Raw genomic sequence first — 55,022 nt, 5'->3', positions numbered from 1 at the left:
CGTAGCAATGGCGACCTGCGTCCGCTCGTCGAGCGCCACGATCCGTTCCGCCGCGCTATCGGGCTCCATCGTCCGGTAGAAATTCACGATCCGCAGGATCTCGCCCTGCTCCCGCTCATTCAGCGTTCCCATCAGCGTGTCGATATCATCGCGCAGAGCGCGCAGCTCCGTGATCCGCTCATCAACCCGCGCCTCGGCGGCCTGGAGCAGGCTTTCGCGGGTATCGATCTCGGCTTCGCGCTGATCGAGACTGCGGCGGCGTTCGGAGAGCGAGCGCAGAACCTCGATTTCAGACGGGCTGGCCCCGACGCGTTCGGCAAAGGCGTCCGTGGTGGTCTCGACCGCCGGGCAGTTGGCTTCGGTTGCAGCTGACAGGTCCGGCAGGAAGGGCTCTTCGGTGTCGGTGTCAGCCGCATCACCGGAACCGTCGCTTCCAGCGGTATCGGCTGTATAGGCCGCCCAGGCGTCGGACACGCCGAAACCGAAATCGAGCGCCTTCATGACGAAAAGCCCCCCTGCGAGGAGGGCGATCGAAGCGAGGATGCGAACCGGAGCCTTCATGAGATCAACGGACGTCCTTCATGTCGGAAAAGACCGTACGGCGGCCACCCTCTGGGAAGACATCCGAGACGGGCCGGCGCGCGGGCCGGCTGGCCAGCGCATCCGCGCGGCGTTCAGCGCCGGAGGTGAGAAGCCGCAGCTCGTCGGAGAGACGGCGGGCCTCGCGCACGCTGTCTTCCAGCTCGTCACCGGACTCCCGGGTCGCGCGCTGCAAGGCAGCCAGGCTGGCACGGGCGCGGTCGGTGGCCTCATCAAGTGCAATGACGGACTGGCGAATACCATCCTGCCCGGACTTGAGTGCGCGCAGCTTGGCATCAACGCGCCACATCATCACCGCCGCGACCAGCAGCAGGACCGCCACGGCCCCTTCGAAGATCAAACCGGCATATGTCATGTAAACCTCATCATCGCCTTGCGGGCACTGGGAGAAAGCGGATTGTCGAGACGCAGCGCGACATTGCGGCCGATCCGGCCCATGCGCCCGCGCGATAGCGGAATGGAGCCGCAGCGCAATTCGATGCTCGAGTCGGGCGTCGCGTCGAGATAGAGCGTGTCGCCGACCTTGAGATTCATCACCTTGCCGAGCGGCATGCGGGTTTCATCCAGCACCGCTGAGACTTCCATATTGGTCGACCAGAGCTCGGTGGCGAGGTGGCTTTCCCAGATATTGTCGCGGCCGAACTTCTCGCCCATGAACTGCTGGAGCAGCATTTTACGGATCGGCTCGAGCGTCGCGTAAGGCAGGAGAAGCTCGATCCGCCCGCCGCGGTCTTCCATGTCGATGCGGAGCTTGACCAGGATCGCCGCATTGGCCGGGCGCGCGATGGCGGCGAAGCGCGGATTGGTCTCGATCCGCTCCAGCGTGAAATCGACTTCGGTCAGCGGTTCGAAGGCCTGTTTGGCGTCGCCCAGCACGACCTCGATCATGCGCTGGACCAGCGTGCGCTCGATCGTGGTGTAGGGACGCCCTTCGATCCGCATGGCGGACGTGCCGCGCCGGCCGCCGAGCAGAACATCCACGACCGAATAGATCAGGTTGGAGTCGACCGTCAGCAGGCCGTAATTGTCGAGCTGCTGTGCACGGAAGACCGACAGGATCGCCGGCAGCGGGATCGAGTTGAGATAATCCCCGAACCGGATCGAGGAAATATTGTCGAGGCTGACCTCGACATTGTCGGACGTGAAATTGCGCAGGCTCGTCGTCATCAACCGCACGAGGCGGTCGAAGACGATTTCCAGCATGGGCAGGCGCTCATAGGACACGAGCGCAGAATTAATGATCGCGCGTATGCCCGACCGGTCATTGCCGTCATCATCGGAAACCGAGAAGCCCAGCAGGCTATCGATCTCGTCCTGGTTGAGAATACGCTCAGGCGCGGAGCCGGTCGATGACGGGGCTTCCCCCTCGCCCTCGCCGACCATGGATTCCCATTCTTGCTCGAGCTCGTCTCCCTCACCGCCCGCTGCCGCAGCCTCGGGCGCGTCGTCATCCTGAAAGGACTTGGCTTCTGCTGCGTCAGCCATGCTCAAGCCACGACAAACTGATCGATCAGGACGGCGCGAACCTTGTCCTCGCCGAGCACCAGGTTGACCCGGCGCAACAACTCCAGGCGCATGCGGTAGCCACCCGCACTACCGGCCAGGTCTTCGGGGCGCATTTCGCGCAGGAAGCCCTGGAACTGGTCGATAATGCGCGGCAGTTCGTGGTCGAGCTCCTCGCTGATGTGCTCGTCGGCGATTTCCAGGTGGAAGGAAATCTGCAGGTGCGCGAATCCGCCTGACCCGTTCTGGATGGTCACCTGCATTTGCGGCACTTCATAGAAGTACACGTCTTCCGGTTCCGCGGACGCGTGATCGCTGCCATGGGCGATGGGCTGGCCGTGCTCGTCGAGCTCGGCGACTTCGTGACTCTCGTCACCGCCGCCGGTGAACAGCATCAGGGCGGCCACACCGCCCAGCCCCAGAATCACGACCGGCAGCCCGATGAAGAGCGCCAGCTTCATGAGTCCCATTTTCTTTTTCGGGGTTGCCTCGGCGTCGTCGTCCGCGCCGTCCGCCCCTTCTTCCGTTGGTTCTTCCGCCATCGGTCGCTCCGTCAAACAGGTGCCCACGATTAACGGCTGGTCCGGTTAACGAGGCGTTTGCATTCGGGCGGCAGGCGGCAAGTTTTGCCGGTCAGAGCGGAAGGGCTTGCCGGAATTCAGACCCCGCTGGGAGAGAGCGCCCCACTAACCCTCTGTTATTGAACGATATTAACCTTGGCATGCCGGGTGCAATGGCAATTGGCAAGCGCTGCAAAAGACGGCGCTGCAAAATACAAACGTTCCAGAACGGACGGATGCGCCAATGGATAACGCCCTGATGATCGGCCTGTCGCGCCAGCTCACGCTTCGTCGTGCCATGGATGTGACCGCCAACAACATCGCCAACGCCAACACACCCGGCTTCAAGGTCGAATCGCTGCTGCTGCAGAACCAGCCGGCCCGCCGCGCGGAGTCGCAGGACGGTCCGCGCGACCTTCAGTTCGTCGAGAACTGGGGCGTCGCCCGCGATTTCGGCCAGGGCCGCCTGGAATATACCGGCCGCCCGCTCGATCTCGCCTTCGAGGGTGAAGGCTTCTTCGCCGTCGAGACCGAAGGCGGTGACCTGCGCTATACCCGCGACGGGCGTTTCCGCCTTGACCAGGAAGGCCGCCTTGCCGCCACGGACGGCTCGCTGGTTCTCGATGAAGGCGGCGCGCCCATCCTCCTCGAACCCGGTGGCGGGCATATCACCGTCCAGGGCGGAGCGATCCTGCAGGATGGCAACGAAGTCGCCCGGCTCGGGGCCTACACATTTGAAAATCTCGGCGCGCTGGAGAAGACCGGCGACGGTCGCTACCGCGCGCCCGAGGGTGTCGATGCCGACCTCGCCGAAGAGATCAACATCAACCAGGGTTATGTGGAATCGTCCAACGTCCAGCAGGTGCTGGAACTGACCCGGATGATGGAAACCATGCGGGCCTACCAGTCGGTATCCCGCTTCATTCAGCAAGGTGAAGAATTGGACCGCAAGGCGATCGAACGCCTTGGCCGGGTCTAGGAGGACAGCCCATGCGATCCCTGACCACAGCCGCCACCGGCATGCTCGCCCAGCAAATGAATGTGGAGGTCATCTCCCACAATCTGGCGAACATGAACACGACTGGATACAAACGCCAGCGCGCCGAATTTCAGGACCTGCTCTACCAGAGTGTCGAGCGCATGGGGGCCAATTCCTCCGACGCCGGCACCATCGTCCCGACCGGCGTCCAGGTCGGTCTTGGCGTGCAGGCCGCCTCGGTCTACCGCATCACCGAACAGGGCAATCTCAACCAGACGGGCAATCCGTACGACCTTGCCATTTCCGGTCAGGGCTTCTTCCGGATCCAGCTGCCGTCGGGCGAGGACGCCTACACCCGCGCCGGCAATTTCGCGATCAGTCCGGACGGCCAGATCGTGACCACGGACGGCTATACGGTCGCGCCGGGCATTGCCATTCCGCAGGGCGCGCGTGACGTCGCGATCAACCAGCAAGGCCAGGTGCAGGCCATCCTTGATGGTGATCCGGCGCCGCAGATCGTCGGCCAGATCGAGCTTGTCACCTTCTTCAACCAGGCCGGCATGGAAGCCATCGGCGACAATCTTTACCTGGAAAGCGCGGCATCGGGTTCCCCGACCGCCGGCACGCCAGGTTCGACCGGGTTCGGCATCATCCGCCAGGGCTTTGTCGAGACCTCGAACGTCAACGCGGTCGCCGAGATCACCAATCTGATCCAGGCGCAGCGGGCGTATGAAATGAATGCCCGTGTCATAACCGCGTCCGACGAGATGCTCGCCGCCTCCTCGAACCTCCGCTAGCGCAAGGTGATCACCATGATCCGCTCGACTCTCCTTGTTCTCGCCGCGGCCTCGGCGCTGGCGCTCGCGCCGCGCGCAGACGCCAACGAGCCGGTCGTCCTGCGCGACAGCGTCAGCGTCACCGGCGAGACGGTCACGCTCGGCGACCTCTTCGACGTCGCGGGCGAGACCGGTGCCGTCATGGTCTCGCGCAGCCCGGAACCGGGTCAGCGCGGCTCCATCGATCCGCACTATGTGCGCACGCTTGCGGCCCGCCATGGTCTCGCCTGGGCGAACGCCACGGGACTGCGCCGGATCACCGTCACACGGGCCAGCCGCACCATTGATTCCCAGACGCTGCACGACCTCATCGAGGGCGAGCTTTATGCCCGCGAGGGACGCAGCTATGCACTGCAGATCAACGGCACGGCCCTGATCCACGCCCCAGCGGACTCGACCGGCCTGCCGCGGTTGGGCAATTTCCAGCACGATACGCGCACCGGTCTCTTCGCCGCCGAAGTCCTGACCCATGACGGGGCCGAGCCGGTTCGCATCAGCGGGCGGGCGCATGCCACCGCAGACGTCCCGGTCCTCGCCCGGCCAATCCCGGCTGGCGAGGTGATCACCGAAGCCGATATCGATTGGATCTCGACCCGCGCCGACCGTATCCGCGCCGATGCCGTTCTGAATGCCGACGCCATCGCCGGACAGGAGGCGCGCCGCGCCCTGCGCCCGGGCGAACCCTTGCGCGCTTATGATCTGCGCGCGCCGGTCGTTATCTCGCGCGGCGAGATCGTCAGCCTCGTCTTCACCGCACCGGGGATCAGCCTGAATGCCCGCGCCCGGGCGCTGGAAGACGCAGGTGCCGACGAGATCATCCGCTTCGTCAATCTGCAGTCGAACCGCACCGTGGAAGCCATGGTCGAGGGCCCGGGCCGCGCCCGCGTCGTCGCCTCCGGCGGCCCGTCCTGAACCCGATAGCGACAAGGAAACCCACGCCATGACACGATCCGTCCTCGCTCTTATCGCCGCCGGTGTGCTCGCCTCGGCCTGCTCGACCACGGACCGGCTCGCCTCGGTCGGCTCCACGCCCGATCTGACGCCGATCCAGAATCCGGCGCTCTATGCCGGTGCGCCTGCCTACGCCCAGTCGCCAGCCTATTACCCGCCGCAATCGCCCCAGGCGCAGGTTCAGCAACAGGCCTGGCAGGCCCCGCAACAACAGCCCTATCAGCAGCCCCAGGCCCAGCCTTACCCGGCTTCGGCCGCCTATTCGGCGGCATCGTATGAAGCCACCCCGACAAACTCGCTCTGGGCTCCCGGCGCGCGCACCTTCTTCGGCGATCCGCGCGCCTCGCGGCCCGGCGACATCCTGACGGTCAATATCAATATCTCGGACTCCGCGCAGGTTCAGAACACGACCAACCGCTCGCGTACCGCGACGGAAAACAGTAATCTGACCAACTTCCTGGGCGGGGAAGCGGCCCTCTCCTCCTTCTTCAATGACGCGATCGACCCGGCCTCGCTGACGAGTTTCGGCTCGAACGGCTCGCACGCCGGAACGGGCCTCGTGAACCGGCAGGAGACGATCAATCTCTCGGTCGCGGCGGTCGTCGCCCAGACACTGCCCAACGGCAATCTCGCGATCACCGGGCGACAGGAAGTGCGGATCAACAACGAGATCCGCGAACTCCTCATCTCCGGCGTCGTGCGCCCCGAGGACATCGCCTCGGACAATACGATCCGGCACACCCAGATCGCCGAAGCGCGCATCTCATACGGCGGACGCGGGCATATCTCCGACGTCCAGCGCCCGCGCATCGGACAGGAAATCTACGACATTCTCTGGCCGTTCTGATCGAACGACCCAGAGCAAAAGCCCACCACCCAGTGGCGCACCTCGGCCCCTGCAGCCTCGGCTGCAGGGGTATTTTTTTGGGTTTTGTGGGCCTGCCAGCCGGTGCGCGCATCCCCCCTCACCCTCCCCGCTAGCGCGGGTCCCCTCCCTCTCCCTCAAGGGAGAGGGTGGCGCGATAGCGCCGGGTGAGGGGTCTTGAACAACACCTCCAACCCCGCACCCGTTGCCGGGCGCGAAGGCGAAAAGGGAGAGAGGGCGCGGGAGGCAAGCCTCGGGGCCGTCATCGAAACTTTTTATTGGGTGGCCCGCAAAGGCCTCCCGCGCGGAGATGATTTAACAGCCGGTCGGGCACGTCTTAAGGCTCAGTTGATTTCCGCCAGCCCGCCGCATCGTGCCGCCCCGGTACTCTGGAACGGCGGCCGGGTCCGGTTTCCATCGCGTCATAGACGGCCGGGGGCCTCGACGATGGACCTTTACCGCGGAAGCGATGCTGCAAGGATGTCCCGTCCGCGACCGTTTCCAGCCGCGTCGCACCATCCTGCCGCTCTTTTGCCCGGCGGTTCGTTAGTCCGCCGAACTCGAGGCATCTCCCCTCACCGGCCGGACACATCAGACGGCTGCAGCCCGCCTCTCTCCTCCCGGTGAGGTCAGGGGAGTATGGGGGTAACGGGAGGGGGTGGGGATAAGTGAGTGTTGGAATCTTCCTTTCCCTGAGGGGAGAGGTGCCGAGCGAATGCGAGGCGGAGAGGGTGGGAAACATCAAACGCTTAGAGCCCCCCACCCCTTCCGTCTGACGCTTCCGCGTCAGCCACCTTCCCCCTCAAGGGGAAGGAGAAAGGTGCTCCGGCGTCATGCCCCGATTTATTCGGGGCATCTCGAAAGAAATATCCCCCGGACAAGCCGGGGGATGACGCGCTTAGTCTGTTTTTCCGGCGGAAGCCGGGATCCAGAATACGGGGAAGACTGGACCCCGACTTGCGTCGGGGAAACGCAGATCAATCGTCCCGGTGGACCCGCTCGTTGCGCTCGTGGCGTTCCTGGGCTTCGAGGCTGAGGGTCGCGACCGGGCGGGCGTCGAGGCGGGCGACGCCAATCGGCTCGCCGGTTTCCTCGCAATAGCCGTACGTGCCCTCGTCGATGCGGCGCAGGGCCGAATCGATTTTCGAGACCAGCTTGCGCTGACGGTCGCGTGCGCGAAGCTCGAGGGAGCGGTCGGTTTCGTTCGAGGCGCGGTCGGCCATGTCGGGCAAAGTGCCCATGTCTTCCTGGAGAAGTTCCAGCGTCGACTTGCTTTCCGCGATGATTTCTTCCTTCCACGCCAGCAGTTTGCGGCGGAAGTACTCTTTCTGGCGCTCGTTCATGAAGGGTTCGTCGGCGCTCGGTGAATAGCCGGCCGGCAGTTCGATCCGGGACTCGGTGGCTTCGGACTTCTTACCCATGACACACTCCCCTTATGGCCCCCTCGCAAAGGCGGGCCGGTATTGACTCATCGAAGGCGGCAAGTCAACGCAGGGCTGCTGTCGCTCACGGCATTGTCACGCCGCCGAATTATTGTTTGATTTCCGGTGCCTAGCCTTGCGTGTCAGGCGCGAAGCTTGGCGAGCTCGACCGCGGCGCGCACTTCGACCTCGTCCAGCGCGGCTTCCAGGCCCGGCTCGTTGGTCGCCTCGCGGCGCGAGCGCAGGAGATCCATCAGCGCGACCAGCCTGGACTGCGGGATGCCGCCTTCCAGCAGGGCGAGCTTGAGATCATCGAGCACGTCGAGCATGGAGAGGGCGCGGCCCGTCGCCTGCTTCTTGGCTTCCTTGAAGTCACCGACCGACTGCAGCGCCAGGATGGCGTCAACCGACGAGACGCCGGATGCCCCCGACGTACCGGCCGCCGGTGCGGCAGCCCGCTGGCCAGAGGCACTCCCGACGGAAAACCCGTCCGCGCCGCCACCCGCGCCCGGCTTGCGGCGGGCGGATTGCGTTGACTGTGTCGAGCGGGGTCCGGTGACTTTCATCGGGTACGACTCTTAGCGGCAACAGGGTTAACGGCAAGTTCAACGCCAAATTCCGGTGCGCCGCGTTAACAAGCCTTTAAACGCTGCGCCGCGACGCGGCAGAAATTGCCGCTTGCGGGTCTGCAGGGCATTTCTGCCTATCGGACCCGAAAGACTGTTTGCGGTATGCTATTGTTTTTAATGTGATATTGCCCTCATGCGCGTGGCATGCATCTGGCAACGGGATTGGCAAACACCAACCGGAGAAGCCCGGACATGCGCGCCAGACCCTACACTTTCGCCATTCTTGCTGCCCTCGCCGGTCTGCTCCTGCTGGCGACGCCCGTCGAGGCGAATTCGCGGATCAAGGACATTACCGACGTCGAGGGCGTGCGCGAGAACCAGCTCGTCGGTTACGGCCTCGTCGTCGGTCTGGACGGGTCGGGCGACAGCCTGCGTAACGCGGCCTTCACCCGCCAGTCGCTGTCGGCGATGCTGGAACGGTTCGACGTCAATACGCGCGATGCGACGCTCAACACCCGCAATACCGCCGCCGTCATCATCACCGCCCACCTGCCGGCCTTCGCGACGCAAGGCTCACGCGCCGACGTCACGGTTTCCGCCATCGGCGATGCGGACTCGCTGCAGGGCGGCACGCTGATCGCCACGGCGCTGATCGGCGCGGACGGTCAGGTCTATGCCGTCGCGCAGGGCCAGGTTGCCGTCGGTGGCTTCCAGGCACAGGGCGATGCGGCGAGCGTGACGCGCGGCGTGCCAACTTCCGGCCGGATTGCCAACGGCGCGCTCATTGAGCGCGAACTGCGCTTCGACCTCGCCAACCGCTCGGCCATCCGCCTGGCGCTGCGCAATCCCGACTTCACCACCGCCACCCGTACCGCCGACAGCATTAACGCCTATCTCGGCACTGATGCCGCCCGCGCCGCCGACCCCGCCACGGTCGTCCTCACCCGCCCCGACTTCTACACCGGCGACATGGTCGCCCTGCTCTCCGAGATCGAGCAGCTGCGCGTCGAGCCGGACCTGCCCGCCCGCGTCGTCATCGACGAGGCGACGGGCACGATCGTCATGGGCGAGAATGTACGCGTCTCCACCGTCGCCATTGCGCAGGGCAACCTGACCATCTCGGTCACCGAAAGCCCGATTGCCAGCCAGCCCAACCCGTTTGCACGCGAAGGCGAGACCGAGGTCCTGCCGCGCACCAATGTGCAGGTCACCGAGGACGCCGCCCAGCTCGGCGTTCTCGATACCGGCGTGTCGCTGAGTGATCTCGTCGATGGTCTCAACGCACTTGGCGTCTCGCCGCGCGACATGATTGCCATCCTGCAATCGATCAAGGCGGCCGGCGCGCTGCAGGCCGAGATCGAGGTGCTGTAGACATGGACGGCCTCCTCTCCCCCGACCTGCAGATGTCCGCCGCGCTGTCCGGCGCGAATTCACGCCGCGAGCCGTCGCTGCGGCAGGTTTCGGGTGAGGCCGAAGCGCGCGAGGTCGCGGAAGAATTTGAAGCCTTCTTCCTGTCGCAAATGGTCGAGGCGATGTTCGCCGGGGTCGGCGAGGACAATCCGTTTGATGGCGGGGCGGGCGAGCGCGCCTTCCGCGGCATGCTGAACGAGGAATATGCGCGGGTCATGGCCGGCAGCGGCGGCGTGGGCCTCGCTGACAATCTCACCGCCGAAATCCTGCGCTACCAGGAAGCCGGAGACACCGCATGAGCACGCTTGCCGCCGATACGCCCGACGCGCTGGCTCGTGAGCTGACGCGGCTGACCGAGCGCCTGACCGGCCTGTTGCAGCGCGAGACGCAACTCTTCGAGGCGCGCCGTCCGCTGGAGACCGAAAGTTTCCAGGGCGAGAAATCGCGTCTCGCCACCCTCTACCGGCGCGAGATTGCCGCGGTGAAATCCGACCCGTCCCGTCTTGAAGGTGCGGACGCAGGTACCAAATCCGCCCTCAAGGCCGCGACCGAACGCTTTACCGAGGCGCTGGCCGCAAACGGCCGCGCCGTCGATGCGCTGCGCCTCCTGACCGAAGGTGTCGTGAAAGCCGTCGCCGACGAGGCTGCGAAACAGCGCGACACGTTGTCGGGTTATGGCCCGGGTGCCGCGTCTGCAGCCCGCAAGGATACCCGCGCGCCATCGATTGCGGTGAACCGGTCGGCTTGAATCCAAAATTCTGCTGGCAAGGTATGTCCAAGCCTTCCCATCCTTCGAGGCCCGCTTCGCGGGCACCTCAGGATGAGGGGTTTGAATGCGCCATCATTCCTCATGCTGAGGTGCTTTCCGCAAGGAAAGCCTCGACGCACGCTATCCTACCCGCCCTGCAGGCGTGAGAGGCCGGCCGCGTAGTTGGCGTATTGCGCCTGGATGTGGGCCGGGACGGTACCGCCCTGCTTGCCCTTGCCGCCCTCAAGCAGGTCCTTGACCGCCTGGGGCGTCGTCAGGTCGCGATAGGCGCGCTGGATCACCGTCATGGCATTCTCCAGCGACTTGAAAGCCGCAGCGGCTCGGTCGCGGCTGGTCAGCGACATCACCGTCGGCAGTTCCATCGCAAAGAGCGGCGGCGCATCGGATGTCTTGTCCTTGTCGAGGAGCGAGGTGGTCTTGGTCACCGCGCCTGCGGGCAGGCCGAGACCGGAGAGCGCGTCGCGGCCCTCGGCCCCGGCGAAGAATTCGATCGTGGTGCCAACCTTCGGCGTGATGCGCAGACGGTCGCCTTCGGTGGAACGGCGGACGTCAGCGGTTCCGTCGAGCAGGAGTGCGGCGTTAATCTTGAAGGTCAGCGAACGCATCGTATCGCCCGCCTCGATGGTGATCTTCTTGCGGCGGCCATCATTGACCGAGAGGTAGAAATGGTCGCCCGCGCGCACTGCCGAGCGATCTGTGACGACGCGCGTATCAGAATAGGTGACCGCGCCACGCGGCAGGCCCAGCGCGTCGAGCACGCTGTCGCCGCCGGCGTCGACGGCAATCCCGGCGGCTTCGGACAGACCACCGCGCCCTGAAACCTGTGTTGCCCAGTCGAGGGCACCGGTGGTGGCATCAAGCTGCGCGGCAAAGGCATTGCGCGAGCCGTTGAGTGTCGCGCCGGGCAGTTCGCCCGTCGTCTTGCCGGCTAGATAGACTTTCCCGCCCGAGACCGTGACGCCATTGGCGCTGTCGTCGGCGTCGGACCCCAGGAAGGTCGTATAGGCAATGCTTGATGCCGGACCGTCGCTCAGCTTGACCAACATGGCATCACGGCCACCGGAATTGGCGGTCACCGGTGCGCTGGGCGCGAAAGCCGCTCCGGCGGCACCGGCGAGGTAAATGTCGGTCCCGTCGACCGCGAGGCCTCCGATGCGGCCGCCGTCCAGATCGCCCAGGTCCTGCTCCCAGATCGCGGCGCTACTGCCGTCGCCCGAAGCGTATTTGCGCAGGATGGCGCGGCCGTCCTCATTGCTGGCAACCAACAGTCCGCCATCATCCGCGACCGCAATCGCCGAGGCGCGTTCATCGCCTGCGGCACCGACGCGCCGCGTGAACTGAACCGCGCCGTCACTGCCAATGGCGCGGACATAGCCGTCATAGCTGCCGCCCTGGTGGGCCTGGTTCCCGAACCCGCTGGCGGCCTCGCCCGCGACATAGATCGTGCCGTCTGAGGCCACCGCAACCGAATTGACCCGGTCTGCCGCACTGCCGCCGAAGCGCTGCACCCATTGCTCGACCCCGGCGCTGTCATACTTGACGACAAGGCTGTCATCACCGCCCAGCGCGGTGGTGGTGCCCAGCGCGCCGCTGACCGATCCCGCGACGATGACATTGCCATCACCATCAACCGCGATGGAGGCCCCGGAGGCTTCGCCCGCGGCCCCGAGCGTGCGGGTCCAGACCAGCTTGCCGGTGGAATCGTGCTTTTGCAGGACGAGGTCGGCCTCGCCCTTGATGATCTGCCCGTCGACATTCGATCCCGTCGTGCCAACCGTGTAGACGCCGCCATCAGCCGAGACGGCCGTGGCACTGATGGTGAAGGGATTGGCCTCGGTGGAGGTCTTGGTCTCGCCGTCATCCTTGACGGTTTCGACCTCATCGCTGGCGGCCTCGATGCGGCGGGAAAAGCCGGTCTCCGGCGCGGCAGCGGTATCGGTGAGTTTCACGATCTGGCCTGCCGCGCCGTCGCCAATGCCCGACACGCCGGCGATGTAGACCGCCGGTGCGCCACTGGCGGCGGAGAAGCTGATCTGTTCGGTCAGGACGCCGGAAATCTTGAAACCGAAATCATTGCCCTGGACGATGCCGTTCTCGTCCTTCTCGCCGATCTTGACCCGCGAGATGGTCGAAATCACTCCGGCAGCGTCGAGCTCGGCGTTGATGTGGGCGGCGATGTTGTCGAGATTGCGGACCGTCGCGCCCATGTCGGCAAGATCGATATTCACGTCGGTCGTCACACCCGACTTCTTCACTGATACCGTGAACTGCACATCGCCCGTGAGGCTGGCCACCTCGGCGTCGAATTCACCGGAATGGACGATGCCGGTCGTGTATTCCGACACGCCGCGATGAATGGCGACATCACTTTCGGCCTTGGTCAGCTTCTCGCCCTTCAGAAGCGTCAGCGACTGCAAATCCATGCCCTGCAGGAACTCGTCGAGCTGGGCCACGCCTTCGGCGAAGCGGCGGTCCAGGAAGGCGCGGCGCGTGTCGGTCGTGGTCTTTTCCTGCGCTTCGGCGGCGAGCGAGAACAGGCCGCGCATGCCGGTATGCAGGCCAAACAGCGTCTTGTGATCATCCGGCGCGTCGAGCTTTGAGAAATCGGCCAGTGTTGAGTCGAAAAATTTCCCATTGGCCAGCACGCGGCGGGCGATATCAGCGGTCGAGGTGATGTCGCCGCGCACGTCCCAGGGAGCCAGGACGTCGCTCTTCTGGGTATTGAATGTACCGGCGGACGCGCCGGAGGGTTGCGGCGACAGTCCGGCCAGCCGCACGGCATTGCGCGACTGGTACCAGCCCGACAGGGCGGAGAGATCGAAACCGACGATGTCCACGTGCGGACGCAGCCCTTCCATTATCCGGCCCGTTTATCGCCCGCGAGCGGTGAGGAATTCGTTTATTTTCGTGGTGAATCGGAAGGGGTTTCGTGTGCTTGCTATAGCGCTCTCCTTCCCCTTGAGGGGGAAGGTGGCTGACGCGCAGCGTCAGACGGAAGGGGTGGGTTGCCCCTACCGCTGGCGTTTGCCACCCCACCCTGGCCCTCCCCTCAAGGTGAGGGAATGCGCGCCATACTCCCTCCCCCGCCGGGGGAGGGTTGGGGTGGGGCAAATGCTGACGCCCTCTAAGCCGCCAGGGAAAACCGGACCGGCTCGGTGTTGATGTCCGCAGCGCGGATTTCCGGAGCCTCTGCCACATGCATCGCATTCAGGCGCACCAGGTCCGGGCGGCGCAGGCAGAGCGCGGCGAGTTCGGCGGCGGTGATAGTGGCCGCGGCTTCGCCGAGATCGGCATAGACGGCAGCGCAGAAATCGAGATCCTCGGCATTCTCCAGCGACCAGCGCAGGCGCTCGAACCCACCGCCAGGGCCGACGAGGCAAGCCTTGCGCAAGTCGTTTCGCGCCCGCATCCAGGAGGTGACCCGCCCCCGGTCTTCGGGCGCACTGGCCATCTTGTCGGCCTCGGCCAGCAATGCGCTGGAAAACACCTCGCACTGCAGACCGTGCGGGAAATGGTTGGGCATGTCGTTGCAGGCAAAGTCCGCGCCGGCCGCCGACATCAGCGCCATGACGCGATGGCAAATATCCGGGTCGATAAAGGGGTGGTCGCCAGTGACGCGCAATATGTGATCGGCCCCGGTCTCGCGCGCAGCGCGGGCATAGCGCGCGAGCACGTCGTCCTCAGGACCACGCACGACGAGATAGCCGGCGTCAGAGGCTTCCTCGGCGAGTTCGTCATTGGCTTCGTTCGACGGCACGGCGACGGCGACATAGTCGATATCGGGAATGCGCGCGCAGCGATCCAGGCAACGCAGGATGGCGCTGGAAAAACCCAGAGGTTCGAGGATTTTCGCGGGCAAGCGGGTTGAGCCCATTCGGGCCTGCACGATGACTGCGAGCGTCATGGCGATCCCCTCCCCTGATGCTGAAGAGGATCGCGTGAACGCGCTTAAGGAGACGTTAAGGCGAATCGGCCGGTCAGCCCGCAGCGAAAAGAATCCAGCGCAACAGGTAAGAGACCGCGCCCACGACGATCAGCCCGGTGAGCCAGAGCGCCGCAAACCAGATCAGCCGCTTGCCAATCCGTGGTGTCGCACGGTCAGTGATAGGAGCCTCCTGTCGCCTTGCCCCTGAACAGCCAGTACACATAGCCGGTATATCCCAGGATCAGCGGCAAGAGCACAACCGTTCCGGCCAGCATCAGCCCCAGGGCATTGTCCCGGGCGGCAGCCTCTACGTAGGTGATGTCGAACGGCACGACATTGGGAAAGAGGCTGATTGCCAGCCCTGCAAATCCGGACAGGTAGAGCACCACAGCCGCCAGATAGGGCGCGAGATCAGGGCCTTTGCGCGCCCAGAGAAACACTCCGGTAGCGGCGATAGCTGCGGCCAGGGGCGCGGGTGACACGAGGAGAAACTGGCCGATATCAAACCCGCCTGAAAGACTGATGCCCCAGCGCGCCGTAATGTCCGGATTGACGAACAGCGTCGCAATACTGACGGCGGCCATCAGGCCCGACACGGCAAGGATGAGGCGCATGGCCCAGCGTCGGGCACGGGCCTGCAAGTCTCCCTTGGCTTTGAAAATCAGCCAGCACGCTCCGAGCAAGGCATAGCCGGTGACGAGACCTGCCGCTATCAGCGCACCATAAGGCGAGACCCAGTCAAACCCGCCTCCAGCGAAAGACCGGCCGTCGACCGTCACGCCCTGCAAGAAGCCGCCAAGGATGAACCCTTGAGCGACTGCGGCGATCATCGACCCCGCGGAAAAGGCAAGTGTCCACCATTTGCGCCCCGACTTGCGCCCGTGGGCCCGGAACTCGAACGCGACGCCGCGGAAGATCAAAGCGGTCAACATGACCCCGATCGGCAAGTAGAGCGCCGGCATCAGAATGGCGTAGGCCAGTGGAAAAGCCGCGAAAAGCCCGCCACCCCCCAGAACCAGCCAGGTTTCGTTTCCGTCCCAGACGGGGGCGATGGAATTGACCATCACATCGCGCTCTTCAGGGCTTGCAAACGGAAACAGTATGCCGACGCCGAGATCAAAGCCGTCCAGGAGGACATAAAGTGCGACGGCAGTGGCAATGAGTCCGGCCCAGATGAGGGGAAGGTCAACGCTCATGTCGGTTCTCCGGTCAGATCCAGGCCAACCCCGGGCGTGTCCTTGTCCGGGGGTTGCTCGGCGCTGTCCGGACCCTTGTGAAGGACGCGCAGGATGTAGAGCGCACCGGCGCTGAAAATGATCGCGTAGACAATCATGAAAACGAGCAGTGATGCAGCAACCTGCGCGCCATCCACGGGAGAGACCGCGTCAGCCGTTCTCAGCGCCCCATAGACCACAAAAGGCTGGCGCCCGACTTCCGCTGTGATCCAGCCAGCCAGCACGGCGATGAAGCCGGACGGTCCCATGGCCAGTGCGAACCATTGGAAGAGACGCGAGGTGCGGATCTTGCCGCGCCACCACAGGAAGCCCCCCCATGCGCCCAGCACCAGCATCAGAATGCCGAGCCCGACCATGATACGGAAAGACCAGAAGACGATGGCCACCGGCGGACGGTCCTCCGCAGCGAAGGCGTCCAGCCCTTCCAGCTCGGCGGACGTGTCGCCGGCCACGACCCAACTTCCGAGTGCCGGTATCGACACCTCGAAATGGTTGGTTTCGGCATCCTGATCGGGAAGCGCAAAGAGGTGCGTTGGCTGACCGGCTCGGGTTTCCCACCAACCTTCCATGGCGGCGACCTTGGCGGGCTGGTACTCGTGCGCCACCACCCCGCTTTCATGGCCAATGAGGATCTGCAGAGGCGCGAGCAGAGCGATCGTGAAGATGGCCATGCGCGCCATCACTTTGACCTCGCCCGTTGCCCTTCGCACCAGCATCAGCCAGGCGGCACTGGCCAGCACGACCAGCGCCGTTGTGAGATAAGCGGCCGCGACCATATGGGCAAAACGCGACGGGAAGGACGGGTTGAAAATGACGGCAAGCCAGTCGGTCGCGACAAACAGACCATCCTCGACCGTGTAGCCTGCGGGCGTCTGCATCCAGGAATTGGCCGACAGTATCCAGAAAGCGGAAATCAGCGTGCCCACCGCCACAAAACAGGTGGCGGTGAAATGCAAACGCGGACCGACCAGCTTCCAGCCGAACAGCATGATCCCGAGGAAAGAAGCTTCGAGGAAAAAGGCGGTCAGGACCTCATAGCCGAAAAGCGGCCCGAGAACGCTGCCCGTCATGTCGGCAAAGACCGACCAGTTGGTGCCGATCTGGTAGCTCATCACCACGCCGGACACGACACCCATGCCGAAGGCGAGCGCGAACACTTTCACCCAAAAGAAAAACAGGTTGAGGAAAACCTGCCGCTTCGTGAACAGGTAAAGCCCTTCCAGGACCGCCAGAAAACTCGCCAATCCGATGGTGAAAGCCGGGAAGATAATGTGGAACCCAATGGTAAAGGCAAACTGCAATCGCGACAGCAATAGAGCGTCAAATTCCATCGGTGACTCCCGGTCTCTGCATTGAAACCTAACGCAATTGCATCCGGATTGCCTGCGGCACCGGGCCGCGCGCCTAAACGCCGCGTTAACCGGCGCAGGCCAAGCGTTAAGGTCGATTTACGATTCGGCGGACGGGACGCATGACCTCAATCGCAACCGATTCCATGGACGGGCTCTTTGCCGGGCGCGATTTCCGCGCGCCGCGTATCGACCTCAATGGCAAGACGATCCTGATCACCGGCGGGACGGGCAGTTTCGGCCGCCGCTTCGTGAAAACCGTGTGTGCCGAATACACGCCGAAGAAGCTGATCATCTTCTCGCGCGACGAGCTGAAACAGTACGAGATGGCGCAGGATTTCCCGCCGTCGAAATGGCCTTTCCTGCGCTATTTCATCGGCGATATCCGCGACGAGACGCGGCTCGACATGGCGATGCGCGACGTTGATATCGTTATCCACGCCGCCGCGCTCAAACATGTCCCGATCGCCGAATACAATCCGTTCGAGTGCATCAAGACCAATGTCATCGGTGCCGAAAACGTTGTGCGCGCCGCGATCAAACGCGGTGTGAAACGGGTGTGCGCCCTGTCGACCGACAAGGCAGCGAGCCCGATCAATCTCTACGGTGCCTCGAAGCTGGCATCCGACAAGATCTTCACCGCCGCCCAGCATATGGGCGGGCGCGACGGGCCGAAATTCTGCGTCGTACGCTATGGTAATGTCGTCGGCTCGCGCGGCTCGGTCATTCCCTTCTTCCGCAAGCTGATCGACGAAGGCGCAGAGAGCCTGCCGATTACTGACGCGCGCATGACACGCTTCTGGATCACGCTCGACCAGGGCGTGAACCTCGTCCTGTCGAGCCTGGAAATGGCACGCGGCGGGGAAACCTTCGTCCCGAAAATCCCCTCCATGTCGACGGTCGACCTTGCCCGGTCCATGGCCCCGGACCTGCCGCACACGATTGTCGGCATCCGGCCCGGCGAGAAGTTGCACGAGACGATGATCCCGGCTGACGATGCGCGCCAGACGGTCGAATTCGAGGATCGCTACGCCATCCTGCCGGCCTTTGATGGCGAGCTGCGCGCGCGCTATCTCACTGAAGGGGCAAAGGCCTGTCCCGAGGACTTCGCCTATTCCTCGGACAATAATCCGGAAAAGCTTGATGCGCGGTCCCTGCAAACGCTGCTCGGCGAAAAGCTGAAACAGCTGACAGCGTGAGCGCGCCCGGCCTCACCCTGCCCGACCGGGCCGCGTTCCAGGCCAACGGATATGCGCGGATTTCCGGCCCGGCCATTGCCGATCTGAAAGCCCAGCTCGAGACCGCCATGCTGGGTGCTGCGCGGCTGGCCGCGAAACGCCTGCTACCCGAAGACCTGTATCGCGGCGCGCCGGACACGGATTGCCTCGAAACGCTGATCGCCTGGCTGCACCGCGTGGAGAGCGGCAATGCGGTCACGCGCGCGCTCTACGAGGTTTTTCCGACCCTGCCTGCCGTGATCGCATCCATTGACCATCCGGCCCTGAGAGCCGCGTGTGACTGGGCGGGCCTCGAAGCGCCTTCGGCAGGTACGCTGCCGCTGGTCCGGTTGGACCGGCCCGGCGATACGCGCTTCGCGACGCCGGCACACCAGGATTACTGGTATTCCATGCTCAGCCCCAATGCGGTGACACTGTGGCTGCCGCTTTGCACCATCAACGACGACATCGGTCCTTTGCTTGCCGTGCCGGGCAGTCACGCCGGCGGGCTGAAACCCTTCCGTCCGCACGAGACCGGCCATGAATGGTATGAGGCGGCAGACGCCGTGCCGGACGGGGACTTCGTGCCGCTGCCCATGGCCCGCGACGAGATCCTCATCTTCAACCAGGCGCTCCTGCACAAGAGCGGCGCGAACCGGTCGGACCGGGTACGGATTTCCGTCCAGTTCCGGTTCAACGATCTGGCCACTGCCGAGCGCCTGACCGCGACCTATACACCCTCGCTCTCCCGTTACGTTCTCGACCGCCAGGCCGAACACCTCGATGACCGAAAAGACACCCGCAACACGGCCGCTTGAGACCGCCGACTGGACGCCCGCACCCTGCGATCTTTGCGGCGGCCAAGTAACAATCCGGCTCGGCGAGCGCGCCTACACGGTGCGCGGCCGCACACGCGATTTCGAGATGAATTTCGAGGACGCGGCTTGCGCAGCGTGCGGCTTTGTCTTTGCCGCGCGTCGGCCGGACAGCGGCTTCCTCATGGCCTACTACCGCGATGCGCATATCGGCCATCGCGGCGGCGAATTGCATTTCGACGGCGAAAAGCGCCTCGCCGCCGTGGCAGAGCGCACGCCCAAGGGTGGTCGCGTCATCGAGATCGGGGCCAATGACGGGGCCTTCTGCGCCAAGCTGACCGAAATGGGTTTTGACGCCTTCGGCTTAGACCCGGTCGAAGCGGACGAGGCCGAGAGCGTCGGCAAGGGCTTTATCGGCGAAGGCAGGAGCGGCATCGCCGAGCCGCGCTCGGCCGACACGGTCGTGGCCTATTACGTGCTCGAACACGTGATCGACGCGAATGCCTGGCTCGCCGAATTGATCGATCTCCTGAAAGACGGCGGCACGCTGATCCTCGAAGTCCCCAATTACGAGACCCATCCGGGGGACTCGCTCAATCCCGAACACCTCCTGCACTTCACGCCGCGCAGTTTGCGCGAACTGCTCGTCCGCCACGGGCTGGAGCCGGAGGACGGACTGGAGGCCACTGTGCGCTACGGTCAGGCCATCGCGGCCAAGCTGGTAGACCGGGCCAAAGCCGCGCGACCGGCCGAGCCATCCGACGTCTATTTCGACGACGCCGCAGCCGCGCTCGAACGCGCGCAGGCCGCCTACAAGGTCGCGAAGGCGGAACGCACACGCCGTACGCTGGTCGCCCATGCCGCCGCCGAACTCGCCGCCGAAGCTGATCCGTCGGGAAAGGCCAGCGTCTTCGCCTGGGGCGCGAACGAATATGCCGAGCGGGTTGCGCCTTTACTGACCGAGCGCTTCGAGACCGTCCGCGTCATCGACAGGTCGGCGAGCAAGATCGGCACGCCCTTCCCCGGCCTTGATACGTCTATAGCCGGGACGGATGTCATCGCCGAGGCGGACAGGCGGATTTTCCTGCTCTGCTCACCGAACTGGAACCGACAGATCGCCGACGAGATCGCTGCGTCGGGCTGGGAGGCCCTCGCCGTCATCGATGCGGTGACGGGTGAGATACTAAGCGCACAGTAAAGGTTGGTGTTTGCGACACCTGCAATACGCACTTCCTCTCCCCCTTGGGGGAGAGGATTGAGGTGAGGGGGTCGTGCCGAAGTTGGTGCCAGCCATTTTACCAACCCCTCACCCTGCCCTCTCCCCTTGGAAAGGGGAGAGGGTTCAAAGGAGCAACTTCCCGCCTGCGCGGCCCATCGGCTTAATGGAGAACTTCGAACTACACCTTCTCCAGCAGGAACCAGGTCCCGTCGTCCGACCAGGAGAGCGGATCGCGGTGATAGAAGAAGCCGTAATCGGCAAGCTTCAGTTGGCCCTTGTAGCGGTCGAGCATTTCCCCGGCGAAATCGCGCTTGAAGAGTCGACCCTCATGGCCACGATAGTTCACCTCAACGGGGGTCGGATTGTAGTACTCGAAGAGCAGGATGTGCCGCTTGGAGGCCTTGAAGAGAACGTCATAGACCTGCGGCAGCACCTCCGGGTTGAGGTGGATCAGCACGCCACAAATCATGGTGAGGTCGTAGGTCCGTTCAGGCGTGAATTCGAGAACGGAGGTCTGCGTGATATTCGCGATGCCGAGCTCGCTCGCCTGTCTGGCTGCGCCCTCATTGATCTCGATGGCTTCCAGTTCGGTCTGCGGCGAAACCCGGTTCAGCGCGACGAGGTTGAGCCCGATATTGCATCCGACTTCAAAGGCGCTCTCAACCGGAGCGGCCTTGGCCAGCATGCGCGCCATGCAGGCGGTGCGCGCCGCAACGAGCGCCGGTTCCAGCGCACAGCGTTCGCGGTAGGCGTCGCCGAATTCCCCGGCCCAGAAGGCCTCCTGCTCGGTCTTGTAGGCCATCAAATCAGTCCTTCCATTGCGGGGCATCGAGCGCGGTTTTCAGGCGCTCGGCGAATGCCCAGTCTTCTTGCGTATCGATGTCGAGCCCGGTCCAGGGCGGCAGGCGGAAGGGGCGAAAGCGCAGTGCGCTTCGGCCGCCCTTGTCGTCTATCAGGGCGGCCGCATCGAACAGGCCGAACGCCCCCGCATCGCGGTAAGCCGGCGTGAGGTCCTGCGTGCGGTCACCGAAACGGGTTTCGTCGACCGTGCGCAACAGCCCACCTTCGTCCTCGACAAACAGCTTTTCCAGCGGCGTACCGATATCGACAACACCGAGCAGGGGCCGTGTCCGGTCGCCGTCCTCGAAAACGGTGCAGGCGGTCTGCAAGACCTCCGGCGTCAGGAAGAAGGCCGTCGCGTAGAGGAGCGCGACCGTGTCGAACACTTCGCCGCGATTGGCGTATTCGCGCACCGTCCAGCTGACGACGTCGCGGATCGGCGCGAAATCATCCGCCAGCTTCGCGTCGCGATCAAAGCCCGGCGGAAACCCGGCGAGCGCAGCCGCCTGGGCGATCTCGGCATCATCGGTCGAGACATGGATGACGTCGAAGGCTTCGCTTTCCGCCGCGGCACCCAGCACATGGGTGAAGGCGGGCTTTCCCGCAAAGTCGCGGATATTCTTGCGCGGGATGCGTTTCGAGCCGCCACGGGCGGGAATGACGGCGAGCCGGCGGGTCATGTCTTCACCCCGGAACGGAGGATGGCGAGGCTATCCGGCCCCGCATGAAGGAGCAGGTCGAGCGCGGACATATAAGGCTGGAACGCCTTGTCACTCTGGCCGTATGTCGGGTGTTCGTATTCGAAGTAAGCCAGATCGATCCCGGCCTGCGCGAAGGCATTGCTCTCATCGAGATAGGCTTTCGACCCCGGCGGCGAGAGATAGCGCGTCGCGCCATGGGCGAGGCAGAGCTCGGCCAGCCGATCGGCCTTGGCGCTGGCGACGGGCGTCCCGGAAGATCGCACGACCGGCGTTTCGATCCCGAAAGCAGAGGCCAGCCAATTGATAAGAGCGAGGTTGAGCGTGCAGAGCTGGCCGTCATGGCTTTCGAGGATCGCCGCGAAGTCCGGGAAGACGCGCGAGAAGTGCGGCGCTTTCCCGTAGGCGCTCTCGACCGTGCGCAGGAGGCTGGCGGGGAATTTCGGATCGGGGCTGATCTGAACTTCAGCAATGGTCTGGTCGCGGCGGCCCTTGGTGAGCACCGGGACGGTCAGCCAGAGCGGACCTTGCGCGGTGAGGATACGGTTGCGCTGTTGCCAGGAGCGTTTGTCGAACTGGACGTCGTCGAGAAAGACGAACAGGTCGACCCGGTCTATCAGCGCGAAATAGCCGATCCAGGGCAGGAAGGTCGGCTGCATGATGGCGACGGTTTTCCCGGCGGCTTGGGCAGCGGGCACGGCGCTCATGCCTCCACCGCCGCGCAGATGCCGTGCTCGCCATAGCCGTCGCCATTGTAGAAGACGACGCGCCGGCCCTTGTGCGGCAGGACGACAAAGTATTCGAGCATATCGCTGTCCGGCCCGCCCGGCGTGGGCTCGAGGCCCGGTCCGGCTTCGTCGCGGGTCCAGGTCAGGCCGTCGTCAGACCAGGCAATGCGGGCGCGATAGGCCTCGCCCTTGGACGCAAACCACATCACCCAGCGCGTTCCGTCATGATAGACGTAGGGGCGCGCGAGCGCGTTCTCGCCGGGAACAAAATCAATCGCGACACGGCCGTCGCGCTGCCAGTTCCGACCGTCCTGCGAAGTTGCAATCTGGATGTTGTAGCGCGGGAGATCGCGATGCACCCATTCGGTCCCGGCGACGTAGTACATGCGCCAGTTGTCGCCATCCCGCACGACCCACGGCGCGGTGTTGATGAAGGGATTGACGCGGTTGCGTTCCAGGATCGGGGCTTCTGACCAGCGTTTAAACGGGCCGTCGCCCTTGGCAATCGCCAACCCGCCATAGAGGTCCATGCGCGTCGTGCCGCCGGGCTTGAAGCCGATAAAATACATCAGCGTCTCGTCACCATCGCGGATCAGGCAGGACGGCAGAACGCCATTGTCGTCGAAACACCCCAGCCGCCCGGGCGTCAGCACCGGCTCACTGGCGCGTTCAATGACCGTCGCCGGGTCATCGAGATCAATCAGCGCCCAGCCGACATGGGACTGGTTGGCGTCATTGCGCCCGGCGAAATAGATCCGCCACAGCGAGCCCTCGATGTGGAAGGGCGTCGGCAGCATGGCGTGGGTCCGGTTCCACCACAACGATGGATCAGGTTTCACCACGAGGCCGAGCTTGCGCCACTCAGTCATCGAGCTTGAAGTAGTTGTTGCGGATTTTCCGGCCCTTCTCGTCCTCCGGGCCAAAGACTGTTGCCGGTGTGCCGAGAGCAACGGAACCGGTTTCCAGATCGCGGGTGATGCTGGCGTCCATCGCCACGAAACAATCGTCGCCAATGGTCAGGAAGTCCCGCAACGTCGCGTTCACGCCGAAGAAGCAGCGCTTTCCGATCCGGCAATGGCCCGAAACGACGATGTGGGAGGCGAAATAAGTATGATCACCGATCATCGAGCCGTGGCCGATATGATTGCCCGACCAGAGCATGACATTGTCCCCCAGGCTGACGCCCGGCTGGATGGTCTGGTTTTCCAGGACGAAACAATTCTCGCCATGGGTGAGATCCGGCCAACCCACCGATTTCGAGCAGAAATAGCTCGCCAGGGAATAGCCCGCCTCGCGCGCCTGGTTGAACTTGGCCTCGCGGATGCGGTTGAGCTTCATGTAGGAAAGCGCGACATGCATGTCGTAGCGATCCGGCGGGAAGCGCCTGATCGCTTCACTCCAGGCCACCAGCGGCAGACCATCGAAATTGTCGGCTTCGACATAGGCGTCATCGACCGTGAAGGCGGCGACTTTCCGCCCGCCGTCCTGCTCGAAATAGAAACGCGCGAGTTCGGCGATTTCCGCCGACCCGAAGATCACCAGTTCACGCTCCGCCATCGACAACCTCCCAGGTCACCGGGGTGTGGGCCGGGATATCGCGGCGCGCCCGCGCCCCGAACAGGCGCTCGAACTCGCGCGCCGGGACACCTTCGCGGGCACGGATGGCGCGGACATTGTCCTCACCCAGTTCCTCGCCCGTCTTTATATCCCGCGTCGCATAGAAGTGCCGGCGGTAGATGGGCGATTTGCCCTCGGCCGCATTCGACCCGAAGGACGGCTTGCCCACCGCCTCGAACGCCTCCCGGCAGCGTTTGACAAGGTCGGCCAGCTCGTCCGGTTCGATGGCAAAGCTGGAGTCCGGACCGCCCTCGGAGCGGTCGAGAATGAAGTGCTTTTCGACGATGGACGCCCCCAGCCCCACGGCCAGCACGGCCGCCACGGTGTCGAGCGTGTGGTCGGAGAACCCGATCGGGACCGTGAAACGCTCTCTCAAAGCCGTGATATTGGCGATGTGCGCATCGGCGAGCGGAGCCGGATAGGCGCTGACGCAATGAAGCAGCGACCAGGACGGCGCGCCGATGCGGCGCAGGAATCCCGCTGTGGCGTCGATATCGGCCAAGCTGGAGGCCCCGGTCGAAAGGATAAGCGGCTTGCCGGTCGCGGCGGCTTTCTGGATCAGCGGCCAGTCGGTCAGCTCGTTGGAGGCGATCTTGTAGGCCGGTGTATTCAGCCCCTCGAGAAGGTCGACCGCCGCCGCATCGAAAGGCGAGGAAAACACGGTGATGCCGATGTCGCGGCCATGGGCAAACAGCTTCTTGAACCAGTCATAGGGCGTGGCGGCTTCCTGATAGAGACGATGAAGGTTCCACCCCTTCCAGGTACCGGTGGTGATCTGGAATTCGGGCCGGTCGCTCGGGACGGTCAGGGAGTCCGCCGTATAGGTCTGGAATTTGACCGCATCGGCCCCGCTCGCCTTCGCCACGTCGATCATTCTCAAGGCCTTGGACAAGTCCTTGTTATGATTGCCGGAAACTTCGGCAATGATATAGGGCGGCGCACCGTCGCCGATGCGGCGTCCGTCGATCTCCAGCGCCGCGCGCGGGGTCTGATTTGCGCTGTCCATGACCGTTTTCGGCCCTGTCCTGCCTCGACTGGCGGCCAGCCTCGCGCGATTCGTCTTAACGATTACTCGCCAAGCGCCTCGCGGATTGCAGCAGCCGACCGTGCCGCGCCCTGGCCGTCGACGATCTTTCGCCCGCTCCAGGAAGAGCGCTTGCGCGCGGCCTGCGTTCCCAGCGCCGCGCCCAGCTCGCCAGCGAAATTGCGTTGCCCGGCGTCCAGCAAATAGGCCAGTCCGGCTTCGGCGAAGGGACGGTTCACCGTCCGCGTTTCTTCGTCGGGCGCAAGGATCACCGCCGGCGTGTTGCAGGCGGCGGCCTCATATTTCGTCAGGCCCGGCCCAAGGATGGCGACCGCGCTGGCGCACAACACGTCGCGCAGGCTGGACGGTGCGTCGAGCAATTCGACCTCGAGCTTGCGGCAACGCGCGGCCAGATGCGACCGCCGCTTAGTGTCGAGCCGCGGTCCAGCGATCACCGTGATGTCGAAGCGCGGCAACGTCAGGGCACCATGTGCCGCGTCCAGAGCCGTCTCGGTCAGCGCCCAGGGGTCCGATCCGCCGATGGTAATGAGCAACCGGCTCTTGCGCCCCGAAAGCTCTGGCGGCTCGTCGGCATATTCCGCACCGAGAATGGCGTATTGCGGGCCTTCAAGGCAGGACTTGCCGCTGCGCGCCGGTGTGCCCGGTGGGACGAGATAGGGCGACAGGACAAGATTGGCCTTCGGGCTATCCGTATAGGCGTTCGTACCTAACCCATCGATGACCGCGCACTTGCGGCCTTTTCGCGTCAACGCCTTGATTGACCGGGACAGTGTATCCCCGGTTCGGGCGTGGCTGACGTCGAACAGGATGCCGCCCGTGTCCGGCCAGCTTCCATCCGGTGCCACCGGATAGACCGGAAAGTCTTTCGCACCGGGCAGGTCCGGCGCATCGTCGTCCAGTAGCAGCCCGACCTCGCCCCCCGCCTCGCCCAAGGCCCGTGCGAGCGTCAGGCACCGCACGGCGTGACCCATGCCGATTTGCGGACCGAACTGGAAGCGCAGCCATATCATCAGGGTTCAAGAACCTCTTTCAATGCGGCCGCGACGAATTCGGGGTCGCCATCCTCCATGCCGGCGAACAGCGGCAGCGAGAGGCATCGCGCATAGTAGCGGGCGGCGCCGGGGGGCGTCTGGTCTCCCTGAAGTTCACGGTAATAAGGCTGCGACGGGACGGGCATGTAGTGAACCTGCGTCCCGATTCCGCGCTCGGCCAGCGCGCGCATCACATCCGCCCGTGATTTGCCGGCCGCCTCGAAATCGATGAGGACGACATAAAGATGCCAGCAAGGCTTGCAGTCCGGCATCCGCGACAGAGGCCTCGCCAACGGGGTCAGCCCGTCAAACGCCCGGTCATAGCATTCAGCCAGTTCGTGGCGGCGGGCGGCGAAGGCGTTCAGCTTGGTCAGCTGGGAGCGGCCAAGTGCGGCCTGAATGTCGGTCATCCGGTAATTCCAGCCGAGCGCGATCATCTCGTGACGCCAGGGTTCGTCCGGATCACCATCGAAGGCCTCCGGGTCACGAGTGATGCCGTGCGAGCGCAGGATGTCGATCCGTCCGGCCAGCGCCGCGTCATTGGTGGTGACCGCCCCGCCCTCCCCGCAGGCAATCGTCTTGACCGGGTGGAAGGAAAAACAGGCCGCATCGGAATGGGCGCAATTACCCACAGAACCATCGGCCGTTTCGGTCCCGAGCGCGTGGCAGGCATCCTCGACGACAAACGCACCTGCGCCGCGAGCGATGGCGGCGATTCCGGCCATGTCGGCGCACTGTCCGGCCAGGTGGACCGGCAATACGGCGCGGACAGGCCCGGACGCCCGCTTGATCGCGGCACGCAGTGTCTCGGGCGTCATAAGACCCGTGTCAGGATCGACATCGGCGAACACGTTATCTGCGCCGCAATAGCGCGCGGCATTGGCCGTCGCCATGAAGGTGATGGCCGGGACAATGCACGTATCACCGTCCCCCACGCCAAGCCCGGCGAGCGCGAGATGCAGGGCCGATGTTCCGGACGAACAGGCGCGAGCGTGGGCCGCCCCGGTCACGCCCTGCAGGGCCGCTTCAAAGGCTGGGATTTCCGGTCCCGTGGTCAGCATGTCTCCGCGCAGGACGCGATTGACGGCGGCGATATCGTCCTCGCCGATCATCTGGCGTCCATAGGGCAGAAAACGCCCGGTCATGCTGCGGCCTCACTGAACTGGCGGTCGGGTCAAGAGAATGGCGTGAGTCGGCCATGAGAAAAGACGGCACCGCCGCCAGCGATGCCGCCTTTCCTGACCCGTGGTGCGGGTAAAATCTAGCCGCCGCGAAGCAGGCTGAGGATGATTTGCGGCTGGGAGTTGGCAATCGAGAGCGCCTGGACACCCAGTTGCTGCTTGACCTGGAGGGCCTGCAATCTGGCCCCTTCGACCGCGAGGTCGGCATCGACAAGGTTGCCGACACCCTCGGTCAGCGAGTCCATCAACTTGCCGACAAAGCCGGAATGCGCGCCGATCTTCTTGAGGTCCGATCCGAGATTGGCCAGCGACTGGTTGACGTTGTCGAGGCTGGTCTTGATCTGGGAGACCAGATTGGTCGCCATTGTCACCGTGCCCAGGCTGGCGGAATTGGAAATCGTGATCACCGAACCGGACAGGCTGAGATTCTGCGTCTTCAGCGTCACCGAGCGTGACGCATCAGCGTCGGCGAGGAATTCGATCCCGCCGGCGATGGAGCCGTTGAGGATGTTGGCCCCGTCAAACTCGGCATTCTGGAGAATGACGTTGATCTGGTCGAGCAGGGCGCGGAAGTCGGCGTTGTAGGCTCCGCGCGAATACGTATCGATGGACGGGTCCATTGCCGCAGTGGCCTTCTCGCGCATCTGGACCAGCAGGTCCGAGATCGCTTCGCCGGCCGCCAGGGCGACATCCCCGATCGTGGTCGCCCGGTCGAGACTGGTCTGGACCGCGCCAAGCGCCTTGATGTCTGCGCGCATGTTCTGGGCGACGGCGTAGATCGCCGAATTGTCCTTCGCGCCGGAAATCTTCAGACCGGTATTGAGGCGGTTCTGAACGCCGGTCAGCTCATCATTGGTCTTGTTGAGGTTCTGCAGCGCGATCATCGCTGCGGTATTGGTGTGGATCGAGAGGGTCATGGCGGGGTCCCCTTGGGTGTCCTTCGAACATCCGCACACACATTTTGCGCGCGTTTGTCTGAGGAGAACGCAACCCGCATGCCGTCTGGGCAGAGAATATTTTCTCTATTAATTCAGTAAGTTGACAGAAAGCGACCTGCCCGGAGATCGCGGGCAGGCCAATTTTTGCCGGGTCCGCATCGTGCGTGCGGTCAATATCTGCCGAGGCGAATTTGCGTCCGCCTCAGGCTGTCTGGTCCAGCACCCCGGCCTGACGCGTACGGAGGTATTCACGCAGGTGCAGCAGGCTTTCCGTGGGCCACTGACGAACGACACTACCGGTATCGGTGTCGATCAGACGGTAAACGAAGGTGTCGGCACCGGAGTGCTTCTCGATAGCGAGACGCGATCCGGCAAAGACCTCCTCGGCGAGGCGGTCAATGGCCGCCTCAAGTTGCTCCTGTGAACGCGGATCCAGGGTCTGCGGCTCCGGTTCCGACTCCTTGCGGGACTGCGACCGGGCACCATGCTCGACCATTCTGTGCCCCGGTGAGAGCCGTTGTGGCGCTGACGCGGGCGAAAGCGCCGTTTCGATCAGCTCATTCATGTCTTCACGCCGGCGGGTACACCGCCGGTGCCTCCTTTGGGAGGATATCCTTGCCCGCCTCAATCAGGAGGAAGGCGTGACGGCGGGGGCGGAACCCCTTCAACCCCCGCCGCCGGATATCCGCCTTAGCGGAAGTAGCCCAGGATCGTGCTCGGTGCCGAATTGGCGATCGAGAGTGCCTGGATACCCAGTTGCTGCTTGACCTGGAGGGCTTGCAGGCGCGCGCTTTCCGTCGCGAGATCTGCATCCACCAGGTTTCCGATACCCTTGGTCAGGGCATCCGACAGCTTGCCAACGAACGACTTGTGGATTTCCAGCGATTTCGCACCGGTACCCAGACGCGCCAGCGACGCGTTCAGGTTATCCAGGGACGTGCCGATCTGGCTGACAATGTTGTCGGCCTGGGTCGCGGTCGTGAAGGCGGCGCTGGCCGACAGCGTGATCTTGCTGCCCGTCGCACCCAGCTTCAGGTTTTCGTCCGCAACCGAGATCGTGCTCGACCCGTCGGCATTGGCCAGAGCCGCGATGCCGGTGGTCGTGTTGTTGATCAGGTTGGTGCCGTTGAATTCGGCATTACTGACGATGGTCGTGATCTGGTCGCGCAGCGCCTTGAAGTCTTCGTTCAGGGCAGTCCGCGACGCGGTGTCGAGCGAAGAGTCAGCACCGGCAAGCGCCTTTTCCTTCATCTCGACCAGAATGTCGGAGATCGCTTCGCCAGCGGCGAGCGCGACATCGACCGTGGAGACCGCGAGATCAATGGAATTGCCGACCGCGGAATAGCCCGCGACATCGGCCCGCATCGACTGGGCGATGGCGAACACGCCGCCATTGTCCTTGGCCGAAGCGACTGCCAGACCCGTATTGATGCGGGCCTGGACCTGTTCCAGTTCACTGTTGGTCTTGGTCAGGTTCTGCAGGGCGATCATCGCACCCGCATTGGTGTTAATCGTAGCCATGTTCTTGGCCCTTTCCCGTTCTGGTTAGTCAAGGACGGCTTTTTGCCGGCCCGATCCGGTAGCGGCCCATCGGACCGCTACCGAATTCCGGTTCCGCGGTTAGCGGAAGTATCCGAGGATCGTCGACGGTGCCGAATTGGCGATCGAGAGCGCCTGGATACCCAGTTGTTGCTTGACCTGGAGGGCCTGCAGCCGTGCGCTTTCGGTGGCGAGATCCGCATCGACGAGGTTGCCGATACCCTTGGTCAGGGCGTCCGACAGCTTGCCAACGAAGGATTTGTGGATTTCCAGCGACTTCGACCCGGTGCCGAGACGCGCCAGCGACGAATTCAGGTTGTCGATGGAGGTGCCGATCTGGCCAGCAATCGTGCTGGCCTGGGTGGCGGTCGAGAAGGACGCGTTCGATGCGATCGTGACGATCGAACCGGACAGCGACAGATCCTCGTCCAGAACCGTGATCGTGCTCGACCCGTCAGCGTTGGCGAGAGCCTTGACGCTGTTGGTCGTGCCGTTGATCAGGTTCGTTCCGTTGAACTCGGCATTGGAAATGATGGTGTCGATCTGGTCGCGCAGCGCCTTGAAGTCTTCGTTCAGGGCAGTCCGCGAGGCCGTGTCGAGCGACGAATCCGCCGCCGCCAGGGCCTTTTCCTTCATTTCCACGAGAATGTCGGAAATGGCTTCGCCGGCAGCGAGCGCCACGTCCACCGTGGAAACGGCGAGATCGATGGAATTTCCGACCGCCGAATAGCCGGCGACGTCCGCCCGCATCGACTGGGCAATGGCAAAGACGCCGCCATTGTCCTTGGCCGAGGAGACCGCCAGACCCGTATTGATGCGGGCCTGGACCTGTTCCAGTTCGGCATTCGTCTTGGTGAGGTTTTGCAGGGCGATCATCGCCCCGGAATTGGTATTGATGGTAGCCATGTTCTTGGCCCTTTCCCGTTCTGGTTCATGACGCCGGCGTTTTGCCGGCCATAACCGGCGGCGGGGTCACCACCGCCGGTTCAGTGCCGCCGATTAGCGGAAGTATCCGAGGATCGTTGACGGTGCCGAGTTGGCGATCGAGAGCGCCTGGATACCCAGTTGCTGCTTGACCTGGAGAGCCTGCAGACGCGCGCTTTCCGTTGCCAGGTCGGCGTCGACGAGGTTGCCGATACCCTTGGTCAGGGCGTCCGACAGCTTGCCAACGAACGACTTGTGGATTTCCAGCGATTTCGCACCGGTACCCAGACGCGCCAGCGACGCATTCAGGTTGTCGAGCGATGTTCCGAGCTGGCTGGCAATCGTGTCAGCCGCACCGGCCGTCGCGAAGGACGACGTGGCAGAGATCGTGATCTTCGAACCGGTCAGCGAAAAATCTTCCGCCGCAACCGCGATCGTGCTGGACCCATCGGCATTGGCCAGCGCCGAGACGCCGCTGCCGCCGTTCTTGATCATGTTGGTGCCGTTGAATTCGGCATTCGACGCGATCTTGCCGATCTGGTCGCGCAGCGCCTTGAAGTCTTCATTCAGGGCGGTCCGCGAAGCCGTGTCGAGCGACGTATCCGCCGCCGCCAGGGCCTTTTCCTTCATTTCGATCAGCAGATCGGAGATGGCTTCACCGGCGGCCAGCGCAACGTCGACGCTGGACACGGCCAGATCGATGGAATTGCCGACAGCGGAATAGCCCGCGACGTCGGCCCGCATGGACTGGGCGATGGCAAAGATGCCGCCGTTGTCCTTGGCCGAGGAAACCGCAAGACCGGTATTGATACGGGCCTGTACCTGCTCAAGGTCCATATTGGTCTTGTTCAGGTTTTGAAGCGCGATCATCGCGCCCGCATTGGTATTGATCGTAGCCATTTTGGCTCAACTCCCTTTCTGGTCGTGTCACCGGCGTTTTGCCGGCCGGGGTCTTCTGACCCGTCTTTACGCGCAGCAAGGCCGGGGCCAGTTGGGCCGGTCCGATTGGGTTTTTTCGATTCACCTAGCCAGGCGGGCGATTTCGGCCCGGCAGTTTTTGCCGGGGGGTGCCGACCGGGAAAAATTTGCCGCTATGAACGCAAAAACGCCCGGCAGAATTTACCGGGCGGTCAAAAATTCCGGGCGGGGAAAACACCAAAATGTACCCACCCTCGTGTTACTTGAAAAAGAAGCGGGGCCGCCCCGGGTGGGAAGGCGGCCCCGTTTATCCTTACCGGAAGAAGGACAGTACGGCCTGGGGAGACTGATTGGCGATGCCCAGCGCCTGAATCCCCAGCTGCTGCTTGACTTGCAGCGCCTGGAGCTTGGCACTTTCCTTCGCCATATCGGCGTCCACCAGATTGCCGATACCCGTCGTAAGCGCATCGGACAGCTTGGTCACGAAGGCCGAATGGATCCCGAGGGATTTCGACTTGGTGCCCAAACGTGCGAGCGATGCGTTGACGTTGTCGAGCGTGGTTCCGAGCTGGCTGGCGATATTGTCGGCCTGCGTCGCCGTGGCGAAGGAGGCGTTGGACGCAATCGTCACCTGCGAGCCGGTGGAACCCAGCACGAAGTTCTCGTCAGCGACGGTGATGGTATTGGACCCGTCGGCATTCGCGAGCGCCGTGATCGACGCAATCGAATTGTCGAGAAGGTTTGACCCGTTGAACTCGGCATTGGCGACGATCACCTTGATCTGGTCACGCAAGGCCTTGAAGTCTTCGTTCAATGCGGTCCGCGACGCGGTGTCCAGGGACGTGTCCGCAGCGGCGAGCGCCTTCTCTTTCATCTCGATGATCAGATCGGAAATCGCCTCGCCAGCGGCAAGGGCGACGTCCACCGTCGAGATGGCCCGGTTCAGCGAATCTGTCACGGCCGAGTAGCCGCTCACATTCGACCGCATGCGTTGGGCGATGGCGAAAATGCCGCCATTGTCCTTCGCGCCGGCCACTTCCAGGCCGGTGTTGATGCGGTTCTGAACCATTTCGAGTTCCATGTTGGTCCGGTTCAGGTTCTGCAGCGCGATCATCGCGCCGGGGTTGGTGTTGACGGAATTCGTCATTGTTGGGGTTCCTCCGTTCTGGAAGCTCATGAAGACCGCGCTGTTGCGCCCGGTCCGGGGACGTTTTGTCCTAGGACGTCAGGCAGCAATCGGCGGGCCATGACCGCATGCGCAATCGACCAATCAAGACACTGAAATATTTATGGTTTTCACGGAGCCGCGAAAATGGAAAGCCCGGCAGTCAAAAACTGCCGGGCAAGAACCGCCACGGTGACATTTTCTGACCGGTAACGGACCGGACCCTAGCCGTGGGCCGCGACCGGCTCTTTTGCGAGCTGGGCCTGGGCTTCCAGCCCCTGCATGATCATGCGGTTGATCTCGATCAGCGTGTCGATATCGGCCCCGGACCGCAGCACGGCGGAGGAGTGTTTTGACACGAAGAGCGAGAGCGAGATGATCCCGGCGCGCAGCGCTTCAGGGAGCCCGTTATTGTCGTCGGAACAATCCAGCGCCAGCGTACTCCAGACGCGCCGGTTCCAGTCGAGCGCGTCGGCGCGGACCTTGATATCGTCTGCTTTCTCGCGCGCCGCCATGAGCGCCCGCGTTACCTGCGCGAACAACCGGTATTCGGTCGCGCGCGGGTTTTCGCTACGAGTCGTTGCTGTCTGATAAGCCTGAAGCGACACTTTTCAGCCTCTCATCTTCGTAATCGATCAGTTTCCGGCAACGGATGAGCGCTTTGTAGTACTCGCCCGCCATCACATCCCTGGAGACAGCGACACATTCCTGCATCGCGTCGGCGCTTCCGACGGCATTCATGAATTCGGTCATGCGAACCACGAATTCGTCGTATATCTTGGTGTCCTGCTTCTCTGACAGGTACATCATCATGATCGGGAAATAGATCCGGCGCGCAGGCGTCGTGACCTCGTTCTCGTGCATGATATCCTTTTCGCGAAGAACAGAGGCCTTGTTCTGAAGCACGAGCGTGGCCCGCCGGTCGCCATTCTGAAGAACGGCCCCGTTCAGGACAAATTTCTCGCCCGGTTTCAGTGACAGTTTAAGCGGCATGAATGCGCCTCTGATCCCCTCTCGCGGCAGGTCTTTGCCTGCCTGCATCCCGGCACGCTAGCGGAATGAGGGTGAAGAAAGCGTTTCGGCGAACAGACCAATTGCCGCAGGGCGTTAGCGCGGTGTTAAGCGAAGCAGGGCGCGATGCCCCGGATCATCCGCTCGCTGCGCCAATGCCGAAGGCCCATTCATGACCGAAGCTCCTCTCGCCGACCTCCTCGCCCAACCTGTCGAGGCCGCCCGATACAGCCTGAATGATGCGGCACGCGGGACAGGCGGGCCGGACATCGAGGCAGCCATCGACCGCAGTGGCGGCAAGGCGGCCAAAACGCTGCGCAAACAGGCCGCGGTTCTCATGCGTGCCTTGCGGCTGGTGCAGCAGGACGACCCCACGGCGGGAATCCGGCTGGCGCTGAAAGTGCTCGACAAGTCACCGGACAACGCGCTCGCCCTGCACATTACTGGCGTTGGTGCGGAACGGCTCGGGCGCCTGTCGGTCGCACTGAAATTCTACGAGCGTTCCTACCGGGCCGATCCGACCTCGCCGGACATCTACCAGTCGCTGGCCATGGTGGCGTGGAAACTCGGCATGCTGGAGGCGGCCGAGAAATTCCTGCGCCTCTTCTGCCAGATGCTGCCGGCCGAACCCAACGGACCAATTAATCTCGGCGGTGTGCTGCGCGACCAGGGCCGGTTCGAGGACGCGATCGAAGTGATCCGTGCTGGCATCTATGCCAAGCCCGACCATGCCGATCTGTGGAATGCGATGGGAACGGTCCTGATTGAATCCGGTGACCCCGCGCAAGCGCTAACCTTCTACCAGGAAGCGCTGCGGCTCGATCCCGCCTTCGGGCGCGCCCACAACAATATCGCCTTCGCGCTGGAATTGATGGGCGATCTCGACGCCTCGATCGAGGCCTTCGACCAGGCCCTGGAGAATGCCGCCAACCGCGAAGACCGGATCGTGATGACCCATGGCCGCTCGCTCGCCTATCTGGCGGCGGGGCGGCTGGAAGAAGGCTGGGACACGTACGATTCCCGCCTCGACCAGGACTATCCCGACGCGACCATGTTCGTGATGAAGGAAGCCTTCTGGGACGGGGCTGACCCGCGCGAACTGGCGGGCAAGAAACTCCTTCTCGTCGGTGAGCAGGGTCTGGGCGACGAGGTGATGTTCCTCAACGCCGCGCGCGACCTGATCCAGGCGATCGGTCCGGAGGGCAAACTCTATATTGCCAGCGAAGGCCGGCTTGTGCCGCTGATACAGCGGTCCTTCCCCGAGGCGGTCGTTGCCGCCCACGCGTCGGCGCGGACCGAGGGCCGCGATTTCCGGGTCGTCAAGGCGATGCGCGACGAACATGGCCCGTTCGACCTCTGGGCCCCTATGGGCAATGCTTTCCGGGCGTTCCGCCGCAAGGTCTCCGACTTCCCGGCCGAACCGGCCTTCCTGACCGCCGATTCCGGCGAACTGGCACGCTGGCAGAAGACGCTCGCCGGCATGGGGCCGGGTCTGAAAGTCGGGCTGCTCTGGAAGTCACTGAAGATGACGGCGAAGCGGAAGAAGAATTTCGCGGCCTTCGACCTCTGGGCCCCGATCCTGAAAACGCCGGGCGTGACCTTCGTCAATCTTCAGTATGGCGACGTGGCTGCAGAACTGGAGCAGGCCGAGCGCGATTTCGGCGTCAAAATCCACCAGCCCGAGGGAATAGATCTTAAAGACGAGCTCGACCGGGTTGCCGCCCTTGGCAAGGCGCTCGATTTCACGATTGGTCCCATGAACGCGACGATCAACTTGACTTGCGCGGTCGGGGGAGAAGCGTGGGTGACGGCATCGCACCGAGGTAGCTGGACAGCGTTCGGAGAAGATTACTATCCCGGCTACCCCAGTGCGCGGCTCTTCGCCGGTGAGGGATACGGCGACTGGAGAGGCGTCATGAGCCAGGTCGCGACGGCGCTTACCGAGCGGGTCAAAGCGGCCAAGGCAGCCTGACACACGGCTTTACGCCCCGGCTCACCGCCTTATTCTGGCCGGCCAGACGGACCCCGGACAGGAAGGCATCCCAACCCGATGAAATTTGAAGGTACCGACAGCTATGTCGCCGATGGCGAACTGCGCGCGGCGGTCAATGCCGCCATCGCGCTGGAACGCCCGCTGCTGATCAAGGGCGAGCCGGGCACCGGCAAGACCGAGCTGGCCCACCAGGTCGCCCGCGCCATTGGCGCGCCGCTGATCGAATGGCACGTCAAGTCAACGACCAAGGCCCAACAGGGTCTCTACGAGTATGACGCTGTGGCACGCCTGCGCGACAGCCAGCTGGGTGAGGAGCGCGTCCACGACATCACCAACTATATCCGTAAGGGCAAGCTGTGGGAGGCGTTCACGGCCGACGAACGCCCCATTCTTCTCATCGACGAGATCGACAAGGCCGATATCGAGTTTCCAAACGACCTCCTCCTGGAACTCGACCGGATGGAATTCCACGTCTACGAGACCGGCGAGACGGTCAAGGCCGCCAAACGCCCCATCGTTATCATCACGTCGAACAATGAGAAGGAATTGCCCGACGCCTTCCTGCGCCGGTGTTTCTTCCACTACATCGCCTTCCCCGACGAGGCGACGATGCGCGAAATCGTCGAGGTCCATTTCCCCAAGCTGAAAAGCCGCCTGCTCGCCGAAGCCCTGAAGTTGTTCTACGAGATCCGCGACGTGCCGGGTCTCAAGAAAAAGCCCTCGACCTCGGAACTGCTCGACTGGCTGAAGCTGCTGCTGGTGGAAGACATCGACCCTGCCCTTCTGGCCGAGCGGGACCCGCGCAAGCTGATCCCGCCGCTCCACGGTGCGCTTCTGAAGAACGAGCAGGACGTGATGCTGTTTGAAAAACTCGCCTTCATGGCGCGGCGCAATTCCGGCCCCGGCGGCCCGCAGGGACCGGGCGCGGCTTAGGCGCGTCAAACGTGACAACGGGGATTTTCGCGACTAGATATTTTGACGAGCCAGGGAGACGGCGATGATTCAGCGCGGCTAAACGCGCCTAGAGACGGGGCAACCCGAAGGCGCGATTTCAATTCTCAATTGAAACCTCCTTCACTGGAAAGGACGTCCCGTGCCGTCTTCACAATCGCAATCGCTCGACCCGCAAACGCTCCACCCCCTGCCCCACGCCCCGTCCATCGTTTTCCTCAAACCCTTGCTGGAAAACGAGCCGAAAATGTCGGCCGGGGACTACAGCTATTTCCACTCCTTCGAGGACCCGGAGGACTTCCGGTCGAACGTGAAATACGCGTTCGATTTCATCGACGACCGGCTGGAGATCGGGAAATTCTGCTCGGTCGCCCACGGGGCGAGCTTTGTCCTGAATGGCGGCAATCACTTTGCCGACCGGCTGTCGAGCTTCCCCTTCCCGATTTTTGGCGAGGCGTTCGGGGGGCCCGACCCCGGCCCGTGGCCGAACAAGGGCGGCATCACGATTGGCCATGATGTCTGGGTCGGCTGGGACGCGACCATCCTGCCCGGTGTCACGGTCGGGCATGGCGCGATTATCGCGGCCAAGTCCGTCGTCGCGTCGGACGTGCCGCCCTATGCGATCATCGCGGGCAATCCGGGCAAAGTGGCCAAATACCGCCTGCCCGAGGCCGACATCGCCGCCATGCTGGACCTGGCCTGGTGGGACTGGCCGGTCGAGCGCATCGCGCAGGCCTCCGATGCACTGATGAAGGCCGATGTTCAGGCGCTCTCCATGTTCGCGCCGGGCTGACCGGTTTAGGCTGGCCGGCATGACCAAGATGCTGCGCGCCATACCCGTCCTGCCATCCACGAATGTCGCCGAGAGCCTGGCCTTTGTGCGCGACACGCTCGGCTTCAAATGCTGGACCTGGGATGATCCGCCGACCTATGGCGGGGCGGCGCTGGACGGCGCGGAGCTGCACTTCTCCTCGACCGACCGCAAGGAGATCTGCGCGTGGACGTCCTGCCGGGTTGATGTCGACGACGTGCAGGCGATCTATGAGCGGGCCAAGGCGGCCGGGGTCGTTCATCCCAATGGCGATCTCGGCGACAAGCCCTGGGGCTATCGCGAATTTGCGGTCCTCGACCCCGCCGGGATCCTGATCACCTTCGGTCAGGATATCGACGAAAAAGACTGAGCCCGGAACTGGCGCGCCCGTCGGGCGTTTCCCTCGCGAACCCTCCCCCAACGCGAAGGACGCGACCCCATGAGCAATATTTTCGAGCGCATCAAGCAAGACCATGACAAGGCCCGCGAACTGATCAGCCAGATCGAGGATACAACCGACCGCGCGGCCAAGAAGCGCCAGGAATTGTTCGACAAGTTCAAGATCGACCTCTGGGCCCACAACAAGGTCGAGGAAGCGACCTTCTATTCCCGCCTGGAGTCCAAGGGGGACGAGGACGAGTCCCTGGAAGCAAAGAACGAACACCACATGGTGAATTCACTTCTCGAGGAACTCGACACCATGCCCAAGGCCAACAAAGAGTGGGGCCAGAAATTCCATGCCCTGGCTGAATTGCTCGAACACCACATGGACGAGGAGGAAGACGAATTCTTCGAACTCGCCCGCAAGGACCTGACCGAGGAGGAAGCGGAAGACCTGGGCCGGCGCTTCGACGCCCGCAAAAAGGTCGTGATGCCGGCGCTGACGCCGGTCGACTGAATCCAATCAGGTCATGCTTGACGAAACCGTCAGATGGGCGGCGGCGATCTCCGGGATTGTCGCCGCCCTCATGATCGCCGGCCGGTTCGGCGGACGGATTACCGGCTGGGGATTCGCGCTTTTCACCCTCTCCTCAATTGCCTGGATCACGGCGGGATGGCTCGACGACACCTGGAGCCTGATGGTCCAGAACCTGGTTCTCTTCGGCATCAACCTGCTCGGGGTCTGGCGCTGGCTGATCAAGCATGAGGGCTAGCAGATCCACACGCGAATTCCGCTGGTGTACGACCCGGCCGTATGCTGAATTGCCGGGGCTTTACCTTGCAGGAGCCAAACCATGCTCGTGGGGCTGATAGCGGTCGCGCAGCTGTTCAATTGTTCCGATTTCTCGACAGACCAGATCGCCCATCCAGGCCAGCTCGCGGCCGCACGCGACGCCCTGGCCGAACACTATGGTGCCGCCAACGGCCCGGAGACGCGCAATGCGGATTGCCTGGCCCGGGCCGCCTATGACAGCGCGCGCACGGACCTCGAACGCGCCGCTGCGCTTCAGGTCCGCATGCAGGTCGCCATCCGGCTCGACGACTGGCTGACACTGGCCGGGATCGTGGAGGAAGGCCTGGCCTTGACCGCTGGCTCATCACCCGAAGCAGCCGCCCTGCGCCAGCAATTCCATACCGGGGCCAGCTTCCTTGCCAGGGCGACCGGCGATGAAAGCCTCGCCCGGCGCGCAGCAGACGAGGCACTTCATGCCTCAGCCCTCGCCGAACCCGACAGTTGGGACATTTACGAGCACGCTTATCTGCATCGGGCGACAGGGCTGGTGTGCGCCTCGACCGGCACGGCCCGTCTCGTCTCACTGGAATCGCCCTTCCCCCATCATGTCCGGTGCGACTACCGGATGGATGATCGCGTTCATCTGCGTACCGAAGCCCTTGTTGACAGCGACAGCAATCCCGACGCAGAGGACAATCTTCTCAGCTGGCGGCTGACGGGCGAAGCAACAGACGGTCCCTATACCGCGCAGATCGGTGGCTTGCCGGTCCGGTTCCGGACCTATCCGGATTTCTATCCTAATGCCCCGGTCAGTGTGCGCAGCGGACGCGCCGGCGCGACGGTCTTCGCCATCATCGCCGAGCCGGAGACACCGCCGGATGATACCACCCAGTCCGCGATCAGCGATTTCGCACGCCACTTAGTCGAAGGATTGATCGCCGGCCACACGCCCGCCGGACCGGATCCGGACGTTCACGCCTTCGCCCTGCAAGCGGCCCATGACCGGTATCGGGACGCGCTGCGTGGCGTCTCGCCCGGCCTCGCCCTGCGTCAGGCCAGCGGATTTGCCCGTGTCGCGGCGGAGACTGCGCCAGACGCGGACGGCCGCCTGGCGGCCGAGCAGATCGCGGCGGATATTGCCGCCTTCACCGAAAGGGAATCCGGCCAGGGTGAGGGGCTGCCCCCGCGGGATTGAATGACACGGCTGCGGGGCTAGTCTGAACCAAAGGACCAAGCCCCATGCTCCACCGCTTCTTCTCCACCCTGCGCGACGCGAAAATCCCGGTCACGACCCGGGAATACCTGACCCTGCTCGAGGCGCTGGAAAAGGGCGCGGTGGCCCCCGACATCGACCATTTCTACTCGGTGAGCCGGACGATTCTCGTGAAGGACGAGCGCGACTTCGACAAGTTCGACGCAGTCTTCGGCCACGTTTTCCAGGGCGTTGAAGCCCTCACTGCCCTCTTCGAAGAGAAGGACATCCCCGAGGAGTGGCTGCGCGCGGCGATGGAAGCCCTGTTAAGCCCGGAAGAAATGGCGGCGATGGAAGCGCTGCCCTTCGAAGAACTGATGGAGACGCTGAAGCAGCGCCTCGAGGAGCAGGAGAAACGTCACGAGGGCGGCAAGAAATGGATCGGGACCGGCGGCACCTCGCCCTTCGGGCATTCGGGCTACAACCCGGCCGGCGTGCGTATTGGCGGACAGTCACGCAACAGGCGCGCGGTGAAAGTGTGGGAACAGCGCCGCTACAAGGACCTCGACGGAGACCGCCAGCTCGGAACCCGCAATCTGAAGGTCGCGCTGCGCCGCCTGCGCAAATTCGCCCGCGACAGCGCGCACGAGGAGCTCGACCTCTCCGGCACGATCAGCGCCACGGCGCGCCAGGGCTGGCTCGACGTGCAGATGCGCAAGGAAAAGCGCAACGCCATCAAGGTGCTCGCGCTCTTCGACGTTGGCGGATCAATGGACCCTTATGTGCGGACCTGTGAAGAGCTGTTCTCGGCGGCCCGCTCGACCTTCAAGAATCTCGACTATTTCTACTTTCACAACTGCGTCTACGAGGGCGTGTGGAAGTCAAACCTGCGCCGCCGGGCCGAGACCGTGCCGACGATGGACCTGCTGCACAAATACCCGCGCGACTGGAAAATTGTGCTCGTCGGCGATGCGGCGATGGCCCCTTACGAAATCACCCATGCCGGCGGCTCGGTGGAGGGCTGGAATGAGGAGGCCGGCTCGGTCTGGCTCAAACGCCTCGTCGAAGCCTACCCCTCGCTCGTCTGGCTTAATCCCGAACCGGAAAAATGGTGGGACAATACCTACTCGATCCGCCTTATCCGCGAGATCATCGGCCCGCACCGCATGTTCCCGCTGACGCTCGACGGTGTCGACGCGGCGATGAAGGAGCTGGGTCGGTAGGCCGGCGGCGTTGGCGTCCGCCGGCCCTGCCCAGCCAGGCTACTGGCGCGCCAGCATGAAGGAGTCGATCATCGACTCGTCGCCGAAAACGACGCCGATCACTTCGGTTTCATGACCTCCGATGGTCTCGGTCACGACCGCCGCGTGACCGGTATAGACCCCTGCCAGCAGGCAGCCCCCGCCCGACAGCGTCAGGGAAACCGTCATCAGGTTGAAGCCGGCCTGGGGCTGGGACAGTGTTCCGTCCACTTGGCAGAGCAGGCCCGGCAGGCTGACCGTCAGGCCGCCCGCAGCGGTCAGCGCGACATTGCCCAGATCGGCAGGCTCCGCATTGCCGTCGCGGTAGAGGAAGTCATACTGATCCGCCAGATCGGCAAGCGTCACCGTCCGCAGCGAATCCGGGCTGTAGACCGCCCGGATCCGGCGGCGCAGCGTGGCGTGCGGCTCGACCGTGGCGCGCAGACCGGTGCGGTGGCTCCAGACGCCAGAGACCGGGTAGGGCGGGATCTCGCCCGTCTCGATGTCGAACGCTTCGACGAGGCTGCCCTGCAGCGCCGGTTGCGGCAGCGCAGCGGCGTCGGCAGTGATCATGCCCTGCAATCCGTAATCCCCGGCATAGGTCTCGTAACGGACGCGGTCGGCATCCCCGGACACACCCCCCTGCGGGTCGATCGCGAGCCGGCCGACAATCCGGTCGCCATGGTCCAGACCGTTGCCATCGACAACCAGAGTCCACAGCCCGGCAGGCATTTGCCCGGCGGCCGGATCAGCCTGCGGACCAGGGAAGGTCGCTGCGACACTGGTTCGCCCGCGCACAACATGCTCGGCATCGGAAAACACGACATCGGTCCGCAGAACGTCGGCATACAGCGGGATACCCGCCCCGAGACCGATCGCCCGGACGACGAAGAAGGCCGGCTCGCTGCCCATGGTCACGGTCACGCTGGACGCCCGCGGGCCAAGGCATTGCGACTGGGCATCGGTCTGGCAGATGTCGTACCGCACCGGCATGTCCAGCAGCCCCGATACCGGCCGCACCGTGACCGGAGCCGGACCGGCGCCGATATTGACCGCCGACACGGTGAACGCGGCAAAACCGTCAGGCGCATTACCCCGCGCCACGCCGTCCCCGGAGAGGGTCGCGGCAACGGCGATGATGTCCGGCGCAAAGGCACGGCTCGAGAGTTCGAATGTCGTGACGCCGCGGACATAGGCCCCTCGCACACCGTCATCACACAGGAAGTCGATAATCACGGGCAGCGAGTCAAAGGACTGGGACGGCGTCAGGCTGAACAGGTAGTTCTGCGTTGAACCGGGCGCGATGTCCGCTGGCGTGTTCGCTGTCCCCGTCAGCGCATTGGCCGGACTGGTCGTCTGGTAGGCCAAGGCGACAGGCAGTGAACCGTCCATCAGCGCCGGTCGGCAACCGGTTGCCATCTGACTGCCGGAATTGACGATGGACGCGAAGGCGGTTGCCGGTTGGCCTACCGTGGTGGTGCGGGCCGTTGGCAGAATGGCCGCCGAAATCGACGTCTGGGCCTGGGCCTGGGCCGAAAGCGCCACGATCATGGCGAAAACGGCTGAGTACAGTGATGCGCGCATATAAGCTCCTTGCAGCGATTAACCGGAGCGCCCTTCACTATACTTCGATTTTTGAGTCAATCGGGATTCTGGCGAGTCTATTGAAAATGTAATGTATATAAACCAGCGATGAACGCGGGATGTGCATTGAATTTATTTTTGGCCGCGCTCGCGCCCTGTCCCAGTATTTTTTAGCAATGCTAAATATTGCATGACCCCAGACATCGCCGCCAAACAATGCCGGCCAGTCATCCCGGCCGCGGATGGGGCTTCCGAGCAAAACGAATTCAAGATCAGCATTGGGCGGTGCCGGAGGGACCACCTGGAGTCATGTTTGGAGTCGGCCTACAAGACAATGGCGCTGTCAGGCTGCTGCCAAGGAGGCCGAGCCAAGGACTGGTCAACAACTCAGCCGACAGACCGGTCTTGTCATGGAAACTGGGCATCCGGGACGAGGGCGATCTGAACGATGGCGTTCTGGTTCCCGAATATCATCGCCAGGCCATTGGTAATGCCATTGTCGGGATCATCCATCTGGGCGGCATGACCGCTATACATTGACGCAAACTGGCAAGCCCCGGTCAGGGTCATGTTGACGAAGAAGATGTTCTTGCCGGCCTGAACCTGGGTCATGTCTCCTGTTGCCTGACAGATATTGGCGCTCTGGTCGCTGACCGTGCCGGACAACTGGCCTTGCGCATCAATCGTGATGTCACCGATATCGCGCGGAGTTCCGCCGTCTTCATCAACCAGATCATAGGTTCCCGCGATCCCGGCCTGGGTCACCGCCCGGTCGGTCAGCTGGTCATAGACAGCCCGGATACGCCGTGTCTGGTTATTCGCCAGCTGTGGCCCTGACAGGTCTGGTCCGTCGGTGGCGGGGACCGTCAGATTGCCTCGCACGACGGTCTGCGGACCCCATATCCCGTTGAAGTCATAGCTGACGGCGGGGTTATTGTCGTTGATGTCGAAGACCGATCCGGTGAAGGTGGGCGGCGTGGCACCGCTGTCCGCACCAACCTCGCCAAAGAAGCCGTATTCAGATCCGTTGGCCCCCAGTATCTCGACATTGGCAAACGCTGTCAGTCCGCCACCGCCATCAATGACGATCATGCCTTCACCGATCTCGCCGAAACCTGCGGCCGGTCCACTGACGTCCATATTCCAGATGCCAACCGGCATGGTGTCGTTCTGGCCGACGCTGGGGCCGGTCACGATTGCGGCAACGCTGGTCCGGCCGCGCTGGGTCTCGTCCTGACTTTCAAAGACGACATTGACCCGGACGATATCGGGAAAGAAGGGCACGCCCGCCCCCTGCCCCAGAGCCCGCACGACAAAGTATGAGGGCTGGTCGCCGATTTGCGCGCTGACACTGGTGCCGCGCGGCCCGATGCACTGGCTGAGATTATTGGCCTCGCAGATATCGTAGAGCAGAGGCAGGTCGAGCCCGCCTGCTTCGGGATAGACGCGGATGGTTGCCTGGTTGTTTCCGGCTGAGGGGCTGGACAGGTCCCCGGCAGGCGGGTCACCGGATCCGATATTCACGGCCGATACGGCAAACGGGATGAAGCCATTGGGGGTCGTGATGCGGGCGACGCCGTCACCGGAAATCGTCGAGGCAATGGCCAGGATGTCGGGCGAATTGGGATCAGATGACAGAATGAAATCCGTCAGCCCGGGGCGGTAGGTGCCCCGCACGCCGTTGTCGCAGACAAAATCGATCACCGCCGCCTGGCCGCTGAAGACCGAGTTCGGCGTCAGCGAAAACAGGTAGTTCTGCGTCTCTCCGGCAGGGATGTTGGCAGGAGTATTCGGCGTCCCTGACAGTGCATTCGCCGGCGTGGTGGTCTGATAGCTGAAGGCCGCATCGACGGCACCGGGTCCGCAATTGAAGCATTCCGGGCGGCAGTTGTCGGCCTGGGCGTCGCCGCCATTGGCGATGGCCGCAAACGCCGTCGCCGGTGTTCCAACGCCCGTTGATCGTGCCGAAGGCAGTATCGAGCCGGAAATGCTCGCCTGGGCATGAACTGTAGCCGGAGCCGCAAACAGAATTGCAGCCGCAATGAGTGCAGAACGCATGATGTCAAATCCCCCACAAGCTTTCGGCCACTCTAACTTACGATAGCAAAATGACAATCCAGAGACAGCCGCGGACCAGCATTGTACAGGGGCGTTGCGGCTATTCGTTGGTCCGGACCGCCACGCTTGTTCCGCCCCGGCTGACATTGCCCCCGTCCTGGAACAGCAGGAAGATGCGATAGCGTTCCGGTGCAAACTGGATCGGTCCCCGCGCCCGCAACCGGACCGCGAAGGTCTTGATCTCATTGGCTCCGAACGTCACCGGCAGACGGTTCAGACGATCCGTAACGCACTGCCCCGTGGCGGGATTGGTCTCGCAGATATCGGCTTCGATGGGCAGGCTGACCGGGCCGAGATCAGCCCGTACGATCACGTCACCCGCCGCGCCGATATTGACCGCCGAAACCGCGAAAACGCCGCGCCCGCCATTGCTGGGCAGATCCGTGACACCGGGTGTACCCAGCGTCGCCGCCACCGAGACGATATCCGGGGTCGCCGTCGGCCCGCTGGAGATCAGCGCCGAATTCACACCTGCACCGCGCGGGGACGGATCGGAATTGGCACAATCGGCGACCACGAAATTCTCGGACCCTGACACCGTGCCGGCAAAGGCCGCCGAAAACACGAAGGTCGAGAAGGCGCCCGGTCCGGTCGTGAATGTCGGATTGTCACCGCCCAGAGGCGTATTCGTGGCCGGGTCGGTCGCACGGTAGCTGAACGTCGCCGGACTGGCATTGCCCGCACTGTCCTGAAGCGCGAGCGTGCAGCCGGTCGCGGTGTCGGTTCCGGAATTGATCACCGTCGCGAACGCTGTCGCGGCCGCGCCGCCCGATACCGAGCGCGCATAGGGCAGAACGGCGGCGGCAAGCCGGGCGGACGGCGTATCACGATCCTCGACTGTGACTGTCCAGCTTTGTTCGTGAACGAGGTCCGTGCCCGGATCATTGCGGACAAGCGCCGTGTCGTCGCGCAATGTCGCCGTCACGGTGTGTTGTCCCGGCCCAAAGGCGGACGCGATGAAGGCGTAACGGGTCCCGTCAGCAAAGAAGCCGATACCGTCGGCGGATGGACCTTCGACCCCGCTGTCAGCGGCGGCCGGTGCCTGGACTACCTGCCCATTGACCCGCCAGGTCAAGCCAAAGGCGGTCCCGGTTATGGTCTTCGGGATGGCGGTGAAGCGGATACGCCCGTCACGCGGTACCGAGACCGCGCCGGCAGGCGGATTGACCGCATCGAACCCCGAGGCCGTGCGGTGGAAGACGCGCACGAACTGCTCGGAATTGATCGGGTCCATCGGCCGGTTCAGTGACCGCATCAGCGAGTCATAGGTCGGCCGCCACACGCCGGTGGAGCAATAGTGCCCGCCCTCATACATGCCCGGCACGCTGGGCGTCGTGCCCGTGGTCGGCACCGGTGTTCCGGCATCGATCCACATCGTCCAGGGGCTGGCCGCGCGCGTCGACTGGGCGCTGGTGTTGATCTCGCCCGGCGGACCGTAAAGGCCGGGCTGCTGGGCGCAGATATTGGCGTCCTCGTATTCATCGTTCAGCGAGGCATAGCTGTGGCCGATCTCGTGCTCGAACACGCTGCCCGCCGCCGGGTGCAGGGTCGTCGTGGCGAAGTACCCGCCCCCGCCGCCATAGGTCTGCGAATTGGCAACGATCAGCCGGATATGAAAGTTGATGTCCGGGTCGGCGGCAGTCAGCGCAGCGGATCCGCGCGCATTGTCCGCGCACAACAGCCTGTCGATCGAGAAACACCCCAGGACGGATCGCAAGACGGTGTCAACGGTCGTGGACGGGGTGCTGACACCGCTTTCGTTCGAGACCAGTTCCAGGCGGTAGACATTGATGTAGTCGGCATAGCGCACATAGGGCGAGGACCCGAGCAGCAGGTCGCGGAATGTGTCCGCCGCAGTCCGGAAACTGTCCATCTCACCAGCCGTAAAACCGTCGGCCATGATGACGTAGTTGATCCGCGTATCGGGATCACCGGTGAGATGTATGGGCACCAGCGTCTGTGCCGACGCCGCTGGGACCGCGAGCGCCAGGGCAGCCAGGCTCGCGAGCGCGCGGATCATTGCGCGTCCTCCGCCTCGCTGATCCGGAAATCGCCCAGCCGGCGGCGGCCGTCCGGCTCTTCGGGAACGTCCAGCCGGTCATAAACGACAACGCGCTCGGCCTCGGCAGGCAGGGCAACGAGGATATCGAGCACCTGGGTATCATCGACAAAGGACCGGTTCGAGCCGGTCTCGTGGCTGCCGTCCGGATTCCAGCCCTCATAGCGGACGAAACGCGGATCTCGGACAAACACCGTGGCGATCACAGCGCCGTCAGCCGCGAGCGCATCAACGCGGACCACCTCACCCGGCCAGCCGGTCGGCCCGTCCAAAACCGGATCGGGACGTGCCGAATCCCGGAAGGGTTCAGCGGTCGCGCCGTCATTGGATATCTCGATCAGCACATTGCGCAGGCGCGGCTCTTCCGGACCATCATGGGCGACACGGAGGAAGACCGGGTCGGCACGCAGCGCGCGGGCTGCCGCCTCATCACCGTCCAGCAGGACCACGCCCCCGGCGGGGTCCGCGCCGCGGATATCGGCGGTCACACCGCGCAGGGTCGCATGGACGTGATCGACGAGCGCCGCTTCTGTCGCAAACCGTCCGGGTTCGACCTCGACCCGGATCGGGTCCGCGGCAGTGGAAGTGCTGGCAAGGCTCCCGGCCAGCAAGCCCAGTACCGCTCCTGTCTTTATCCCGCGTGCCATGTGTTCCCCCCATTCGCGTATTGGTGGCAATCATTGGACCGCGAGGCGCGCCCGCGCGTCAATGCAAAGGGGGAAATTCCTTAATTTAATCCGCGGGCCTGGCGCGGGCCCGCAGCCAGGCGGCAATCGCCCATGCGGCGGCATCATCGCGAACCCGGCGCTGGGCCTTGACCGGATCGAGCCAGACCAGCTCGTGGTCGTCCTCGGCCTTGCCTTCGGGCGCTTTCTTGCGAATCTCGACCTCGAAATAGCTCGACCGGTTGAAGCGCCGGTCGCCATCGGGTTTGACCAGGTACTGCCGTGTGCGGGCGACCAGTTCGCCGACCTTGATCTTGAGGCCGGTCTCCTCGGCATATTCGCGTATAAGGGCGCGCTTGATGGTCTCGCCCTTCTCCTGCATGCCGCCCGGCAAGTCCCAGCGCACATAGCTGGGGCGGGTGATCTTCACACAGGCGATCTGCCCGTCCTCATTGGCCGCGATGCCGAACGCACACGGGCGTTTCGTATACGGCTTTCCGGGCAGTTTCTTGCCGAAAGTCGGGGCCGGCAGCTTGGTCATCGGCTCAGGGTTCGCTGCCGGGCGCGAGCGTGACCGGCAGGCCGTCGAGATCGGGACGCATCAGGATCTGGCAGGACAGGCGTGAATTGCCCATCACCTCGAAGGCTTCGTCGAGACGGTCTTCCTCCTCCTCGTTGGGAGGTGCCAGTTTCGGTAACCAGGCTGGATCAACATAGACGTGACAGGTCGCGCAGGCCGCCGCACCGCCGCACTCGGCCTTGATGGGCAGGCCGTGGTCGCGAATGATCTCCATCACCCGCCAACCATCCAGCGCCGCGAGCTTGTGGGTTTCACCCTCGCGGGTGGTGACGATCAGGGTGCGTTCCTCGCCCACGGGATCAGGCCTCGACCATCAGATCGTCCCCAATGGGATCAAGCCCGAGCTCGCGTTCCACCCGGTGCACCCAGGCCCGGACGGCGGGAAATTCGTCGAGGTCAAATCCAGCCTCCGGCGCGGTCCGCGTATAGGCCACAAGTGCCAGGTCGGCGAGCGTCAGCCCCTCTCCGACGAAGAATTCCCGCGCCATCAGCCGCATTTCCATGACGCCCAACGCCCGGCGGCCCTTGTTCATCAGATAGGGATCGATTTCCGATTCCGGCTTCTTCAGGATCACCTTCTGGAACCGGCGCACGGCAATGGCCGGTTCGTGACTATACTGCTCCCAGAACATCCATTCGAGCATCTTGGCCCGGTCGAACGCGTCTTCGGGGATCAGGTCGGAGCCTTCGGCCAGATAGAGCATGATCGCCCCGGACTGGGCCAGGACACGCCCGTCCTCGCGCACCAGACACGGCACCTGGCCTGCCGGGTTGATCGCCAGAAAATCAGCCGTCCGGGTAAAGCCCGACGTGATGTCGACCTCGATCCAGTCGAAATCCACACCCATGCGCTCGGCGACCCAGCGTACTTTCTGGCAGTTTCCGCTTCGGCTATCCCCATACACGGTTACGGACATGAATCACTCCATCGCGTTGCAAGCGGGAGCCTAGCGCCCGTTTACTTCACGCCCAACCGTTTCTGGAGTTCGCTGGACGAGGTCGTGTACTGGAAGCGCAGTTTCGCGTCCGGGCGGCAGATGCGGAAAGCGGCCTGCGCCATCAACGCGGCTTCGTGGAAGCCCGACAGGATCAGTTTCAGCTTGCCGGGATACCAGTTGATGTCACCCACCGCGAAAATGCCGGACGTGGAGGTCTCGAACTTCTCGGTATCCACCGGGATCAGGTTTTCATGCAGGTTGAGGCCGAATTCCGCGACCGGGCCCAGCTTCATCGTGAGGCCGTAGAACGCCAGCAGCGCATCAGCTTCGAGAACATCTTCACCGGTGTCGCTGCGCAGGCGCACGCCGGTCAGCTGTCCATCCCCGCCTTCCAGACCGGCGATCTGGCCGACACGGAACTCCATCTCGCCGGCCTCGACCCGGGCCAGCATCTTGTTGACGCTATCCGGCGCAGCGCGGAATTCCGGGCGGCGGTGAATCAATGTCACCGACTTTGCAACCGGCAACAGGTTCAGCGTCCAGTCGAGGGCCGAGTCTCCGCCCCCGGCAATGACGAGGCGCTTGTCGCGGAACGCCTCCATCTTGCGCACGGCATAAAAGACCGACTGGTCTTCATAGGCCTCGATACCGGGAATCGGCGGCTTTTTCGGCTGGAAGGATCCGCCACCCGCCGAAATCACCACGACCGGGGCGATCAGCACCGTGCCGGCATCGGTGGTCAACTGCCAGCGGTCATCGGCGCGCTTTTCCAGCGCGACGGCCATTTGCGACAGGTGAAAGACCGGGTCGAAGGGCGCAATCTGCTCTATCAGCCGGTCGGTCAGTTCCTGGCCGGTGACCACGGGAAGCGCGGGAATGTCGTAGATCGGCTTTTCCGGGTAGAGCTCGGCGCACTGCCCGCCCGGGCGGTCGAGGATGTCCACCAGGTGTGTCTTCAGGTCGAGCAGTCCCAGTTCGAACACATTGAACAGGCCGCACGGCCCCGCGCCGACGACGATGACATCGGTTTCATGGGTCGCGCCGGGCTCGGCGATTTGGGGCTCGGTGGGCATGGGGATGGTCCGTCCGGCAGTCGGCAATGACAGGTCTGCGGCGCACTGCCGCTTTCGGCCCGGCGCGCGGTCCGCATATAAGGGAGGAATGCCGCCTGCTCCACCCCCATGGCCCAAAGGACTTCAGATGCATTATGACGCACCGGCCGCGCCCGAGGACTGCACCACGATGGCGGACGTCCGCGCCGGGGTCGACGCACTCGACCGCCAGCTCGTCGAGCTGATCGCGGAACGCGCGCGCTACATGGAAGCGGCAGCCCGCATCAAGCCCTCGCGCGACGTCGTTCGGGACGAAGCCCGGATCGAGGATGTCCTGACCAAGGTGTGCGCCAGCGCCGACGCGGCGGGCCTGTCACGGTCCATTGCCGAGCCGGTCTGGCGCGAGCTGGTTGAACGCTCGATCGCCTATGAGTTTGAAGTCTGGGATGCGACGCGCGGCTAGGCGTTCAGAGTCGCCTCGATCGCGGCAAAAGCGTCCTCGCAGGCGCGGCGGACGTCGGCGCAGGCAGCCGGCCAGCTGACCGGCCCGGCCTCTTCGGCGCGCTGACACGCCTCGCCCAGGGCAAACGCCCCGACACCCCGTGCCGCGCCTTTCAGCGTGTGGGCTGCCGCCTTCCAGGCTACGGGATCCTCAGCAGCCTCCATGGCCGCCAGACACCGGTCCGCCTGTTCCCGCAGCAGTCCGGCAAGCTCGGCTTCGAGCGCGCTATCCCCGCCGGTATACTGGGCCAGGTGGGCCGTGTCGAAGACGGGCGCGGGCCGGGATTGAAGAGACTCGCTCATGCGATTCCCGTAGCATCCATGCGTTACGAGAATCCTTATCGGCGCTGCAGCCGGCCGCCCGTTTCCGATGTCTCAACTTTTCCCGTGCCCGGCGTATCCCGCTCCAGGTCCGATTTCACATTGGCCAGCACATCAACCGCACGCGCGGCGTGGGGCCCAATCCACCGGTCGTGGATGTCCTTGATCGGCAAGGCATTGAGATAATTCCAGCGCTTACGCCCCTGCCGTCTGACAATGACCAGCCCAGCCGCCTCCAGCACGCCGAGATGCTGCATCACCGCATAGCGGCTGAGATCGGGAAACAGGCGGCACAGCGCTCCGGTCGTTTGCGGATCATCCCGCAGGCTGTCGAGAATATCCCGCCGGACATCGGACGCCAGCGCCTTGAATATCCTGTCGTTTTCTTCGCGTCTTGACATGTTATATTTTTATAACATTATTGATCGCGAGGCAAGGAGGTGTGTCATGGATCTGAAGTTTTCCGTGTCGGGCCGGATTTCGCGTCCGGTTGACGAGGTGTTCGAGGCCGTGGCCGACCCGGCCAAGCTGTCGGGCTATTTCACCACGGGCGGTGCCAAGGGGCGTCTCGAGACCGGCGCGACCGTAATGTGGGAATTCCACGATTATCCCGGCGCGTTTCCGGTGAAGATCATCGAGGTCGAGCCGAACCGGAAAATCATCCTGGAATGGCAGGCCAACGACACCGATCCGGTTGATCCGTCGGATGGCCCCTCACCTTATGATACGACCGTGACGCTGACATTCGAGCCGATCGATGAGGGCCGCCGCACGCTCGTCACGATCGCCGAAGAAGGCTGGCGGCCGACCGAAGCCGGCCGAAAATCCTCTTACGGGAATTGCATGGGCTGGTCGCAAATGCTGTGCGCCATGAAGGCGTGGGTGGAACACGGCCTCAACATCCGTGAAGGCATGTACAAGTAGCGTCCTGCCCTCTTGCTTTTGCGGAATTCAGGCGTATGTTCCGCCACCCTTCGCTTGAAGCGAAGCCGGATCACATCCGATATCCGGGGCGCCTATAGCTCAGTTGGTAGAGCAGCTGACTCTTAATCAGCGGGTCCAAGGTTCGAATCCTTGTGGGCGCACCAATTTCCAGCGAATACCTGAAAAATCCCGTAATCCCGCAACCAGATGGAACGGGCGTTCACGGGCTGGACCCGATTTCCCTCGCTTTCCCGAGCAGGTTGCGCCAGTTTTTCTTGCACTCAATGACACGATTGGTCACGAATGGATGATCCGGGCGGGACCTGCATGCGTATATGCTGGCAACCGCCGCTGCCTGGGAAATCTGCTTGATCGATTCGCTCCTGCTCGAAGCTTTCCGCCTCGCGCCTCTGCCCTTCGTCCTGTTGGATCACGACCAGCGCATTGTCTGGATGAACCAGGCCTATCTTGATGTCACCGGACGCGACCCTGGGGACATTCGTGGCCAACGCCTGATGGAGGCCTTTCCGTCCGAACCCGGATCGGAACCGCACACGTTGTTGAGCGGTTCGCTGGCGCGCGTGCTGGAGACGGGCGAACCGGATCTGATCCCGCTCATCCCCTATGCCATTCCGACCTCCGATGGGCAGATGCAGGAGCGGTTCTGGAAAGCCAGCCATACCCCGATCAAGGACGAAAGCGGCCGGGTTACACACATCCTGCAGCAGACCAATGACATTACCCAGCAGGTCCGGGTCGAACAGGCCGCACGGGAAAGCGAGGCGCGCTTCCAGTCGATGGCACAATCCATGCCCAACCATGTCTGGACAGCCTTGCCGGACGGGCAGCTCGACTGGGTCAATGACCGGGTGCAGGAATACACTGGCCGAGTCGCTGCATCGCTGACCGGCTCGGCCTGGGTCGATGTCATCCATCCCGAGGACCAGGAACGCGCGATTGCTGCCTGGGGCCATTCCATCGAGACCGGGGATCCTTACGAAATCGAGTTCCGCGTCCTGCGCCATGATGGCGCGTTCCAGTGGTTTCTCGTCCGGGCTTCGGCCCTGCGCGACGAGAACGATCAGGTCACGCGCTGGATCGGGACCAATACCGATATCGACGCGCGCTATGCCGCCGAAGCGGCGCTGGCGGAACTCAATGCGACGCTGGAAGACCGTGTCGAGGAACGCAGCCAGGAGCTGCAGGACGCCCAGAACCAGTTGCGTCAGGCCCAGAAAATGGAAGCCATCGGCAATCTGGCCGGCGGTGTCGCCCATGATTTCAACAATATCCTGCAGGTCATCAGCGGCAGCCTGCAGACACTGGAAAGCCGGCTGGATGGTGAGTCCGAACCGGCCCGCCTGTTGAAACAGGCCCGCGACGCCGTCGGACGGGGCAAGGCGCTGGCCGCGCAGATGCTGTCCTTTAGCCGCCGGCAGACGCTTGATCCGAAAGTCGTGGACCTGTCGGTACACATACCGTCTATCGAATCCATGTTACGGACCGCGCTCGGTGAAGGTGTGGAGCTGGATATCAGGACCGGGGCGGACCTATGGAATACGCTCATCGATACCGCAAATGTCGAGAACGCCCTGCTCAATCTTGCCATCAATTCGCGGGATGCCATGAAGGGCCAGGGCACGCTGACGATTTCACTCGCCAACCGGACCGTGCGAGCGAAGGACCGTGCGTCACCCAATGGCCTCGCCCCGGGCGATTACGTCGTCGTGTCGGTGGGAGATACCGGTTGCGGCATTGCGCCTGAATTACTGACCAATGTGTTCGAGCCCTTCTTCACGACCAAGGAAAGCGGACGCGGCACCGGGCTGGGCCTGTCGATGGTCTATGGCTTCGTCAAGCAGTCCAACGGCGACATCGCGATCGAGAGCCGCGTTGGCGAGGGCACACGGATCGACCTCTTCCTGCCCCGGTGCGACCGGCCGGCGGAGATGGACGACACCCCGGCCGCTGAGACCGCTGAAGGCGGCCAGGAAACCATCCTCGTTGTCGAGGATGACGACGCGGTCCTGCAAGTGACGCTCACGCTGCTGCGGGAACTGGGTTACCGCACGCTCGAAGCGCGGGATGCGGATACGGCCATCGCCATTATCGAAAGCGGCCAGCCGCTTGATCTGGTGTTCACCGATGTGGTGATGCCGGGACGGCGCAAGAGCACCGATATCGGTGTTGCCGCCGGAAAGCGGACCCCGCCCCTCCCCGTCCTTTTTACCTCGGGATACTCCCATGACGTGATTTCCCGCGACGGACATCTGGACAAGGGCGTCAATCTTCTGGCGAAGCCCTATGACCGGCGGGAGCTGGCCCTGAAAATCAGGGAGACGCTGGCCCGGTCCGGAGCGACCCCCAAATCTGCCGGCCCCGATGTCACCCTGGAAGGCCTGTCGGTTCTCATTTGCGAAGATGAGCCGATCATCGCCATCGGCATGCAGGCGGCCCTGCAACGGGAAGGGTGCCAGGTGCGCATCGCGCGCAGCGGCAAGGCAGCGTGTGACGCGGCCCGGGAACTCGCCGCCGATCTCGCCATTCTCGACTACAATCTGCCCGACATGAAAGGCGCGGAACTGGCCCTGGCCCTGCGCACGACGGCTGCGAAACTGCCTGTCATTTTTGCGACCGGCGATCCCGGAGCTGTCGAGCGGAATGGCGATGGCGCGACGGCGGTCCTCGCCAAGCCGTTCAGCGATGACGAGTTGCTGCGGGCCATCCGGGCCGTTCTCGCCGAGCGCTGACTACCAGCCCCAGCGGACGCCGGCGCGGGCCCCAACCTCGCCGGTCTCGGCTCCGAAACCGATCCCGCCATTGAGGCTGAAGGTTTCGTTGATCCGCGCCGCGCCGGAGAAGGCGAAAGCGTGGGCGTCGTCGTAGAAGCCCCAGTTGGCGGCCAGCGCGAAGCGCTCGTCACTGTCCAGCCCGCCGACACCGGCCATGGCCAGCGCCATGGCGACACCGTCGCGGTTGACCTTGATCTGGTCAGCCTGGCTCCAGACGGTGGTCTGCAGTTCGGAGAAGTCCATGCGCAGCGTGTTCACATCGTCCTGC

58 protein-coding genes and 1 tRNA gene (2 of these 59 only partly in view) are annotated in these 55,022 nt (G+C 63.7%); 22 read left to right on the top strand and 37 right to left on the bottom strand.

Annotated features, from left to right (window positions below; all coding sequences use genetic code 11):
* The 4 genes in view from V0U35_RS10225 to V0U35_RS10210 are tightly spaced (at most 4 nt apart) and all read right to left on the bottom strand, a layout consistent with a single transcriptional unit that may run on beyond the window.
* Positions 1-561 carry the 5' portion of a MotE family protein gene (locus tag V0U35_RS10225; protein ID WP_330196616.1) on the bottom strand. 150 nt of this gene lie to the left of the window's left edge, so 561 of the gene's 711 nt are visible here — the first part of the coding sequence; it begins with the start codon at positions 559-561; its stop codon lies off the left edge, out of view.
* A 4-nt stretch (positions 562-565) separates the two neighbouring features.
* Positions 566-955, bottom strand: coding sequence for a DUF6468 domain-containing protein (locus V0U35_RS10220; RefSeq protein ID WP_330196615.1), 390 nt, complete (start codon positions 953-955; stop codon positions 566-568).
* Positions 952-2,085: a flagellar motor switch protein FliM gene (fliM, locus tag V0U35_RS10215; protein WP_330196614.1), complete on the bottom strand. Its 1,134-nt coding sequence runs from the start codon at positions 2,083-2,085 to the stop codon at positions 952-954. The genes V0U35_RS10220 and fliM overlap by 4 nt, the downstream gene beginning before the upstream one ends.
* A gap of 2 nt (positions 2,086-2,087) precedes the next feature.
* Positions 2,088-2,645: a flagellar basal body-associated FliL family protein gene (locus V0U35_RS10210; RefSeq protein WP_330196613.1), complete on the bottom strand. Its 558-nt coding sequence runs from the start codon at positions 2,643-2,645 to the stop codon at positions 2,088-2,090.
* Positions 2,646-2,907: 262 nt separating this feature from the next.
* Between V0U35_RS10210 and V0U35_RS10205 the strand changes: the two genes are divergently transcribed.
* The 4 genes from V0U35_RS10205 to flgH are packed head-to-tail and all read left to right on the top strand — an operon-like array spanning position 2,908 to position 6,276.
* Complete coding sequence (locus V0U35_RS10205; protein WP_330196612.1) at positions 2,908-3,642, top strand: flagellar hook-basal body complex protein; 735 nt, start codon at positions 2,908-2,910, stop codon at positions 3,640-3,642.
* 11 nt (positions 3,643-3,653) lie between these two features.
* On the top strand, positions 3,654-4,439 hold the full coding sequence (gene flgG / locus V0U35_RS10200; RefSeq protein WP_330196611.1) for a flagellar basal-body rod protein FlgG: 786 nt from the start codon (positions 3,654-3,656) through the stop codon (positions 4,437-4,439).
* 15 nt (positions 4,440-4,454) lie between these two features.
* Positions 4,455-5,390 (top strand): flagellar basal body P-ring formation chaperone FlgA, encoded by a 936-nt coding sequence (gene flgA / locus V0U35_RS10195; RefSeq protein ID WP_330196610.1) that lies wholly within the window; start codon positions 4,455-4,457, stop codon positions 5,388-5,390.
* Between the two features lie 28 nt (positions 5,391-5,418).
* The gene (gene flgH, locus V0U35_RS10190; protein WP_330196609.1) at positions 5,419-6,276 is read left to right on the top strand and encodes a flagellar basal body L-ring protein FlgH; all 858 of its coding nucleotides are present in this window, start codon (positions 5,419-5,421) and stop codon (positions 6,274-6,276) included.
* Positions 6,277-7,271: 995 nt separating this feature from the next.
* Here flgH and dksA read toward each other — a convergent pair.
* Together dksA and V0U35_RS10180 are read right to left on the bottom strand one after the other, a co-directional pair.
* Positions 7,272-7,715, bottom strand: a complete 444-nt coding sequence (dksA, locus tag V0U35_RS10185; protein ID WP_330196608.1) for an RNA polymerase-binding protein DksA — start codon at positions 7,713-7,715, stop codon at positions 7,272-7,274.
* Positions 7,716-7,858: 143 nt separating this feature from the next.
* Positions 7,859-8,281, bottom strand: a complete 423-nt coding sequence (locus V0U35_RS10180; RefSeq protein WP_330196607.1) for a flagellar assembly protein FliX — start codon at positions 8,279-8,281, stop codon at positions 7,859-7,861.
* Positions 8,282-8,536: 255 nt separating this feature from the next.
* Here V0U35_RS10180 and V0U35_RS10175 point away from each other — a divergent pair, with 255 nt between their 5' ends.
* The 3 genes from V0U35_RS10175 to V0U35_RS10165 are packed head-to-tail and all read left to right on the top strand — an operon-like array spanning position 8,537 to position 10,442.
* On the top strand, positions 8,537-9,655 hold the full coding sequence (locus tag V0U35_RS10175; protein WP_330196606.1) for a flagellar basal body P-ring protein FlgI: 1,119 nt from the start codon (positions 8,537-8,539) through the stop codon (positions 9,653-9,655).
* 2 nt (positions 9,656-9,657) lie between these two features.
* Positions 9,658-9,993 carry a rod-binding protein gene (locus V0U35_RS10170; protein ID WP_330196605.1) on the top strand — a complete coding sequence of 112 codons (336 nt, stop codon included), beginning with the start codon at positions 9,658-9,660 and terminating at the stop codon, positions 9,991-9,993.
* Positions 9,990-10,442 carry a flagellar basal-body protein FlbY gene (locus V0U35_RS10165; protein WP_330196604.1) on the top strand — a complete coding sequence of 151 codons (453 nt, stop codon included), beginning with the start codon at positions 9,990-9,992 and terminating at the stop codon, positions 10,440-10,442. Before V0U35_RS10170 ends, V0U35_RS10165 begins: the two co-directional genes overlap by 4 nt.
* Before the next feature lie 146 nt (positions 10,443-10,588).
* On the opposite strand, the gene V0U35_RS10160 is transcribed toward V0U35_RS10165, so the two are convergent.
* The 4 genes from V0U35_RS10160 to V0U35_RS10145 all read right to left on the bottom strand — a co-directional run bounded on the left by V0U35_RS10160 (position 10,589) and on the right by V0U35_RS10145 (position 16,954).
* Positions 10,589-13,300, bottom strand: coding sequence for a hypothetical protein (locus V0U35_RS10160; protein ID WP_330196603.1), 2,712 nt, complete (start codon positions 13,298-13,300; stop codon positions 10,589-10,591).
* Positions 13,301-13,587: 287 nt separating this feature from the next.
* On the bottom strand, positions 13,588-14,367 hold the full coding sequence (locus V0U35_RS10155; RefSeq protein WP_330196602.1) for a cytidylyltransferase domain-containing protein: 780 nt from the start codon (positions 14,365-14,367) through the stop codon (positions 13,588-13,590).
* A gap of 194 nt (positions 14,368-14,561) precedes the next feature.
* Complete coding sequence (cydB, locus tag V0U35_RS10150; RefSeq protein WP_330196601.1) at positions 14,562-15,584, bottom strand: cytochrome d ubiquinol oxidase subunit II; 1,023 nt, start codon at positions 15,582-15,584, stop codon at positions 14,562-14,564.
* Complete coding sequence (locus tag V0U35_RS10145) at positions 15,581-16,954, bottom strand: cytochrome ubiquinol oxidase subunit I (RefSeq protein WP_330196600.1); 1,374 nt, start codon at positions 16,952-16,954, stop codon at positions 15,581-15,583. The genes cydB and V0U35_RS10145 overlap by 4 nt, the downstream gene beginning before the upstream one ends.
* A 140-nt stretch (positions 16,955-17,094) precedes the next feature.
* Between V0U35_RS10145 and pseB the strand changes: the two genes are divergently transcribed.
* The 3 genes from pseB to V0U35_RS10130 are packed head-to-tail and all read left to right on the top strand — an operon-like array spanning position 17,095 to position 20,202.
* Entirely contained in the window at positions 17,095-18,171 is a 1,077-nt protein-coding gene (gene pseB / locus V0U35_RS10140) for a UDP-N-acetylglucosamine 4,6-dehydratase (inverting) (RefSeq protein ID WP_330196599.1), read from the top strand.
* Positions 18,168-19,007 (top strand): phytanoyl-CoA dioxygenase family protein, encoded by an 840-nt coding sequence (locus tag V0U35_RS10135; RefSeq protein WP_330196598.1) that lies wholly within the window; start codon positions 18,168-18,170, stop codon positions 19,005-19,007. The genes pseB and V0U35_RS10135 overlap by 4 nt, the downstream gene beginning before the upstream one ends.
* Complete coding sequence (locus V0U35_RS10130) at positions 18,973-20,202, top strand: class I SAM-dependent methyltransferase (RefSeq protein WP_330196597.1); 1,230 nt, start codon at positions 18,973-18,975, stop codon at positions 20,200-20,202. The genes V0U35_RS10135 and V0U35_RS10130 overlap by 35 nt, the downstream gene beginning before the upstream one ends.
* A gap of 199 nt (positions 20,203-20,401) precedes the next feature.
* Here the strand turns inward: V0U35_RS10130 and V0U35_RS10125 are convergent, their stop codons facing one another.
* The 16 genes from V0U35_RS10125 to flbT form a co-directional block, all read right to left on the bottom strand.
* Entirely contained in the window at positions 20,402-21,025 is a 624-nt protein-coding gene (locus V0U35_RS10125; RefSeq protein WP_330196596.1) for a pseudaminic acid biosynthesis-associated methylase, read from the bottom strand.
* Between the two features lie 4 nt (positions 21,026-21,029).
* Complete coding sequence (locus V0U35_RS10120; RefSeq protein WP_330196595.1) at positions 21,030-21,743, bottom strand: acylneuraminate cytidylyltransferase family protein; 714 nt, start codon at positions 21,741-21,743, stop codon at positions 21,030-21,032.
* Positions 21,740-22,468, bottom strand: coding sequence for a WbqC family protein (locus V0U35_RS10115; RefSeq protein ID WP_330196594.1), 729 nt, complete (start codon positions 22,466-22,468; stop codon positions 21,740-21,742). Before V0U35_RS10115 ends, V0U35_RS10120 begins: the two co-directional genes overlap by 4 nt.
* Positions 22,465-23,358 carry a glycoside hydrolase family protein gene (locus V0U35_RS10110; protein WP_330196593.1) on the bottom strand — a complete coding sequence of 298 codons (894 nt, stop codon included), beginning with the start codon at positions 23,356-23,358 and terminating at the stop codon, positions 22,465-22,467. The genes V0U35_RS10115 and V0U35_RS10110 overlap by 4 nt, the downstream gene beginning before the upstream one ends.
* On the bottom strand, positions 23,351-24,046 hold the full coding sequence (locus tag V0U35_RS10105; protein WP_330196592.1) for an acetyltransferase: 696 nt from the start codon (positions 24,044-24,046) through the stop codon (positions 23,351-23,353). The genes V0U35_RS10110 and V0U35_RS10105 overlap by 8 nt, the downstream gene beginning before the upstream one ends.
* The gene (gene pseI, locus V0U35_RS10100; RefSeq protein WP_330196591.1) at positions 24,033-25,112 is read right to left on the bottom strand and encodes a pseudaminic acid synthase; all 1,080 of its coding nucleotides are present in this window, start codon (positions 25,110-25,112) and stop codon (positions 24,033-24,035) included. Before pseI ends, V0U35_RS10105 begins: the two co-directional genes overlap by 14 nt.
* A 62-nt stretch (positions 25,113-25,174) precedes the next feature.
* On the bottom strand, positions 25,175-26,161 hold the full coding sequence (locus V0U35_RS10095) for a hypothetical protein (RefSeq protein WP_330196590.1): 987 nt from the start codon (positions 26,159-26,161) through the stop codon (positions 25,175-25,177).
* Positions 26,161-27,327, bottom strand: coding sequence for a UDP-4-amino-4,6-dideoxy-N-acetyl-beta-L-altrosamine transaminase (gene pseC, locus V0U35_RS10090; RefSeq protein ID WP_330196589.1), 1,167 nt, complete (start codon positions 27,325-27,327; stop codon positions 26,161-26,163). The genes V0U35_RS10095 and pseC overlap by 1 nt, the downstream gene beginning before the upstream one ends.
* A 116-nt stretch (positions 27,328-27,443) precedes the next feature.
* A complete protein-coding gene (locus tag V0U35_RS10085) occupies positions 27,444-28,280 on the bottom strand; it encodes a flagellin (protein ID WP_330196588.1) in 837 nt (278 codons plus the stop codon).
* A 223-nt stretch (positions 28,281-28,503) separates the two neighbouring features.
* Positions 28,504-28,866 (bottom strand): flagellar protein FlaG, encoded by a 363-nt coding sequence (locus tag V0U35_RS10080; protein ID WP_330196587.1) that lies wholly within the window; start codon positions 28,864-28,866, stop codon positions 28,504-28,506.
* Between the two features lie 125 nt (positions 28,867-28,991).
* A complete protein-coding gene (locus tag V0U35_RS10075) occupies positions 28,992-29,822 on the bottom strand; it encodes a flagellin (RefSeq protein WP_330196586.1) in 831 nt (276 codons plus the stop codon).
* Between the two features lie 99 nt (positions 29,823-29,921).
* Entirely contained in the window at positions 29,922-30,746 is an 825-nt protein-coding gene (locus V0U35_RS10070) for a flagellin (RefSeq protein WP_330196585.1), read from the bottom strand.
* Positions 30,747-30,839: 93 nt separating this feature from the next.
* A complete protein-coding gene (locus V0U35_RS10065) occupies positions 30,840-31,664 on the bottom strand; it encodes a flagellin (RefSeq protein ID WP_330196584.1) in 825 nt (274 codons plus the stop codon).
* Positions 31,665-31,995: 331 nt separating this feature from the next.
* Positions 31,996-32,829, bottom strand: a complete 834-nt coding sequence (locus V0U35_RS10060; protein ID WP_330196582.1) for a flagellin — start codon at positions 32,827-32,829, stop codon at positions 31,996-31,998.
* A 242-nt stretch (positions 32,830-33,071) separates the two neighbouring features.
* Positions 33,072-33,455: a flagellar biosynthesis regulator FlaF gene (gene flaF, locus V0U35_RS10055; protein WP_330196581.1), complete on the bottom strand. Its 384-nt coding sequence runs from the start codon at positions 33,453-33,455 to the stop codon at positions 33,072-33,074.
* A complete protein-coding gene (flbT, locus tag V0U35_RS10050) occupies positions 33,418-33,840 on the bottom strand; it encodes a flagellar biosynthesis repressor FlbT (RefSeq protein WP_330196580.1) in 423 nt (140 codons plus the stop codon). Before flbT ends, flaF begins: the two co-directional genes overlap by 38 nt.
* A 190-nt stretch (positions 33,841-34,030) precedes the next feature.
* On the opposite strand from flbT, the gene V0U35_RS10045 reads away from it, so the two are divergent.
* From V0U35_RS10045 to V0U35_RS10010, 8 genes are all read left to right on the top strand, one after another.
* Entirely contained in the window at positions 34,031-35,830 is a 1,800-nt protein-coding gene (locus tag V0U35_RS10045) for a tetratricopeptide repeat protein (protein WP_330196579.1), read from the top strand.
* A 78-nt stretch (positions 35,831-35,908) separates the two neighbouring features.
* Positions 35,909-36,784, top strand: coding sequence for an AAA family ATPase (locus tag V0U35_RS10040; RefSeq protein WP_330196578.1), 876 nt, complete (start codon positions 35,909-35,911; stop codon positions 36,782-36,784).
* Positions 36,785-36,944: 160 nt separating this feature from the next.
* Complete coding sequence (locus V0U35_RS10035) at positions 36,945-37,595, top strand: CatB-related O-acetyltransferase (protein ID WP_330196577.1); 651 nt, start codon at positions 36,945-36,947, stop codon at positions 37,593-37,595.
* 19 nt (positions 37,596-37,614) lie between these two features.
* A complete protein-coding gene (locus V0U35_RS10030; protein WP_330196576.1) occupies positions 37,615-37,983 on the top strand; it encodes a bleomycin resistance protein in 369 nt (122 codons plus the stop codon).
* 69 nt (positions 37,984-38,052) lie between these two features.
* A complete protein-coding gene (locus V0U35_RS10025; RefSeq protein WP_330196575.1) occupies positions 38,053-38,511 on the top strand; it encodes a hemerythrin domain-containing protein in 459 nt (152 codons plus the stop codon).
* A 13-nt stretch (positions 38,512-38,524) separates the two neighbouring features.
* Positions 38,525-38,767, top strand: a complete 243-nt coding sequence (locus V0U35_RS10020) for a hypothetical protein (protein ID WP_330196574.1) — start codon at positions 38,525-38,527, stop codon at positions 38,765-38,767.
* Between the two features lie 81 nt (positions 38,768-38,848).
* Complete coding sequence (locus V0U35_RS10015; RefSeq protein ID WP_330196573.1) at positions 38,849-39,982, top strand: hypothetical protein; 1,134 nt, start codon at positions 38,849-38,851, stop codon at positions 39,980-39,982.
* Positions 39,983-40,026: 44 nt separating this feature from the next.
* Positions 40,027-41,202, top strand: coding sequence for a vWA domain-containing protein (locus V0U35_RS10010; protein WP_330196572.1), 1,176 nt, complete (start codon positions 40,027-40,029; stop codon positions 41,200-41,202).
* Positions 41,203-41,241: 39 nt separating this feature from the next.
* On the opposite strand, the gene V0U35_RS10005 is transcribed toward V0U35_RS10010, so the two are convergent.
* The 8 genes from V0U35_RS10005 to V0U35_RS09970 all read right to left on the bottom strand — a co-directional run bounded on the left by V0U35_RS10005 (position 41,242) and on the right by V0U35_RS09970 (position 50,237).
* Entirely contained in the window at positions 41,242-42,804 is a 1,563-nt protein-coding gene (locus tag V0U35_RS10005; protein ID WP_330196571.1) for a hypothetical protein, read from the bottom strand.
* A gap of 408 nt (positions 42,805-43,212) precedes the next feature.
* Positions 43,213-44,862: a hypothetical protein gene (locus V0U35_RS10000; RefSeq protein WP_330196570.1), complete on the bottom strand. Its 1,650-nt coding sequence runs from the start codon at positions 44,860-44,862 to the stop codon at positions 43,213-43,215.
* A 100-nt stretch (positions 44,863-44,962) separates the two neighbouring features.
* Complete coding sequence (locus V0U35_RS09995; RefSeq protein WP_330196569.1) at positions 44,963-46,942, bottom strand: M64 family metallopeptidase; 1,980 nt, start codon at positions 46,940-46,942, stop codon at positions 44,963-44,965.
* Entirely contained in the window at positions 46,939-47,628 is a 690-nt protein-coding gene (locus tag V0U35_RS09990; protein WP_330196568.1) for a hypothetical protein, read from the bottom strand. Before V0U35_RS09990 ends, V0U35_RS09995 begins: the two co-directional genes overlap by 4 nt.
* A gap of 85 nt (positions 47,629-47,713) precedes the next feature.
* Positions 47,714-48,187 carry an NUDIX domain-containing protein gene (locus tag V0U35_RS09985; RefSeq protein WP_330196567.1) on the bottom strand — a complete coding sequence of 158 codons (474 nt, stop codon included), beginning with the start codon at positions 48,185-48,187 and terminating at the stop codon, positions 47,714-47,716.
* A gap of 4 nt (positions 48,188-48,191) precedes the next feature.
* Positions 48,192-48,521 carry a 2Fe-2S iron-sulfur cluster-binding protein gene (locus V0U35_RS09980; protein ID WP_330196566.1) on the bottom strand — a complete coding sequence of 110 codons (330 nt, stop codon included), beginning with the start codon at positions 48,519-48,521 and terminating at the stop codon, positions 48,192-48,194.
* Between the two features lie 4 nt (positions 48,522-48,525).
* Positions 48,526-49,143, bottom strand: coding sequence for a glutathione S-transferase family protein (locus tag V0U35_RS09975; RefSeq protein ID WP_330196564.1), 618 nt, complete (start codon positions 49,141-49,143; stop codon positions 48,526-48,528).
* A gap of 41 nt (positions 49,144-49,184) precedes the next feature.
* Positions 49,185-50,237 (bottom strand): NAD(P)/FAD-dependent oxidoreductase, encoded by a 1,053-nt coding sequence (locus V0U35_RS09970; RefSeq protein ID WP_330196563.1) that lies wholly within the window; start codon positions 50,235-50,237, stop codon positions 49,185-49,187.
* A gap of 127 nt (positions 50,238-50,364) precedes the next feature.
* On the opposite strand from V0U35_RS09970, the gene V0U35_RS09965 reads away from it, so the two are divergent.
* Positions 50,365-50,679, top strand: coding sequence for a chorismate mutase (locus tag V0U35_RS09965; RefSeq protein WP_330196562.1), 315 nt, complete (start codon positions 50,365-50,367; stop codon positions 50,677-50,679).
* Here the strand turns inward: V0U35_RS09965 and V0U35_RS09960 are convergent.
* Positions 50,676-51,020, bottom strand: a complete 345-nt coding sequence (locus V0U35_RS09960; protein ID WP_330196561.1) for an Hpt domain-containing protein — start codon at positions 51,018-51,020, stop codon at positions 50,676-50,678. The genes V0U35_RS09965 and V0U35_RS09960 overlap by 4 nt on opposite strands.
* Positions 51,021-51,055: 35 nt before the next feature.
* A complete protein-coding gene (locus tag V0U35_RS09955; protein WP_330196560.1) occupies positions 51,056-51,439 on the bottom strand; it encodes an ArsR/SmtB family transcription factor in 384 nt (127 codons plus the stop codon).
* Between the two features lie 46 nt (positions 51,440-51,485).
* On the opposite strand from V0U35_RS09955, the gene V0U35_RS09950 reads away from it, so the two are divergent.
* From V0U35_RS09950 to V0U35_RS09940, 3 genes are all read left to right on the top strand, one after another.
* On the top strand, positions 51,486-51,962 hold the full coding sequence (locus tag V0U35_RS09950; protein ID WP_330196559.1) for an SRPBCC family protein: 477 nt from the start codon (positions 51,486-51,488) through the stop codon (positions 51,960-51,962).
* 88 nt (positions 51,963-52,050) lie between these two features.
* Positions 52,051-52,126: transfer RNA gene (locus V0U35_RS09945), tRNA-Lys, on the top strand.
* A 204-nt stretch (positions 52,127-52,330) separates the two neighbouring features.
* Complete coding sequence (locus tag V0U35_RS09940; RefSeq protein WP_330196558.1) at positions 52,331-54,712, top strand: response regulator; 2,382 nt, start codon at positions 52,331-52,333, stop codon at positions 54,710-54,712.
* On the opposite strand, the gene V0U35_RS09935 is transcribed toward V0U35_RS09940, so the two are convergent.
* Positions 54,713-55,022, bottom strand: partial view of a YadA-like family protein gene (locus tag V0U35_RS09935; RefSeq protein ID WP_330196557.1) — the end only. It continues 3,551 nt past the right edge of the window; the window shows 310 of its 3,861 coding nt (coding positions 3,552-3,861); its start codon lies beyond the right edge, outside the window; it ends in the stop codon at positions 54,713-54,715.

The organism is Hyphobacterium marinum (assembly GCF_036330325.1).
Lineage (GTDB): Bacteria > Pseudomonadota > Alphaproteobacteria > Caulobacterales > Maricaulaceae > Hyphobacterium > Hyphobacterium marinum.
The sequence above is the reverse complement of the archived record's forward strand: the minus strand, read 5'-3'. Positions and strand labels throughout refer to the sequence as shown.

What these genes read in the sequence shown, in the direction of transcription:
- pseB (WP_330196599.1), top strand. Translation starts at nt 17,095, where the DNA reads ATGACCTCAATCGCAACCGATTCCATGGACGGGCTCTTTGCCGGGCGC.
- V0U35_RS10070 (WP_330196585.1), bottom strand. Translation starts at nt 30,746, where the DNA reads ATGGCTACCATCAATACCAATTCCGGGGCGATGATCGCCCTGCAAAAC.
- V0U35_RS10180 (WP_330196607.1), bottom strand. Translation starts at nt 8,281, where the DNA reads ATGAAAGTCACCGGACCCCGCTCGACACAGTCAACGCAATCCGCCCGC.
- flgH (WP_330196609.1), top strand. Translation starts at nt 5,419, where the DNA reads ATGACACGATCCGTCCTCGCTCTTATCGCCGCCGGTGTGCTCGCCTCG.
- V0U35_RS09985 (WP_330196567.1), bottom strand. Translation starts at nt 48,187, where the DNA reads ATGACCAAGCTGCCGGCCCCGACTTTCGGCAAGAAACTGCCCGGAAAG.
- V0U35_RS10020 (WP_330196574.1), top strand. Translation starts at nt 38,525, where the DNA reads ATGCTTGACGAAACCGTCAGATGGGCGGCGGCGATCTCCGGGATTGTC.
- V0U35_RS10030 (WP_330196576.1), top strand. Translation starts at nt 37,615, where the DNA reads ATGACCAAGATGCTGCGCGCCATACCCGTCCTGCCATCCACGAATGTC.
- V0U35_RS10125 (WP_330196596.1), bottom strand. Translation starts at nt 21,025, where the DNA reads ATGGCCTACAAGACCGAGCAGGAGGCCTTCTGGGCCGGGGAATTCGGC.
- flgA (WP_330196610.1), top strand. Translation starts at nt 4,455, where the DNA reads ATGATCCGCTCGACTCTCCTTGTTCTCGCCGCGGCCTCGGCGCTGGCG.
- V0U35_RS10015 (WP_330196573.1), top strand. Translation starts at nt 38,849, where the DNA reads ATGCTCGTGGGGCTGATAGCGGTCGCGCAGCTGTTCAATTGTTCCGAT.
- V0U35_RS09960 (WP_330196561.1), bottom strand. Translation starts at nt 51,020, where the DNA reads ATGAGCGAGTCTCTTCAATCCCGGCCCGCGCCCGTCTTCGACACGGCC.
- flbT (WP_330196580.1), bottom strand. Translation starts at nt 33,840, where the DNA reads ATGCCGCTTAAACTGTCACTGAAACCGGGCGAGAAATTTGTCCTGAAC.
- V0U35_RS10010 (WP_330196572.1), top strand. Translation starts at nt 40,027, where the DNA reads ATGCTCCACCGCTTCTTCTCCACCCTGCGCGACGCGAAAATCCCGGTC.
- V0U35_RS10170 (WP_330196605.1), top strand. Translation starts at nt 9,658, where the DNA reads ATGGACGGCCTCCTCTCCCCCGACCTGCAGATGTCCGCCGCGCTGTCC.
- V0U35_RS09955 (WP_330196560.1), bottom strand. Translation starts at nt 51,439, where the DNA reads ATGTCAAGACGCGAAGAAAACGACAGGATATTCAAGGCGCTGGCGTCC.
- flgG (WP_330196611.1), top strand. Translation starts at nt 3,654, where the DNA reads ATGCGATCCCTGACCACAGCCGCCACCGGCATGCTCGCCCAGCAAATG.
- V0U35_RS09990 (WP_330196568.1), bottom strand. Translation starts at nt 47,628, where the DNA reads ATGGCACGCGGGATAAAGACAGGAGCGGTACTGGGCTTGCTGGCCGGG.
- V0U35_RS10210 (WP_330196613.1), bottom strand. Translation starts at nt 2,645, where the DNA reads ATGGCGGAAGAACCAACGGAAGAAGGGGCGGACGGCGCGGACGACGAC.
- V0U35_RS09995 (WP_330196569.1), bottom strand. Translation starts at nt 46,942, where the DNA reads ATGATCCGCGCGCTCGCGAGCCTGGCTGCCCTGGCGCTCGCGGTCCCA.
- fliM (WP_330196614.1), bottom strand. Translation starts at nt 2,085, where the DNA reads ATGGCTGACGCAGCAGAAGCCAAGTCCTTTCAGGATGACGACGCGCCC.
- dksA (WP_330196608.1), bottom strand. Translation starts at nt 7,715, where the DNA reads ATGGGTAAGAAGTCCGAAGCCACCGAGTCCCGGATCGAACTGCCGGCC.
- V0U35_RS10120 (WP_330196595.1), bottom strand. Translation starts at nt 21,743, where the DNA reads ATGACCCGCCGGCTCGCCGTCATTCCCGCCCGTGGCGGCTCGAAACGC.
- V0U35_RS10095 (WP_330196590.1), bottom strand. Translation starts at nt 26,161, where the DNA reads ATGATATGGCTGCGCTTCCAGTTCGGTCCGCAAATCGGCATGGGTCAC.
- V0U35_RS09975 (WP_330196564.1), bottom strand. Translation starts at nt 49,143, where the DNA reads ATGTCCGTAACCGTGTATGGGGATAGCCGAAGCGGAAACTGCCAGAAA.
- V0U35_RS09950 (WP_330196559.1), top strand. Translation starts at nt 51,486, where the DNA reads ATGGATCTGAAGTTTTCCGTGTCGGGCCGGATTTCGCGTCCGGTTGAC.
- V0U35_RS10060 (WP_330196582.1), bottom strand. Translation starts at nt 32,829, where the DNA reads ATGACGAATTCCGTCAACACCAACCCCGGCGCGATGATCGCGCTGCAG.
- V0U35_RS10040 (WP_330196578.1), top strand. Translation starts at nt 35,909, where the DNA reads ATGAAATTTGAAGGTACCGACAGCTATGTCGCCGATGGCGAACTGCGC.
- pseI (WP_330196591.1), bottom strand. Translation starts at nt 25,112, where the DNA reads ATGGACAGCGCAAATCAGACCCCGCGCGCGGCGCTGGAGATCGACGGA.
- cydB (WP_330196601.1), bottom strand. Translation starts at nt 15,584, where the DNA reads ATGAGCGTTGACCTTCCCCTCATCTGGGCCGGACTCATTGCCACTGCC.
- V0U35_RS09965 (WP_330196562.1), top strand. Translation starts at nt 50,365, where the DNA reads ATGCATTATGACGCACCGGCCGCGCCCGAGGACTGCACCACGATGGCG.
- V0U35_RS10080 (WP_330196587.1), bottom strand. Translation starts at nt 28,866, where the DNA reads ATGAATGAGCTGATCGAAACGGCGCTTTCGCCCGCGTCAGCGCCACAA.
- V0U35_RS10220 (WP_330196615.1), bottom strand. Translation starts at nt 955, where the DNA reads ATGACATATGCCGGTTTGATCTTCGAAGGGGCCGTGGCGGTCCTGCTG.
- V0U35_RS10025 (WP_330196575.1), top strand. Translation starts at nt 38,053, where the DNA reads ATGAGCAATATTTTCGAGCGCATCAAGCAAGACCATGACAAGGCCCGC.
- V0U35_RS10110 (WP_330196593.1), bottom strand. Translation starts at nt 23,358, where the DNA reads ATGACTGAGTGGCGCAAGCTCGGCCTCGTGGTGAAACCTGATCCATCG.
- V0U35_RS10085 (WP_330196588.1), bottom strand. Translation starts at nt 28,280, where the DNA reads ATGACCCTCTCGATCCACACCAATACCGCAGCGATGATCGCGCTGCAG.
- V0U35_RS10005 (WP_330196571.1), bottom strand. Translation starts at nt 42,804, where the DNA reads ATGCGCGCATCACTGTACTCAGCCGTTTTCGCCATGATCGTGGCGCTT.
- V0U35_RS10175 (WP_330196606.1), top strand. Translation starts at nt 8,537, where the DNA reads ATGCGCGCCAGACCCTACACTTTCGCCATTCTTGCTGCCCTCGCCGGT.
- V0U35_RS10115 (WP_330196594.1), bottom strand. Translation starts at nt 22,468, where the DNA reads ATGAGCGCCGTGCCCGCTGCCCAAGCCGCCGGGAAAACCGTCGCCATC.
- V0U35_RS10065 (WP_330196584.1), bottom strand. Translation starts at nt 31,664, where the DNA reads ATGGCTACGATCAATACCAATGCGGGCGCGATGATCGCGCTTCAAAAC.
- V0U35_RS10145 (WP_330196600.1), bottom strand. Translation starts at nt 16,954, where the DNA reads ATGGAATTTGACGCTCTATTGCTGTCGCGATTGCAGTTTGCCTTTACC.
- V0U35_RS10205 (WP_330196612.1), top strand. Translation starts at nt 2,908, where the DNA reads ATGGATAACGCCCTGATGATCGGCCTGTCGCGCCAGCTCACGCTTCGT.
- V0U35_RS10130 (WP_330196597.1), top strand. Translation starts at nt 18,973, where the DNA reads ATGACCGAAAAGACACCCGCAACACGGCCGCTTGAGACCGCCGACTGG.
- V0U35_RS10000 (WP_330196570.1), bottom strand. Translation starts at nt 44,862, where the DNA reads ATGCGTTCTGCACTCATTGCGGCTGCAATTCTGTTTGCGGCTCCGGCT.
- V0U35_RS10045 (WP_330196579.1), top strand. Translation starts at nt 34,031, where the DNA reads ATGACCGAAGCTCCTCTCGCCGACCTCCTCGCCCAACCTGTCGAGGCC.
- V0U35_RS10105 (WP_330196592.1), bottom strand. Translation starts at nt 24,046, where the DNA reads ATGGCGGAGCGTGAACTGGTGATCTTCGGGTCGGCGGAAATCGCCGAA.
- V0U35_RS10075 (WP_330196586.1), bottom strand. Translation starts at nt 29,822, where the DNA reads ATGGCTACGATTAACACCAATGCGGGTGCGATGATCGCCCTGCAGAAC.
- V0U35_RS10165 (WP_330196604.1), top strand. Translation starts at nt 9,990, where the DNA reads ATGAGCACGCTTGCCGCCGATACGCCCGACGCGCTGGCTCGTGAGCTG.
- pseC (WP_330196589.1), bottom strand. Translation starts at nt 27,327, where the DNA reads ATGACCGGGCGTTTTCTGCCCTATGGACGCCAGATGATCGGCGAGGAC.
- V0U35_RS09970 (WP_330196563.1), bottom strand. Translation starts at nt 50,237, where the DNA reads ATGCCCACCGAGCCCCAAATCGCCGAGCCCGGCGCGACCCATGAAACC.
- V0U35_RS10155 (WP_330196602.1), bottom strand. Translation starts at nt 14,367, where the DNA reads ATGACGCTCGCAGTCATCGTGCAGGCCCGAATGGGCTCAACCCGCTTG.